At 70.4% G+C, this 55696-nt stretch carries 53 protein-coding genes, 1 tRNA gene and 1 pseudogene (1 of these 55 cut by a window edge); 25 read left to right on the top strand and 30 right to left on the bottom strand.

Features of this window, described 5'->3' with window-relative positions; translation table 11 throughout:
* The 5 genes from ACXYMW_RS06560 to ACXYMW_RS06540 form a co-directional block, all read right to left on the bottom strand.
* Positions 1-972, bottom strand: partial view of a hypothetical protein gene (locus ACXYMW_RS06560; RefSeq protein ID WP_459034499.1) — the 5' portion only. 195 nt of this gene lie to the left of the window's left edge; 972 of the gene's 1167 nt are visible here — the first part of the coding sequence; its start codon is at positions 970-972; its stop codon lies off the left edge, out of view.
* Between the two features lie 23 nt (positions 973-995).
* Positions 996-2444, bottom strand: a complete 1449-nt coding sequence (locus ACXYMW_RS06555; protein ID WP_459034498.1) for a glycosyltransferase — start codon at positions 2442-2444, stop codon at positions 996-998.
* 19 nt (positions 2445-2463) lie between these two features.
* Positions 2464-3783 carry a nucleotide sugar dehydrogenase gene (locus ACXYMW_RS06550; RefSeq protein ID WP_459034497.1) on the bottom strand — a complete coding sequence of 440 codons (1320 nt, stop codon included), beginning with the start codon at positions 3781-3783 and terminating at the stop codon, positions 2464-2466.
* Between the two features lie 283 nt (positions 3784-4066).
* On the bottom strand, positions 4067-4711 hold the full coding sequence (locus ACXYMW_RS06545; protein WP_459034496.1) for a response regulator transcription factor: 645 nt from the start codon (positions 4709-4711) through the stop codon (positions 4067-4069).
* The gene (locus ACXYMW_RS06540; RefSeq protein WP_459034495.1) at positions 4704-5360 is read right to left on the bottom strand and encodes a helix-turn-helix transcriptional regulator; all 657 of its coding nucleotides are present in this window, start codon (positions 5358-5360) and stop codon (positions 4704-4706) included. The genes ACXYMW_RS06545 and ACXYMW_RS06540 overlap by 8 nt, the downstream gene beginning before the upstream one ends.
* Before the next feature lie 337 nt (positions 5361-5697).
* Between ACXYMW_RS06540 and ACXYMW_RS06535 the strand changes: the two genes are divergently transcribed.
* A complete protein-coding gene (locus tag ACXYMW_RS06535; RefSeq protein WP_459034494.1) occupies positions 5698-8130 on the top strand; it encodes a calcium-binding protein in 2433 nt (810 codons plus the stop codon).
* A gap of 60 nt (positions 8131-8190) precedes the next feature.
* Here the strand turns inward: ACXYMW_RS06535 and ACXYMW_RS06530 are convergent, their stop codons facing one another.
* Positions 8191-9411: an acyl-CoA dehydrogenase gene (locus ACXYMW_RS06530; protein ID WP_459034583.1), complete on the bottom strand. Its 1221-nt coding sequence runs from the start codon at positions 9409-9411 to the stop codon at positions 8191-8193.
* Between the two features lie 85 nt (positions 9412-9496).
* Here ACXYMW_RS06530 and ACXYMW_RS06525 point away from each other — a divergent pair, with 85 nt between their 5' ends.
* Positions 9497-10423, top strand: coding sequence for a LysR substrate-binding domain-containing protein (locus ACXYMW_RS06525; RefSeq protein ID WP_459034493.1), 927 nt, complete (start codon positions 9497-9499; stop codon positions 10421-10423).
* Positions 10424-10430: 7 nt separating this feature from the next.
* Here ACXYMW_RS06525 and ACXYMW_RS06520 read toward each other — a convergent pair whose 3' ends face one another.
* A complete protein-coding gene (locus ACXYMW_RS06520) occupies positions 10431-11777 on the bottom strand; it encodes a LysM peptidoglycan-binding domain-containing protein (RefSeq protein WP_459034492.1) in 1347 nt (448 codons plus the stop codon).
* A gap of 124 nt (positions 11778-11901) precedes the next feature.
* Here ACXYMW_RS06520 and ACXYMW_RS06515 point away from each other — a divergent pair, with 124 nt between their 5' ends.
* On the top strand, positions 11902-12450 hold the full coding sequence (locus tag ACXYMW_RS06515) for an LOG family protein (RefSeq protein ID WP_459034491.1): 549 nt from the start codon (positions 11902-11904) through the stop codon (positions 12448-12450).
* Here the strand turns inward: ACXYMW_RS06515 and rarD are convergent.
* From rarD to ACXYMW_RS06485, 6 genes are all read right to left on the bottom strand, one after another.
* On the bottom strand, positions 12390-13325 hold the full coding sequence (gene rarD, locus ACXYMW_RS06510; protein WP_459034490.1) for an EamA family transporter RarD: 936 nt from the start codon (positions 13323-13325) through the stop codon (positions 12390-12392). The two genes, ACXYMW_RS06515 and rarD, sit on opposite strands and share 61 nt — an antisense overlap.
* A gap of 152 nt (positions 13326-13477) precedes the next feature.
* Positions 13478-13933 (bottom strand): host attachment family protein, encoded by a 456-nt coding sequence (locus ACXYMW_RS06505; protein ID WP_459034489.1) that lies wholly within the window; start codon positions 13931-13933, stop codon positions 13478-13480.
* Positions 13933-14163 (bottom strand): hypothetical protein, encoded by a 231-nt coding sequence (locus tag ACXYMW_RS06500; RefSeq protein WP_459034488.1) that lies wholly within the window; start codon positions 14161-14163, stop codon positions 13933-13935. Before ACXYMW_RS06500 ends, ACXYMW_RS06505 begins: the two co-directional genes overlap by 1 nt.
* A 156-nt stretch (positions 14164-14319) precedes the next feature.
* Positions 14320-14928 (bottom strand): superoxide dismutase, encoded by a 609-nt coding sequence (locus ACXYMW_RS06495; RefSeq protein ID WP_459034487.1) that lies wholly within the window; start codon positions 14926-14928, stop codon positions 14320-14322.
* A 118-nt stretch (positions 14929-15046) separates the two neighbouring features.
* Positions 15047-15460 carry a hypothetical protein gene (locus ACXYMW_RS06490; RefSeq protein WP_459034486.1) on the bottom strand — a complete coding sequence of 138 codons (414 nt, stop codon included), beginning with the start codon at positions 15458-15460 and terminating at the stop codon, positions 15047-15049.
* 147 nt (positions 15461-15607) lie between these two features.
* Entirely contained in the window at positions 15608-15958 is a 351-nt protein-coding gene (locus tag ACXYMW_RS06485) for a hypothetical protein (RefSeq protein WP_459034485.1), read from the bottom strand.
* A gap of 195 nt (positions 15959-16153) precedes the next feature.
* Between ACXYMW_RS06485 and ccmI the strand changes: the two genes are divergently transcribed.
* Genes ccmI through ACXYMW_RS06470 form a run of 3 tightly spaced genes read left to right on the top strand, consistent with a single transcriptional unit; the run spans position 16154 to position 18074 of the window.
* Positions 16154-17392 (top strand): c-type cytochrome biogenesis protein CcmI, encoded by a 1239-nt coding sequence (gene ccmI, locus ACXYMW_RS06480; RefSeq protein WP_459034484.1) that lies wholly within the window; start codon positions 16154-16156, stop codon positions 17390-17392.
* Positions 17389-17886 (top strand): Holliday junction resolvase RuvX, encoded by a 498-nt coding sequence (gene ruvX, locus ACXYMW_RS06475; RefSeq protein ID WP_459034483.1) that lies wholly within the window; start codon positions 17389-17391, stop codon positions 17884-17886. The genes ccmI and ruvX overlap by 4 nt, the downstream gene beginning before the upstream one ends.
* Positions 17883-18074: a DUF1289 domain-containing protein gene (locus ACXYMW_RS06470; RefSeq protein WP_459034482.1), complete on the top strand. Its 192-nt coding sequence runs from the start codon at positions 17883-17885 to the stop codon at positions 18072-18074. Before ruvX ends, ACXYMW_RS06470 begins: the two co-directional genes overlap by 4 nt.
* A gap of 22 nt (positions 18075-18096) precedes the next feature.
* Here ACXYMW_RS06470 and dusA read toward each other — a convergent pair whose 3' ends face one another.
* Positions 18097-19113: a tRNA dihydrouridine(20/20a) synthase DusA gene (dusA, locus tag ACXYMW_RS06465; protein WP_459034481.1), complete on the bottom strand. Its 1017-nt coding sequence runs from the start codon at positions 19111-19113 to the stop codon at positions 18097-18099.
* 288 nt (positions 19114-19401) lie between these two features.
* Here dusA and ACXYMW_RS06460 point away from each other — a divergent pair, with 288 nt between their 5' ends.
* Positions 19402-20433 carry a patatin-like phospholipase family protein gene (locus ACXYMW_RS06460; protein WP_459034480.1) on the top strand — a complete coding sequence of 344 codons (1032 nt, stop codon included), beginning with the start codon at positions 19402-19404 and terminating at the stop codon, positions 20431-20433.
* Here ACXYMW_RS06460 and ACXYMW_RS06455 read toward each other — a convergent pair.
* From ACXYMW_RS06455 to ACXYMW_RS06395, 13 genes are all read right to left on the bottom strand, one after another.
* Positions 20426-21340 (bottom strand): calcium/sodium antiporter, encoded by a 915-nt coding sequence (locus ACXYMW_RS06455; RefSeq protein WP_459034479.1) that lies wholly within the window; start codon positions 21338-21340, stop codon positions 20426-20428. The two genes, ACXYMW_RS06460 and ACXYMW_RS06455, sit on opposite strands and share 8 nt — an antisense overlap.
* Positions 21341-21465: 125 nt before the next feature.
* Positions 21466-22152 (bottom strand): DUF502 domain-containing protein, encoded by a 687-nt coding sequence (locus ACXYMW_RS06450; RefSeq protein WP_459034478.1) that lies wholly within the window; start codon positions 22150-22152, stop codon positions 21466-21468.
* Positions 22153-22275: 123 nt separating this feature from the next.
* Complete coding sequence (gene phoB / locus ACXYMW_RS06445; RefSeq protein ID WP_459034477.1) at positions 22276-22965, bottom strand: phosphate regulon transcriptional regulator PhoB; 690 nt, start codon at positions 22963-22965, stop codon at positions 22276-22278.
* A gap of 2 nt (positions 22966-22967) precedes the next feature.
* Positions 22968-23702 (bottom strand): phosphate signaling complex protein PhoU, encoded by a 735-nt coding sequence (gene phoU, locus ACXYMW_RS06440; RefSeq protein ID WP_459034476.1) that lies wholly within the window; start codon positions 23700-23702, stop codon positions 22968-22970.
* Between the two features lie 3 nt (positions 23703-23705).
* The gene (gene pstB / locus ACXYMW_RS06435; protein ID WP_459034475.1) at positions 23706-24503 is read right to left on the bottom strand and encodes a phosphate ABC transporter ATP-binding protein PstB; all 798 of its coding nucleotides are present in this window, start codon (positions 24501-24503) and stop codon (positions 23706-23708) included.
* Between the two features lie 13 nt (positions 24504-24516).
* The gene (pstA, locus tag ACXYMW_RS06430; RefSeq protein ID WP_459034474.1) at positions 24517-25866 is read right to left on the bottom strand and encodes a phosphate ABC transporter permease PstA; all 1350 of its coding nucleotides are present in this window, start codon (positions 25864-25866) and stop codon (positions 24517-24519) included.
* Positions 25863-27326 carry a phosphate ABC transporter permease subunit PstC gene (pstC, locus tag ACXYMW_RS06425; protein ID WP_459034473.1) on the bottom strand — a complete coding sequence of 488 codons (1464 nt, stop codon included), beginning with the start codon at positions 27324-27326 and terminating at the stop codon, positions 25863-25865. The genes pstA and pstC overlap by 4 nt, the downstream gene beginning before the upstream one ends.
* Before the next feature lie 97 nt (positions 27327-27423).
* The gene (locus tag ACXYMW_RS06420) at positions 27424-28467 is read right to left on the bottom strand and encodes a substrate-binding domain-containing protein (RefSeq protein WP_459034472.1); all 1044 of its coding nucleotides are present in this window, start codon (positions 28465-28467) and stop codon (positions 27424-27426) included.
* 282 nt (positions 28468-28749) lie between these two features.
* A complete protein-coding gene (locus tag ACXYMW_RS06415) occupies positions 28750-29781 on the bottom strand; it encodes a sensor histidine kinase (protein ID WP_459034471.1) in 1032 nt (343 codons plus the stop codon).
* Positions 29782-29784: 3 nt separating this feature from the next.
* Positions 29785-30960, bottom strand: a complete 1176-nt coding sequence (locus tag ACXYMW_RS06410; RefSeq protein ID WP_459034470.1) for a trans-sulfuration enzyme family protein — start codon at positions 30958-30960, stop codon at positions 29785-29787.
* A gap of 19 nt (positions 30961-30979) precedes the next feature.
* Positions 30980-31501: a gamma carbonic anhydrase family protein gene (locus tag ACXYMW_RS06405; protein ID WP_459034469.1), complete on the bottom strand. Its 522-nt coding sequence runs from the start codon at positions 31499-31501 to the stop codon at positions 30980-30982.
* Positions 31498-32145, bottom strand: a complete 648-nt coding sequence (gene gmk / locus ACXYMW_RS06400) for a guanylate kinase (protein ID WP_459034468.1) — start codon at positions 32143-32145, stop codon at positions 31498-31500. Before gmk ends, ACXYMW_RS06405 begins: the two co-directional genes overlap by 4 nt.
* A 2-nt stretch (positions 32146-32147) precedes the next feature.
* Complete coding sequence (locus tag ACXYMW_RS06395; RefSeq protein WP_459034467.1) at positions 32148-33026, bottom strand: YicC/YloC family endoribonuclease; 879 nt, start codon at positions 33024-33026, stop codon at positions 32148-32150.
* A gap of 244 nt (positions 33027-33270) precedes the next feature.
* On the opposite strand from ACXYMW_RS06395, the gene ACXYMW_RS06390 reads away from it, so the two are divergent.
* Positions 33271-33906 carry a PAS domain-containing protein gene (locus tag ACXYMW_RS06390; protein ID WP_459034466.1) on the top strand — a complete coding sequence of 212 codons (636 nt, stop codon included), beginning with the start codon at positions 33271-33273 and terminating at the stop codon, positions 33904-33906.
* A gap of 14 nt (positions 33907-33920) precedes the next feature.
* On the opposite strand, the gene ACXYMW_RS06385 is transcribed toward ACXYMW_RS06390, so the two are convergent.
* The gene (locus ACXYMW_RS06385; protein WP_459034465.1) at positions 33921-34829 is read right to left on the bottom strand and encodes a UTP--glucose-1-phosphate uridylyltransferase; all 909 of its coding nucleotides are present in this window, start codon (positions 34827-34829) and stop codon (positions 33921-33923) included.
* Positions 34830-35217: 388 nt separating this feature from the next.
* Here ACXYMW_RS06385 and ACXYMW_RS06380 point away from each other — a divergent pair, with 388 nt between their 5' ends.
* The 3 genes from ACXYMW_RS06380 to ggpS are packed head-to-tail and all read left to right on the top strand — an operon-like array spanning position 35218 to position 38643.
* On the top strand, positions 35218-36369 hold the full coding sequence (locus ACXYMW_RS06380) for an NAD(P)H-dependent glycerol-3-phosphate dehydrogenase (protein WP_459034464.1): 1152 nt from the start codon (positions 35218-35220) through the stop codon (positions 36367-36369).
* A complete protein-coding gene (locus ACXYMW_RS06375; protein WP_459034463.1) occupies positions 36366-37133 on the top strand; it encodes an HAD-IIB family hydrolase in 768 nt (255 codons plus the stop codon). Before ACXYMW_RS06380 ends, ACXYMW_RS06375 begins: the two co-directional genes overlap by 4 nt.
* A gap of 1 nt (position 37134) precedes the next feature.
* Positions 37135-38643 carry a glucosylglycerol-phosphate synthase gene (gene ggpS / locus ACXYMW_RS06370; RefSeq protein WP_459034462.1) on the top strand — a complete coding sequence of 503 codons (1509 nt, stop codon included), beginning with the start codon at positions 37135-37137 and terminating at the stop codon, positions 38641-38643.
* Between the two features lie 670 nt (positions 38644-39313).
* Here ggpS and ACXYMW_RS06365 read toward each other — a convergent pair.
* Positions 39314-40681: a class II 3-deoxy-7-phosphoheptulonate synthase gene (locus tag ACXYMW_RS06365; protein ID WP_459034461.1), complete on the bottom strand. Its 1368-nt coding sequence runs from the start codon at positions 40679-40681 to the stop codon at positions 39314-39316.
* Positions 40682-40875: 194 nt separating this feature from the next.
* Here ACXYMW_RS06365 and ACXYMW_RS06360 point away from each other — a divergent pair, with 194 nt between their 5' ends.
* From ACXYMW_RS06360 to ACXYMW_RS06315, 10 genes are all read left to right on the top strand, one after another.
* Positions 40876-41919 (top strand): GlxA family transcriptional regulator, encoded by a 1044-nt coding sequence (locus tag ACXYMW_RS06360; protein ID WP_459034460.1) that lies wholly within the window; start codon positions 40876-40878, stop codon positions 41917-41919.
* Between the two features lie 270 nt (positions 41920-42189).
* Positions 42190-43383, top strand: a complete 1194-nt coding sequence (locus ACXYMW_RS06355) for an ABC transporter substrate-binding protein (protein WP_459034459.1) — start codon at positions 42190-42192, stop codon at positions 43381-43383.
* A gap of 90 nt (positions 43384-43473) precedes the next feature.
* Positions 43474-44250 carry an ABC transporter ATP-binding protein gene (locus tag ACXYMW_RS06350; protein WP_459034458.1) on the top strand — a complete coding sequence of 259 codons (777 nt, stop codon included), beginning with the start codon at positions 43474-43476 and terminating at the stop codon, positions 44248-44250.
* A gap of 79 nt (positions 44251-44329) precedes the next feature.
* Positions 44330-45151, top strand: a complete 822-nt coding sequence (locus ACXYMW_RS06345) for an ABC transporter ATP-binding protein (protein ID WP_459034457.1) — start codon at positions 44330-44332, stop codon at positions 45149-45151.
* Positions 45152-45168: 17 nt separating this feature from the next.
* A complete protein-coding gene (locus tag ACXYMW_RS06340) occupies positions 45169-45522 on the top strand; it encodes a hypothetical protein (protein ID WP_459034456.1) in 354 nt (117 codons plus the stop codon).
* Entirely contained in the window at positions 45522-46532 is a 1011-nt protein-coding gene (locus ACXYMW_RS06335; RefSeq protein ID WP_459034455.1) for a branched-chain amino acid ABC transporter permease, read from the top strand. Before ACXYMW_RS06340 ends, ACXYMW_RS06335 begins: the two co-directional genes overlap by 1 nt.
* Positions 46529-47827 carry a branched-chain amino acid ABC transporter permease gene (locus ACXYMW_RS06330; protein WP_459034454.1) on the top strand — a complete coding sequence of 433 codons (1299 nt, stop codon included), beginning with the start codon at positions 46529-46531 and terminating at the stop codon, positions 47825-47827. The genes ACXYMW_RS06335 and ACXYMW_RS06330 overlap by 4 nt, the downstream gene beginning before the upstream one ends.
* A 79-nt stretch (positions 47828-47906) precedes the next feature.
* Positions 47907-48602, top strand: coding sequence for a response regulator (locus tag ACXYMW_RS06325; RefSeq protein ID WP_459034453.1), 696 nt, complete (start codon positions 47907-47909; stop codon positions 48600-48602).
* A 51-nt stretch (positions 48603-48653) separates the two neighbouring features.
* Positions 48654-49817: an FIST N-terminal domain-containing protein gene (locus tag ACXYMW_RS06320; protein ID WP_459034452.1), complete on the top strand. Its 1164-nt coding sequence runs from the start codon at positions 48654-48656 to the stop codon at positions 49815-49817.
* A 6-nt stretch (positions 49818-49823) separates the two neighbouring features.
* The gene (locus tag ACXYMW_RS06315) at positions 49824-52022 is read left to right on the top strand and encodes a hybrid sensor histidine kinase/response regulator (protein ID WP_459034451.1); all 2199 of its coding nucleotides are present in this window, start codon (positions 49824-49826) and stop codon (positions 52020-52022) included.
* 248 nt (positions 52023-52270) lie between these two features.
* On the opposite strand, the gene ACXYMW_RS06310 is transcribed toward ACXYMW_RS06315, so the two are convergent.
* Positions 52271-53563 carry an ATP-binding protein gene (locus tag ACXYMW_RS06310; protein ID WP_459034450.1) on the bottom strand — a complete coding sequence of 431 codons (1293 nt, stop codon included), beginning with the start codon at positions 53561-53563 and terminating at the stop codon, positions 52271-52273.
* A gap of 93 nt (positions 53564-53656) precedes the next feature.
* On the opposite strand from ACXYMW_RS06310, the gene ACXYMW_RS06305 reads away from it, so the two are divergent.
* The 4 genes and pseudogenes from ACXYMW_RS06305 to ACXYMW_RS06290 form a co-directional block, all read left to right on the top strand.
* Positions 53657-54577 carry an MBL fold metallo-hydrolase gene (locus ACXYMW_RS06305; protein ID WP_459034449.1) on the top strand — a complete coding sequence of 307 codons (921 nt, stop codon included), beginning with the start codon at positions 53657-53659 and terminating at the stop codon, positions 54575-54577.
* A gap of 74 nt (positions 54578-54651) precedes the next feature.
* Positions 54652-54726, top strand: a tRNA-Asn gene (locus ACXYMW_RS06300).
* Positions 54727-54843: 117 nt separating this feature from the next.
* Positions 54844-55602, top strand: coding sequence for a hypothetical protein (locus ACXYMW_RS06295; protein WP_459034448.1), 759 nt, complete (start codon positions 54844-54846; stop codon positions 55600-55602).
* Positions 55569-55696, top strand: a pseudogene (locus ACXYMW_RS06290) (transposase); the annotation flags it as partial. The gene ACXYMW_RS06295 and the pseudogene ACXYMW_RS06290, both read left to right, overlap by 34 nt.

Genomic DNA, 55696 nt, shown 5'->3' with positions numbered 1-55696 from the left:
TTCGAGCAGCGCGCGCACCGGTGCGTCGACCTCGAGCGCCCCGGGCGGGCGGAAGCTCTCGTCGAGCCGTGCGCTGAAGGACGCACCGCCCGAGAGCTCGACATCGACACGGCCGGCACGCTGGACCTGGAACAGCAGTTCCTGCGGCAGCCGGGCCTCCACCATCAGCGGAGCGTCGGGATCGGCCACGGCGACCACCGGCTCCCCGGCGAGCACCGTGCTGCCCTCCTCGACGCCGACCGGGCGGCCGGTGCAGTCGCAGGGCATGGCGACCGAGAGGGTCTCGCCGTCCACGGTGTCGATGGCGTAGAGCACCTCGCCCTGCGGCGCCTCGAGATCGAGGAAGGTGATCTGGCCGTCGGCGGTGGCGCGCATGGTCTGGCCCTGGGGAATGACCCGCCCCGGGGCCGCGATGGCGGTGGTGAAGAGCTGCGACTGCGCCATGCCGACGGCGATGGCGATCAGCGCCGCGGTGGCGCCGAGGACCAGCAGGCTGCCGACGCCGCTGCGGAAGCGCTGCCCGAAGGTCGGCTTCGGCGCCGGGCTCTTGGCGCCGCGGGTCTCGGCGAAGGCGCCGGCGCGGATCACCGAGCCCGAGGCGGTGAGATCGCCGGAGATGTAATCGCCCAGCACCTGGCGCAGCTGCGGCGCATGCTCGCCGGTGGGTTCGGTGAAGGCCAGGTGCATGCGGTTGTCGCTGAGCACATGCACGCGCACCGAGGGCGTCAGGACGAGCTGGTAGCCCGGGAAGTCGAAGATCAGCCGGGCGATGCCCTCGCCGTCGTGCAGCGCCGGGTCGATCAGCCCGCCGACCTCGGCGCCGACCATCGACAGGCCCTCGCCGGCATAGCGCCGGCCCTCGACCGTGACCGAGAACGGGATGTCCAGCATCGGGTATTCGTTGCCGCCATGCAGGGGCGCCGGACGCTCGGCGGCGTCGGCCGCCGGGTCTGAACCTTGGGGAAGGGTCATCGGATGCGTTCCTGTGTTTGGGATCAAGTGAAGCCGAGGAGCACGAGCACGCCGACGGTGAGCCAGCCGAGGGCAAGCACGTGCATGTAGGTCGAAGAGGCGGCGCGCAGGCGGGCGCCGATCGGCTGGCGGACGGCCGCGGCGGTGCCCGCCTGCCGGGTCCATTTCTGCCGGTCGAGGCGGAACAGCGCCCAGCTCTTGATCGCGGCGCCGCTGATCTGGCCGAAATAGAGCAGCGCCGGATAGACGATCGGGAAGCCGCCGCCGCGGAACACCGAGAGGGCCCAGCAGAACAGGTACCGGGTGAACATCACCCAGGCGATGTAGGCCGGGATCACCGCCGGCGTGGCGAAGATCGCGGTGAGCAGGATGGCGATCGGCCCCGCCAGGGTGGTCCAGATCGACAGCCGCTGGTCGACGATCGACCACCAGGTGAAGGCGCCGATGCGGCGCGGGCCGAGCGCCACGGCGCGGCCATTGGTGCGCAGCATGTTGCCGAACCAGCGCCGCATCAGGGCGAAGGCGCTCTCGAAGAAGCCCGGCATCGGCTGGCTCTCCATGGAGAGCGAATGCACGTCGGGCAGATAGGTCATCCGGTAGCCCCGCGACAGCAGCCAGTACCAGGTCGACTTGTCGTCGCCGGTGAGGAAGTTGACCCGGCCGAGCCGCCAATGGTCGATATGGTCCGACTGGACCTGGGCGATGAAGCCCGGATCGGTGGCGAGATCGGCGCGGAACACCGACATGCGCCCGGTCAGGGTCAGGACGCGGCCGCCGAAGGCCATCGAGCACATCATCATCTGGCGCTGCATGAAGCGCAGGTCGAACCAGTGCCGGAACAGCGGCTCGGGGATCTCGACGCGCTCGTCGGTGGTCAGGGCGCCGATGCCGGGATCGGTGAAGAACGGCGCGGCGCGGTCGACGATGTCGCGCGGCACGCAGCTGTCGCCGTCGACGAAGACCAGCACGTCGCGCGGCGTCGGCGCCTCGCGGCGCAAGAGCCGCAGCGACCGCGCGATGGCGTCGCGCTTGCCCGATCCGGGGATCCGGTCGATCACCAGCTTGACGTTCGGCATGGCGTGCCGGCGCGCCTCCCAGAGATCGCGGATCACCCGGACATCGGCGCCGTCGACCACCGAGGCCACGATGGTGCCGCCCCCCGCCGCGGCATGGGCCGCGGCGAAGATGGTGTCGTAGACGCGCGTGGTGACCTCCGGGTCGATCTTGAAGGTGGTCACCATGAAGTAGCCGTGCGCGGGGACCGGACGCGTGGCATAGGCCGCCTCGGCCCGGCGGCGCCGGCGCGGATAGACCCAGCGCAGGTAGGCCAGCGCCCGGACGAAGTTGATCCCCGCCCAGGAATAGCGCCAGGTCCCGATCAGCCCGAGCGTCACCAGCGCCGCTTCGGCGCCGGCGAAGCTGCGGGTGGTGACCGCGAGGGCCAGCACCGCACAGAGCGCGAGATATGCCACATGCCCGATCATCGCGCGATCACCAGCAGATGCCCTGGTAGCCGGCGCCGGAGACGCGCTCGGGGTCGATCCGCGTCAGGTCGACGATGCGCCGGCCATCCGCCCGCTCGGCGATGCGCTCGCGCACCTCCGGGTAGCGGTTGCCGACAACGATCACCTCGGAGCGCTCGATCAGCGTGTCGAGATCGGTCTCCATCCGGTTGGCGAGCCCCGGCACCACGGCGTTGCCCCGGCCCTCGGCGGCGGCGTCGTTGGCGAAGGCGGTGGCGACGAAGGGGTCGTAGATCCGGACCTCCTGCCCGCTCTCGATGAGCCGCGCGGCGAGATCGGCCAGCGGGCTTTCCCGCAGGTCGTCGGTGCCGGCCTTGAAGGACACGCCGACGAGGCCCACGGCCTTCTTCGCCGCAGAGGCGATCATGCCCTCGGCGCGCTCGATCTGCGCCGTGTTGGCGGTGAGGATGGCGTCGAGGATCGGCGTCTCGACGCCCTTCTGGCTGCCCACCGCGCGCAGGGCGCGCACGTCCTTGGGCAGGCAGGAGCCGCCGAAGGCGAAGCCCGGGCGCAGGAAGGCCGGCGACATCGCCACCTTGTGGTCGGATTGCAGGATCCCCATCACCTTCTGGCCGTCGAGCTCGTTGGCCTTGGCAATGTTGCCGATCTCGTTGGCGAAGCTGATCTTGGCCGCGCGCCAGGCATTGGAGGTGTACTTGACCATCTCCGCGGTGCGGATATCGACCTTGTGCATCTCGCAGGGCAGATCGGCGTTGATCTCGCTCAGGATCGCCTCGGCCTCGGGGTCGAGCGAGCCGAAGACGATGAGCCCGGGATCGGCGTAATCCTCGATGGCGGTGCTCTCGCGGAGGAATTCCGGGAAGTATCCGACACCGAAATCGGCGCCCGCGCGCTTGCCGGAGGCGGATTCAAGCGTCGGGATGCAGACCTCCTCCATGGTGCCGGGCACGATGGTGGAGCGCATGATGACGGTGTGATGGGCGTCCTTGGCGGCGATGGCGCGGCCGATATCCTCGCAGACCGAAACCACGAATTTCAGCCCCACGGACCCGTCCGGGGCGCTCGGGGTGCCGACGCAGCAGAACGACACGTCGGTCTCAGCCACCGCCGCCTTGCCATCGGTGGTGGCGCGCAGGCGGCCCGAGCCGACGACCTCGGCGAGAAGCGCATCGAGCCCCTTCTCGACGATCGGCGGGCGCCCTTCGTTCAGACCGTCGACCTTCGCCTGGTCGACGTCCACGGCGATCACCTCGTGGCCGTCCCGGGCCAGGCAGGCCGCGGAGACCACCCCCACATAGCCGATGCCGAAAACGCTGATGCGAGCCATTCGATTGTCCTTCTCATTCCGGGGCACGCCCCCGCGGGGGCGGCGCGTTTGAAGTCCTGTGCGAGAGGGGTATCTGAGCGAATCCAGAGACTTGAGTCGGGACGGTTGCTGATCGGCGGTGGGAATTTGCGCACCGCTTGAGAGCCGCCTCCCGACCTATCGTGGGAAAATTCCGACATCCGGTCCCGGGCCGCCTGCGCCCCTGCCCCGGCACGAAAAAAAGCGCCCCGCGCGGTGCGCGGGACGCCATCGTCCGGTTGCGTCGTGCCCGGGGGGCCGCGCGTCAGTCGAGCCAGCCCCGCGCCATGGCGTGGCGGATCAGCGCCCGGCGATCGGCCAAGCCGAGCTTGGTCATGGCCCGGGCGCGCTGGGTGTCGACGGTCTTCACCGAGACCCCGAGCGATTCCGCGATGCGGGTCGCCGGATCGCCCTGCGAGACCAGCCGAAGCACCGATTCCTCGCGCGCGCTCAGGGTGGCGCGGCCGTTCCCGGCATTCAGGATCAGCCGCCGGCCATAGGCCTTGTCGACATAGGAGCCGCCGGCCGCCACCACGCGCATCGCCCGCACGAAGGTCGCGGGCTCGGCGCTCTTGGGCAAAAAACCCCGCAGGTTCAGTTCGATGCAGAACTGCGCCAGTTCGATCGAGGGCCGCGAGGCGAAGGCCACGAACTGCATGTCGGGCCGGTGGCTGCGGGCCTCCTCGATGAAGGCGTCGAGACGCGGGATCTGCAGCGGATCGAGGACCGTGATCGCCGGGTCGACGCGCTGCAGGGTCAGCAGGTCGGGCGGGCCGAAGCGCGCGTCGAGCGTGTTCGCGACGCTCGGATCGCTGCGCAGCAGATCGGCGACGGCTTGCGCGAAAATCGGCGCCGCATCGGCGATCAGGATCCTGAGACCGGGGGATACGCCCCCTTCGGATTCAAACATGCCATCCGTGCTCGCTGGCATGCGACACGAGTCCGGCACGGCCCTGGAGGCCGAGCTTCGCCAGGCCGCGATAGGTATGGGTCTCGACGGTCTTCGGGCTGATCGAAAGGTCGACGGCGATCCGCTTGGCCGGCAGACCCCGCGCCACCGCGAAGAGCACCACCTTCTCGCGGTCCGACAGCCCCTCGGTCCCGGCCTGGGTCAGTCCCGTGCTGGCTTCGGCGAGCGATCCGAACCGCCCGTCGACGAAGAGACCGCCATCCGCGATGGCATCCACCGCCGAGACCAGCTGCTCCAGCCGCAAGCCCCGCGACAGCACGCCGGCAAACTCGGCGCGCAGGCAGTGATGGGCCAGGCCGGCCTCGCTCTGGGGCAGCAGCGCGACGCTCTCATGGTCTCCGAACCGCTCGAGATGCCGGGCCCGCACGTCCTCGGGGTCAAGCTCGCAGGCGGCCGGATCGAAAATGACCAGATCGGGCCGGATTGCGACAGAAACCTGCGCCGGATCGCCCGCCACGACCCCTTCGCAATCAATCCCCGGTTCCGCTTCCAGTCGCCGTGCAATGGTATCCGTCAGAATGGCGCAATTGTCTGCCAGCAAAATTCGCGTTCTGGCCGAACTTGGCTGTCTCAAGGCGATCTCCACCATTTTGTTATTATCTGCGCGCCGCCGTGATCCCCCGCCGCGCCAAGGCCAAACATTTGCGGCGGAAAGATGATCCTGCCAAATTGTCGGAATCTTTAAAAAAAATTAAGGAACCGTTATTAAGCAACTGAAACTTATAAATAAAAAATTTAGCAATTTCGGGTCTGTAGGGCCTCCTAGCGCGCTGACGGCACAAGGCAAATTTTCTCTCCTTCTCGCCATCATTGCGCCTCACAAATTTGGTTTCAATCACAGGTAGTGCGGGCCACCCGATCATCGCCGTGCCGATGGCTGCGGAAAGGCCCTCGCCCGGACCATTCTGAAGGACACTACCCGAGCCATGCCCGACCCCGCCGCGTCCCCGCGCCCCGTTATTCACGTCACCGCCGATATCACCAGTTACGCGCTGCAACGCACCATCGACACCGCGCCGAGCGGCGCCACGATCGAATTGGGAACCGGCTATTACGGCCTGTTGCGGCCGCTGCGGATCGACCGCGACGACATCGCCATTGTCGGCGCCGGATCCGGCGAGACCGTCCTCGGCGCCAAGCAGCTCGACGGGCCGGCCATCGTGATCGGCAGCCAGGACCAGGGGCCGAAGCTCGGTCTCGCCGGCGACGCCGCCGAGGGCAGCCGCAAGATCGCCGTGGACAGCGGCCACGGCCTCGCCGCCGGCGACTGGATCGAGGTGGTGCGCGCCAATACGCCGGACTTCTACGACGAGATCGGCGATACTCTGTGGCAGAAGGACAAGAGCCCGCTGCGGACCTCGCTGGTCCAGGTCGAGGCGGTCGCGGGCGACGAGATCACCCTGGCCACCGGGCTGCATTTCGATTTCGTCGCAGAGGAAAGCCATCTGCGCCGCGTCGATCTGGCCGAGGGCGTCACCCTCGGTGGGATCTCGGTCGATTACGGCCTCGGCCGCGCCGAGCCCGGCCGGTTCGAGAACACCCTGCCCGAGTTCCACCGCGACGCGGTGATCGAGGTCGCGGGCACTGCGGGCCTGCAGCTCTTCGACATCGCCGCCGACGACGTGCCGTCCCACGGCCTCAACGTCGCGCTCAGCAGCGGTCTGAACGCGGATTCGCTGTCGTTCGGCGGGGCCCATAACCGCGGCCCCGGCGGCAACGGCTACGCCGTGCAGCTGCGCGACGTCTTCGACAGCCAGCTCACCGGTCTCAGCGACAGCGGCATGCGGCATTCGGTGACCTTCGCCTCCTACCAGTCCGCCGTCGGCAACGTGGTCCACATCGCCGAGACCGACCGCGACGTGAACTTCCACGGCGGGCGCGACCACGGCAATGTCGTGCGCGTCGACCGGATGATCCGCGATGCCGATCTCGACCACATGTCGCCCAGCGTCTTCTTCAATTCCGGCACCTCCTACGGCGCCCCCACCGATGCCGGGGCCAACCGGGTCGAGATCTCCGAACTGGTCGGCTCGCGCCGGTCCGACGTGGTCAGCGGAACCTCCGGCAGCGACCGGCTCGACGGCGCCCGGGGCGACGATTGGCTGAGCGGCGGCGATGGCGACGACGTTCTGATCGGCGGCGATGGCGACGACCTCCTCTTCGGCGGCGCCGGACGCGACGTGGCGATCTATGCCGGCAGCATCGACGCGTACGACGTGACCCGGGCCGAGGATCACCTGCTGGTGCGGGGCGGCGTGGGCCGCACCGACACCGACCGGGTGGCCTCCGACATCGAATGGCTGCTCTTCGACGATGCCGCGCTGCGCGGGTCCGACGGCGCCCGGATCGCCCGCTCCGAGGTCGAGGATTTCTTGAGCGAGCCGTCGCGCTGGTCCCCCGCCGCCGGCACCTGGCAGTCCGGCAGCGAGACCCCCGCCGACGAGGCCCCGGAACCGCCCGCGGCGGGCGGCGGGGACGAGGCCGGGGGGCCCGACGCGCCGCGCGTGGTCGTTCCGGAGACCCCGGCCGAGCCCGCGGCCCCGCTCGCGCCGCCCGCGGGATCCGAGCCGGAGACCCCCGAGGCGTCGCCCCGGGCGGATCCCGCGATGCCGGAGACCGAGCCGCCTGCCCCGCCGGAGCCCGCGCCCGAGACGCCGCCGGCCGAACCCGCCCGGCCCGTCCCCGGCCTTCCAGAGGCCCCCGGCACCGGCGCGGCCGTCATCGAGATCCTCGAGGGCACCGAAGACAAGGACGTCTTCCACGTGGTGACCGAGGGCACGGTGGTGCGCGGCTACGGGCAGTGGGACGTGGTCTGGACGCAGGTCGATTTCGCGATGTCCGACGATGTCGAGAAACTGGTTCTCGACGGCACGGGCGCGATCCATGGCAGCGGCGGCGCCAACGACAACATCCTGATCGGCAACGGCGCCGGCAACCGGCTGTCGGGCGGCGGCGGCGACGACCGGATCTGGGCCCGGCGCGGCGACGACACCCTGGAGGGCGGCGCCGGCAACGATTTCCTCGACGCCGCGCGCGGCGACGACCTGCTCTTCGGCGGGCTGGGCCGCGACACGCTGGACGGCGGCAAGGGGGCGGACACCTTCCTCTACCGCGACACCGCCGAAAGCGCGCCGGACGCGGCCGACCGGATCACCGATTTCGAGACCGGCATCGACCGGCTCGACCTGTCCGCGATCGACGCCGATACCGCGCAGGCCGGCGATCAGGCCTTCGCGTTCGGCCGTACCCTGTGGCGCGACGGCGACGTGCTGCTGGGCTCGGTCGACGGCGACGACAGCCCGGATTTCGCCATCGACCTCGGCAGCGCGGCCATCGCCGCGGACGACATCATCCTCTGACGCAGACGGCCCGGGAGCCAGCGCTCCCGGGCCGTCCGGTTCAGGGGTCGGAACGAGCGATCAGAAGAAGGCCTGCAGCCCGGTCTGCGCGCGCCCGAGGATCAGCGCATGCACGTCATGCGTGCCCTCGTAGGTGTTCACCGTCTCGAGGTTCACCATGTGGCGGATGACCTGGAACTCGGCCGAGATGCCGTTGCCGCCATGCATGTCGCGGGCCATCCGCGCGATGTCGAGCGCCTTGCCGCAATTGTTGCGCTTGAGGATCGAGATCATCTCGGGCGCGGCCTTGGCCTCGTCCATCAGGCGGCCGAGGCGCAGGCTGCCCTGCAGGCCGAGCGCGATCTCGGTCTGCATGTCGGCGAGCTTCTTCTGGAACAGCTGGGTCTGGGCCAGCGGCCGGCCGAACTGCTTGCGGTCGAGCCCGTATTGCCGCGCCGCGTGCCAGCAGAACTCGGCCGCCCCCATGGCCCCCCAGGAAATGCCGTAACGGGCGCGGTTGAGGCAGCCGAACGGACCCTTGAGGCCCTCGACATGCGGCAGCAGCGCGTCCTCGCCGACCTCGACGCCGTCCATGACGATCTCGCCGGTGACCGAGGCGCGCAGGGAGAGCTTGTTGCCCACCTTGGGCGCCGAAAGGCCCTTCATTCCCTTCTCGAGCACGAAGCCGCGGATCTTGCCGCCATGCGCCTCGGACTTGGCCCAGACCACGAAGACGTCGGCGATGGGGGAGTTCGAGATCCACATCTTCGACCCGGACAGACGGTAGCCGCCTTCGGTCTTCTCGGCGCGGGTCTTCATGCCGGCGGGATCGGACCCGGCATCGGGCTCGGTCAGGCCGAAGCAGCCGATCCATTCGCCGGAGGACAGCTTGGGGAGGTATTTCTGCCGCTGCTCCTCGGACCCGTAGGCATAGATCGGGTACATCACCAGGCTGGACTGCACCGACATCATCGAGCGGTAGCCGGAATCCACCCGCTCGATCTCGCGCGCGACGAGGCCGTAGGTCACGTAGCCGGCGCCCAGCCCGCCATATTCCTCCGGAATGGTGGTGCCGAGCAGGCCCATCTCACCCATCTCGCGGAAGATCTCGGGCTCCACGGTCTCGTTCTCGAAGGCCTCGAGGATGCGCGGGGCGAGCTTTTCCTGCGCATAGGAGCGGGCGCTCTCGGCCACCATGCGCTCGTCTTCCTCGAGCTGGTCGGTCAGGCGGAACGGGTCCTCCCAGTCGAAGCCGGCGAGATCCGGGGCGTCCTTGGCTTTCAGTTTCGGCTTGGGGCTCATCTCGTTCATGACGGATCCTCCGTGGTGTTTTCCGCAGAATACCTTGCGAAGCGCGCATGCAAAAACGACAATGCCGCATGAACCCATGAGGAAAACGCAAGTGAAGTCGCTGCCCCGGCGCCTTGTTCCCCCGCTCGGCGCGCTGCGCGCGCTGGAAACGCTGGACCGGCTCGGCAGCGCCACCGCGGTGGCGCGGGAGCTCGACCTGAGCCAGAGCGCGGTCAGCCGCCAGATCCGCACGCTCGAGGAGCAGCTGGGCGTGCGCCTGGTCAGCCGCGAGAAGCGCAGCCTGGAGCTCACCCCCGAGGCGCGGGACTACGCCGCCGCGGTGCGCGGGGCGCTCGACCGGATCGCCGCGGCGTCGCTGGCGCTGCGCCTGCCCGAACGCGGCGGCACGCTCGACCTGGCGATCCTGCCCTCCTTCGGGATGCGCTGGCTGGTGCCGCGGCTGGGCGACTTCACCCGCCGCTATTCCGACGTGACGGTCAATCTGGTGACCCGCATCCGGCCTTGCGACTTCGCCAGCGAAGCCTTCGATGCGGCGCTCGAATTCGGTCCCGCGCCGCGGGCCGGGACCGCGGCTTTGCGCCTGCGCCCCGAACACGTCCTGCCGGTCTGCGCGCCCGAATTGCTGCCCGACGGCCCGGTGGCGCCGGCGGCGCTGGCGCGCATGCCGCTGTTGCACATCGCCACCCGGCCCTCGGCCTGGTCGGACTGGTTCGAAGCCCAGAACGCGCCCGTGAGCGCGCCGCGCGGCACCACCTTCGACCAGTTCGCGGCGATCCGGGAGGGCGCGCGGGCGGCGCTCGGCGTGGCGCTGGTGCCGGACTACCTGGTGGAGACCGAACTCGCCACCGGCACGCTGGTTCGGGCGACCCGCACCGCGGCGCTCGAGATGGGGGCCTACTGGCTGGTCTGGCCCGAGGATCGCCCGATGCGCCCACCGCTGCGGGTCTTCCGCGACTGGCTGGCCACCCAGGCCGAGGCGGAGCCCGATCCGCTGCCGCGCTGAGCGCCCGTCACTCCACCGGCATGGCGAAGATCTGCCCGGGATAGATCAGGTCGGGATTTCGGATCGCGGTCCGGTTGGCGTCGAAGACCCGGACATAGAGCAGCCCGTCGCCATAGCGTTCGCGGGCGATGGCCCAGAGCGTGTGGCTGGGCTGCACGGTGATCGCCGTGGCCCCGTCGCCGCCGGCGCCGGGCGCCGGCCGCGCCGCCTCCAGCGCCGCGGCGCTTTCGCGGCGGAACGGGCTTTCGGCGCGCGCCGTCACCCGGCCGCTGCCGTCCAGCCGGTCGGCACGCAACGTATAGGTGCCGGGATCGACGTCGCCCAGCTCGGTGCCCCAGCGGCCATCCTCGTTCACCGGCGCCTCGGTCAGCGCCCGATTGTCGAGGTAGAGCCGGACATGCCCCCCGGCATCGGCCCGGCCGGCCACCGACACGCCGCCGCGGGCGCCGTAGCTGATCGCGTCGATGTCGACCCGGTCGGCGCCGTCCGACGCCTCCCCGGCCTCGGCGCCCTGCAGGACCTCGACGCCGTCCGGCCCGGCCAGAAGGACCGGCGGGCGTTCGGGCCGGACCTCCGCGTCGCCCTCCGGGGCCGGCGCGCCGACCGGGGCGAACCGGGGCGCGGGCAGCGCGGCGTTCCGCGTCGTCAGCTCCTCCGCCCCGGCGGACGGGTCCGTGGCGGCCGGCGCCGGTCCGGAGGCAATGAGCGGGTGCGGCGACGGCGTGCGCGGATCGACGTCGCCCGCGCTCTCTTCGGCGCTCTCCCCGCCGCGCGGCGCCGCCGCGGCGAGCAGCACCGAGGTCTCCGAAGTCACCTCTCCCGCAGCGCCGCTGACCGCAAGGTCGAGCAGGCGCGCCGCATCGGCGGTCCCGAGGTTCAGGAAGGCCGCGAAGTGGCCGGCCGAATCGGCCCGCGTCACCTCGACCACGGCGCCGTCGACGCGGATCGCGACCTCGGACCCGGCCGGGGCGCGGCCCGCCACCAGCACCGTGCCGTCGCGCTCCGACCGCACCAGGTCGAACCGCAGCGCGGCGCCGGGATCGGCCTTCGACGCGCGGTCAGGCCCTGCGGCGCCGCCCGCCTCCGCGCCGGTGACGGTCGGAGCGCCCGCGACCCCGGCCGGTCCGGTCCCGTCCCGGGCGGGGGCGGCCCCATCGGTACCGGCAGGATTTGCAATGGCGGGACCGGAGCGGGCTGCGGCGAGCGGGACCCCGGCCGCGAGCGGCTCGCCGCGGCTGCCGAGCTCCGGATCGGCCGGGCGCAGGAGGTAGAGACCGGCCAGCGTCACGACGATTGCCGCCGCGGTGCCGGTCACCGCGCCGGATGCACCCCGTGCCCGCGCCAAGATGCCCATTTTCGTCATCCCCGGGTTGTGGCAGCGGCGATCCCCCCGGAGCGCCGGATCTGCCCGGTTGAGCGATCATACCAAGACCGCTATCAGCGGTCAAAACCGTTACCGACAAAGAGGTTCGCCGTCCATGCCGCTTTCCGTATGCGTCTATTGCGGCTCCCGGCATGGCCGCGACCCCGCCTACACCGAAGCCGCCCGGACTCTGGGGGCGGAAATCGGCGCCGCGGGCTGGCGCCTGGTCTACGGCGCCGGCGATGTCGGGCTGATGGGCGAGGTGGCGCGCGCCGCGCAAGAGGCCGGCGCGGACACGTTCGGGGTGATCCCCGACCACCTGCTGCGCCGCGAGGTCGGCAAGACCGACCTCGCCCGCTTCGTGGTCACCGAGACCATGCACGAGCGCAAGAAGGTCATGGTGATGAATTCCGACGCCATCGTGGTGCTGCCGGGCGGCGCCGGGTCGCTCGACGAGTTCTTCGAGGCGCTGACCTGGCGCCAGCTCGGGCTGATCGACAAACCGATCTTCCTGCTCGACGTCAACGGCTTCTGGTCGCCGCTCGGGCGGCTGCTCGACCACGTCATGGCGGAAGGCTTCGCCGGCGAGGGTCTGCGCGATCTCTACACCTTCTGCCCGTCGATCGAGGCGCTTCTCGCGGCCCTGCGCCGGCTGCGCTGCTGAGCGAGGCTCGCCGCGGTGTAGAGCGCCAGCGCAGTCCAGATCAGCAGGAAGGCGAAGGCATCGGCGGCGGCGAAGGGCTCGCGGAAGATCAGCACGGCGCAGAGGAATTGCAGCGTCGGGTTGAGATACTGGATCAGCCCGACGGTGGAGAGCGCGGCGCGCTGCGAGGCGTAGGAGAACAGGATCAGCGGCGCGGCGGTGAGCGGCCCGGAGGCCATCAGCAGCAGGCTGAGCGCGGCATCGCGGCCGAACACCGCGCCCGACGCCGCGCCGGTAGCGGCGTCGGCATGGACCAGGCCGAGCCAGAGCAGCGCCAGCGGGGTCAGCAGCGCCACCTCGACGGTGACCGAGGTCACGGCATTCACCGAGATGCGCTTCTTGACCATACCGTAGAGACCGAAGGTGGTGGCCAGGATCAGCGAGATCCAGGGCGGCTGGCCGGCCGTCAGCGACAGCAGCACCACCGCCGCGGCCGCCAGCGCCACCGCGAGGAGCTTGATCCGGCCCAGACGTTCGCCGAAGACCAGCACGCCGAGCAGCACCGCCACGAGCGGGAACATGTAATAGCCCAGGCTCGCCATCGTCGCGCGTTCGATCTGGATCGACAGGATGAACAGGAACCAGTTGGTCGAGATCAGCAGCGCGGTCACCAGCAGCGGACCGGCCAACCGCGGCGCGATCAGGATGCGCAGCATCTCCCGAAGCCGCCCCCCGAGCGCCAGGACGCCGGCGAAGAAGACCAGCGACCAGAGCGTGCGATGCGCCAGCACCTCGCCCGGGGGCACCTCGGCGAGCAGCTTGTAATAGAGCGGCGACAGCCCCCAGATGGTCGCCGCGCCGAGCATGGCCGCGACACCGCGCGTGGCCTCCTGCATCCCGGACCTCCCTGCCCCATGCCGCCTGCTACCGCGCGGTTCCGCCGAAATCCAGAGCCCCGCGGCGGAGCGCGCCGTTGCAGCAAAGCGCCGCGCCCCTTCGCAGGGACGCGGCGCTTAAAGGGGTTGCGCGGTCGTAGCGGCGGCCCGGATCAGGCGGCGGCGAGTTCGTCGCGCACCAGGATCTCGATCTTGTCGATCGGGTGGTTGGTGTAGGTCTTTGGGATCTCGGCCACCACCCGGTCGCGCACCTCCTTGTGCATCTTGTCGCGCAGCTCGCCCAGGATCTGCGGCGGCGCGGCCAGCACGATGCGCTCGAACTTGTGCTTGTGCGCCTGCTTGTAGAGGATCTCCGCCAGCTCGTCGGCGAAGCGCTCCTTGGCCAGCTGGTGCCAGTCGGTGTCGTCCATCGCCGAGCGCTGGTTGACGCCGGTATCGTTCATCCGGCCGGGGCGGTTGGCGGATTGCTCGCGGTCGGAGGGATTGTCCTGCTCCTTCTCGCGCACGACGGTCAGGTTCGGGTTGTCCTCGTCGAGGTCGTTGCGCAGGAACAGCGCCTTCTCGCCGTCGGCGATGAGAACCCAGGTGCCTTGGGTGAGCTTGGCCATCACACCTTCTCCTTGTCGCCGCTGTCGTCCTGATCGTGGCCCAGCGGGCGGGTCTTGCCGGCGGAGGTCTCGTCCAGCTCCTTGCCCTCGTCACGGGTGCCGACCTTGCGCTGCAGCTCGCCGCCGTGGCGGTCGCCGTGCGACGGGGCCGGGGTGACGTTCTCGGGTTTGTCGCCGAGGATCTCCTCGGTCTCGCGGCGGCCGTCCTGCGATCTCTTGCGTTCAGCCATGGGTGCATCCTCCGTTGTCGTTCGCAGGAAGAACGCAGGCCCGCCCCGCCGCGTTCCTGCCGCGCCGCCGCGCAGTCAGGACAACGAAAAGCGCCCCGCACGCGGGGTGCGGGGCGCCGGTGCAGGCCCGCGCGCTGCGCGGGTCGCGGGGACCTCTTACGCCTTGGAGAGACGCTCCGCGACGTTTTCCCAGTTCACCAGGTTGTCGAGGAAGTTCTGCAGGTAGGCCGGACGCTTGTTGCGGAAATCGATATAGTAGGAATGCTCCCACACGTCGCAGCCCAGCAGCGCGGTCTGGTTGAAGCAGAGCGGGTTCACGCCGTTCTCGGTCTTGGTGACCTTGAGGCCGCCATCGGTGTCCTTGACCAGCCAGGCCCAGCCCGAGCCGAACTGCCCGGCGCCGGCGGCGGAGAATTCTTCCTTGAACTTGTCGACCGAGCCGAAGCTCTCGACCAGCGCCTTCTCGAGATCGCCCGGCATGGCGACGGTCTCGGGCGACATCATCTCCCAGAACTGGTTGTGGTTCCAGTATTGCGAGGCGTTGTTGAAGATGCCGTTCTGGGCCACCGCCTTGGGGTCGTAGGTGCCCTTGATGATCTCCTCGACCGACTTGTTCTCCCATTCGGTGCCGGCGATCGCCTTGTTGCCGTTGTCGACATAGGCCTTGTGGTGAATGTCGTGGTGAAACTCGAGCGTTTCCTTGGACATGCCCTTGGACGCCAGCGCGTCGTGCGCATAGGGCAGATCGGGAAGTTCGAAAGCCATAACGGAACCCTTTTTGTTGCGATGATATCCGGTCTCTCGGATACGTGTTCCGCAGTGAGCCCAGCGTCAAGCCCCCGATGCCGTACTTCCCGCCACAGCGCTTCCCCCGGGGGCGGTCTCAGCGCGTGTCGCGAAGGCACCGGCCGCGGCCGTGGAAGCGCTCCACATGCCCGGCCGGGGTGGCGGAAATGCGCATCTCGCCCGAGCCCTTCAGGTAGGTCGCGCGGTAGATCATCTGCGCGGCGCGGTTGCCCCGCCGGTCGCGCACCGCGTAGCGCCAGACGAAGGTGACCCTCCGGGCGTTCTCCGCGGCGACCCTGCCGCTCAGCGGCGCGCCGTTGAAATGCAGCACCACCGGGTCGGAGACCACCACCGCCGCGCCGGTGCGCCCGATGAACAGCACGTCGGGGATCCAGTTGCCGCGGCCATAGGGGGTGAGCTGGCAGATGAAGGTCTCCGCCGCCCGCGCCGCGGCCGGGAGGGCGGGCTGCATCAGGAGCGCCAGCAGCGCCGCCAGGGTGATCCGTCTCATCGCCGCCCTCCGAACCCGGTCCCGGCAGTATCCGCCGCGCGGCCCCCGGGACGCAAGCACCGCCGCCCCTGCCGCGGCGGACACAACGAAACGGGCCGCGATGCGCACATCGCGGCCCGGTCCGGTCCAAGGAGTGGTTGGGCAGATTTACTGGCTTTCGCCCTCGACGGCGGTCTCCGCCTCTTCGGCGGCGTTTTCGGCGGCAGCGCCAGCCGCTTCGGCGGCGTTCTCGGCGCCCTCGGCGGCGTTCTCGGCCGCCGCTTCGGCGCTCTCGGCGGCATTCTCGGTGGCGACGGCCGCGTCCGTGGTGGTCACGTCGGGGTCGCTGTCGCCGCCCCAGAACAGGAAGGCGATGATCGCCACGGCGACGACGAGACCGCCGACGATAAAGGCCATCGAGCTCGAACCGCCGCGCTTCTCGACATGGGTGTCGCGGCTGTGCGTGCTGGTATGGGTCTGGTGCGGGGGCGGGTTATGAGGAGCGTTGGGGTCGGCCATCTGGGAAATCTCCACATGCGGATTTTACGATACCTCAATTCCGCGCCGCGGCGATTGGTTCCCGCCCTGCCCGGCCGGGCACCGAAAACCGCCGAGTGTGGCCGCTGCGACATGGTCGCGCTCACGGGAAGTTTTGCTTTTGCACCTGCTGCGCGGGGTTTAGGACCGGGGCAACGTGACCGATGCGGAGCCGCCATGACCCTGTTCTGGATATTGAGCGCCGGCCTGGCCATTGGGGTGGCGGCCCTGCTCGGCCGCGGCCTGCTGCGCGGCGAGCGGGGCGAGACCGCACCGGCGGAGGCGTTCGACATCCGGATCTACCGCGACCAGTTGGCCGAAGTGGAGCGCGACCGCGCCCGCGGCGTCGTGGGCGCCGAGGAGGCGGAGCGCCTGCGCGCCGAAGTCTCGCGCCGCCTGCTCGCCGCCGATGCCCAGCATCGCAGCGCCGGGGCGTCGGGGCGCGCGCCGCGGCGCCTGTCGCTGGCGATGGCCGCCCTGGTGGCGCTGGCGACGGTCGGCGGGTCGCTCTGGGTCTACAGCCGGCTCGGGGCGCCGGGCTACGGCGATCTGGGCCTTGCCACGCGGATCGCCGAGGCCGAGACGGCGCGCCGGGCGCGCCCCGGCCAGGCGGATGCCGAGGCCGCCCTGCCGGCCCGCGCCGAGGCCGAGGTCTCGGAGGAATACGCCGCCCTGGTCGAGCGCCTGCGCAGCGCCGTCGCCGAGCGGCCCGAGGATCCGGAGGGCCTGCGGCTCCTCGCCCGGAGCGAGGCGGCGCTCGGCAATTACCGCGCGGCCTACGCGGTGCAGGAGCGCATCCTCGCGCTGAAGGGCGAGGACGCGCGGGCCGGCGATTACGCCGATCTCGGCGACATGATGGTCCTGGCCGCCGGCGGCTATGTCTCCCCCGAGGCCGAGGCGGCGTTCCAGAAGGCGCTGGCCCGCGATCCCGAGAACGGCGTGGCGCGCTATTACGCCGGCCTCAGCTATGCCCAGACCGGGCGCCCCGACCGCGCCTTCCGGATCTGGGACGCGCTGCTGCGCGCCAGCGATGCCGAAGACCCCTGGGTGCAGCCGGTCTCCGAGCAGATCGGCGAGCTGGCGCGCCGCGCCGGGGTCAACGATTACCGTCCGCCGGTGCCGCAGGGCGCCGCCCCTGCCGGGCCCAGCGAGGCCGACATCGCGGCGGCGGCGGAGCTGAACGCCGAGGACCGGCGCGAGATGATCGAGGGCATGGTGGCCGGGCTCTCGCAACGGCTCGCCACCGAGGGCGGCAGCGCCGAGGAATGGGCCCGTCTGATCGGCGCGCAGGCGGTGCTCGGCCGGGCCGAGCAGGCGATGCAAATCTATTCCGAGGCGCAGACCGTCTTTGCCGGCGACAGAGAGGCGCTGCGCATCCTGCGTGAGGCGGCCCAGGGCGCGGGGATCGGCCAATGACCGCAGGCACCATCCACGACGACATCGCCGACTTTGCCGCGGCGCTGGCGCCGGGCAGCGCGCTGGCCGGGCTCGATCTCGGCGACAAGACCATCGGCGTCGCGGTCTCCGACCTGATGCGCTCGGTCGCGACGCCGCTCGAGACCATCCGCCGGCGCAAGTTCACCCTCGACGCCGAGCGGCTCTCCGCCATTCTCGCCGAGCGGCGGGTCGGCGGGCTGATCCTCGGGCTGCCGCGCAACATGGATGGCAGCGAGGGGCCGCGCTGCCAGTCGACGCGGGCCTTCGCGCGCAACTTCGCTGCCCGCTGGACCGGGCCGATCGGCTTCTGGGACGAACGGCTCTCCACCGTGGCGGCCGAACGCGCGCTGCTCGAGGCCGACACCTCGCGGCGGCGCCGCGCCGAGGTCATCGACCACGTCGCCGCGGGCTACATCCTCCAAGGTGCGCTCGACCGTCTGGCGCGGCTGGCGCGGGAGGCGGACGAGGCATGACCCAGGCGCCGCGCATCGACTCGCCCTGCATCGACATCTGCGTCATCGACCCGAAAAGCCGGCTCTGCCGCGGCTGCCTGCGCAGCATCGAGGAAATCACCGCCTGGGGCGGCATGAGCCCGGAGCAGCGCCGCGCGGTGATGGCGGAGCTGCCGCAGCGCCGGACCGCGCCCTCGGACGCGGAGTGACGCGCCGCCCGCCGGGCCCGGCTCAGCCGTCCTGCAGCGCCAGCGCACCCTCCGCCACCGCCGCCAGCGCCGCGTCGACGACCTCGAGCCCGGCGCCCTTGCGATGCGCCTGCTCCGACAGGATGCGCCGCCAGCCGCGCGCCCCGGGCCGCCCCGCGAAGAGGCCCAGCATGTGCCGCGTCACCTGCGCGAGCTTGCCCCCCGCGGCGAGATGCGCCGCGATGTGCGGCCGCATCCGCGCCACCGCGTCCTCGGGCCGCGCAGCGCCGGGCGCGTCGGCGCCGAACAGCGCCGCGTCGGCCCCGGCCAGGAGGTCCCAGGGCCGCTGGTAGGCGGCGCGCCCGACCATCACGCCGTCGAGCCCGCGGGCCAGGAAGTCCTGCGCCTCCTCCAGCGACTGCAGACCGCCATTCACCGACAGGTGCAGGTCCGGAAAGGCCGCCTTCATCCGCAGCACGAGATCGTAATCCAGCGGCGGAATGTCCCGGTTCTCCTTCGGCGACAGGCCCTGGAGCCAGGCCTTGCGGGCATGGATGGTGATCCTCCCCACCCCGGCATCGCGCATCCGCGCAAGGAAGTCCGGCAGCACCTCCTCAGGCTCCTGGTCGTCGACGCCAATGCGGCACTTCACCGTGACCGGCACCGCCACCGCGTCGCGCATCGCCGCGACGCAGGAAGCGACGCGCGCCGGGTCCTTCATCAGCACGGCGCCGAAAGTGCCCGATTGCACGCGGTCGGAGGGACAGCCGACATTGAGGTTGATCTCGTCGTAGCCCCGCGCGGCGCCCATCGCCGCGGCCTCGGCCAACTCCCCCGGATCGGAGCCGCCAAGCTGCAGCGCCACTGAATGCTCCGCAGCGCCGAACTCCAGCAGATGCGCGGCGCCGCCCCGCACCAAGGCCGCCGAGGTCACCATTTCGGTGTAGAGCAGCGCCTCGCCCGACAGCACCCGGTGGAAGGCCCGGCAATGCCGGTCGGTCCAGTCCATCATGGGTGCAATGGAATAGCGGGCGGAACGGGTGAGGGCGTCGAAAGTCATGGCAGCGGTCTCGTGCTTGGGCCCCGGAACGACGCCCGAGGATCCGGCCGGCTCCGCGTGGGGCGGCGCCTCCCTAGCATATCGCGGCGCGGATGACAGGGGGCTGCGGGCGGGTTCGCTGCCTGGGAATGCGGCGGTCCGGCCAAGGCCCCAACATGGAGAAATATCAGCAAATGCTTGTTTAATAGAGTAACTATTGCCCTCTTGAAGTGACGCATGAAGCCGCCGGACCGGCCGCGGAGGCGCGCGGCGCTTGCAACCTCGGGCCCAGCGGCTAGCCTCCCGGCGATGACACGGATCAATCTTGCCTTGCAGGGCGGCGGCGCCCACGGAGCCTTCACCTGGGGCGTGCTCGATTGCCTCCTCGAGGACGAGGACATCGAGATCGCGGCGATCTCGGGCACCTCTGCCGGCGCGCTGAATGGCGCCGCGGTGAAGGCCGGGATGATCCGCGACGGCCGCCGGGGCGCCCGGGAGATGCTCGACTGGGTCTGGTCCGAGGTCGGCCAGCTGAACGCGCTGGGGCTGCCGGACTGGATGAACGCCTGGCTCCCCGATCCCGGCATCCTGTCGCTGATGGTGGAATATTCGCCCGGCTACGCGCTGGCCGACGCCGCCACCCGCAGCTTCTCGCCCTATGCCTGGGGGCCGCTCTACCGCAACCCGCTGGACGCGGTGATCGCGCGGTTCGATTTCGGCGAGGTCTGCGCCCAGCAGGGTCCGCGGCTCTATGTCTGCGCCACCGCGGTGCGCGACGGCAAGATCCGCATCTTCACCGGCGACGACATCACGCCCGAGGCGATCATGGGCTCGGCCTGCCTTCCCACCGTGTTCCAGGCGGTGCAGGCCCGCGACCCGCGCACCGGCGAGCCGGAATTCTTCTGGGACGGCGGCTATACCGGCAACCCGGCGCTCTTCCCGCTCTTCGACCCGGCCCTGCCCGACGACATCCTGATCGTCAACATCAACCCGCTGGAGCGCCGCCGCCTCCCCGTCACGCCGCAGGAAATCCAGAACCGGATCAACGAGATAAGCTTCAATTCTTCGCTTCTGCGCGAACTGCGCGCGATCCATTTCGTGCAGCGCCTGATCGCCGATGGCGCGGTGCGCGACGGCGCCATGAAGGATCCGCTGATCCACATGATCATGGATGACGATCTGATGAACCGGCTCTCGGTGGCGACCAAGCTGGTGCCGATCGCCACGCTGATCCTGGAGCTCAAGGCGGCCGGACGGCGTGCCGCGGCGGGTTTCCTGGCGCGGCACCGCGGCGATCTGGGACAGCGCCAGACCGCCGACCTGATCCGCATGTTCAGCTGAGCGCCACCAGATACGCGACGTAAAGGACCAGCAGCGCCGCGCCCTCCCAGCGCGCCACCAGTCGCCCGGTGGTCGCCACCAGCATCAGGAGGGCGGTGGCGGCCAGCATGACCCAGATGTCGAACCCGGCGATGCCCGCATCGACCGGCAGCGGCGAGACCAGCGCGGTGATCCCAAGAATCCCCAGGATGTTGAAGATGTTGGAGCCGATGACGTTGCCGAGCGCCACGTCGCCATGGCCCTTGCGCGCCGCCATCACCGAGGTGACGAGCTCCGGCAGCGAGGTGCCGACCGCGACCAGCGTGAGGCCGATCACCGCCTCCGAGACGCCGAGCCCGCGGGCGATGCCGGTGGCGCCATCGACCAGCAGCACGGCGCCCAGGAGGGTCAGCGCGAGCCCGCCGGCGAAGCGCAGCGCCGAGGCCGCGGCGGAGGCCGGCGCGACCTCGGTCTCGGGTGCCACCGCGGTCGGGTCGCCGCGCAGCGTCACCGCGAGGAAGGCCACCAGGCCGGCGAACAGGACGAGGCCCGACAGGCGCCCGATCTCGGGGCTCAGGAGCAGCACGGCGAGCAGCACCGCCGAACCGCCGAGCCAGAGCCCGTCGCGCCAGAGACGCGCGCGGTTCACCGGGATCGGCCGCAGCACCGCCGCGACGCCGAGGATCAGCAGGATATTGGCGATGTTGGAACCCACGACGTTGCCGAGGGCGATGCCGGGCGCGCCGGTGCGCGCCGCCTGCAGCGAGGTGAAGAGCTCCGGCGCCGAGGTGCCGAAGCCCACCAGGGTCAAGCCGATCACCATCGGCGGCACGCGGAAACGCTGGGCCAGCGCCACCGAGCCCGAAACCAGAAACTCGCCCCCGCCCAGAAGGGCGGCGAGGCCAAGCGCGACGTAAAGCAGATCCATGCGATGTCCCTCGGGCGCGGGATGACCCCCGCGCGTCCCGCATGGACATCACATCGGCGCGGCCAAATTCAAGCTGGCCGGGGAAAATTTCTGCCGCGTTGGGCGATGCGGGCGACGCGGCCCGGTCAGGAGACGAGCCGGGCCGGCGGCGCCTTCGGATCCTCGGCGTTCGGGTAGACCAGCCCGGCCGAGATCACCAGCTTGGCCGCGTCCTCGAGGCTCATGTCGAGCTCGATCACGTCCTCGGCCGGGAAGAACAGCAGGAAGCCCGAGGTCGGGTTCGGCGTGGTCGGCACGAAGACCGAGATCATGCCGCCACCGGTCAGCGCCCGGCGCGCCACCTCGCCCTTGGTCTCGGTCGAGATGAAGCCGATGGCCCAGATGCCCTTGCGCGGATATTCGATCAGGCAGGCCTTCTCGAAGCTGCGCTCGGATTGCACGAAGACGGTCTCGGCGATCTGCTTCACCCCGGAATAGACCGAGCGCACGATCGGCATGCGGGCCACCAGGCTTTCCGCGAAGCGGATGAGCGAGCGGCCGATCAGGCCCTTGGCCACCCAGCCCACGAAGATCGTGAAGCACAGGAAGAAGATCACCCCGATGCCGCGGAGGTTGATGCCGATATATTCCTCCGGGTTGAACCGGTCGGGCACCAGCGGCAGCACCACGCCGTCGATCCAGCCGATCACCGTCCAGATCAGCCACACCGTCAGCCCCACCGGGGCGATGACCACGATCCCCGTCAGGAAACTGGCGCGCAGCCGGGCCACGAAACCGGGGCGCCGCGGGGTCTGGTCGAAGGGGGAGGTCATCGGCGGTCCGTCTCTGGTATGCAACGGCACGAAGGTATGTCCCGCTGCGGGCGGATACAATGGCGGCCGGACCCGGCGGGCGCCGCGCAGGGCCCCGCCCGCCCCTGTTGCACCGCCGGCCGGCTATCCCAGCGCGTAGCCGGCGCCGCGCACCGTCCGCACCGGGTCGCTGCCGCCATGCTGGCAGAGCGCCTTGCGCAGGCGGCCGATATGGACGTCGACGGTGCGGGTGTCGACGTAGATGTCGCGGCCCCAGACGCGGTCGAGCAGCTGTTCGCGCGACCAGACGCGGCCGGGCTTCTCCATGAAGGTGGAGAGCAGCCGGAACTCGGTCGGGCCGAGCTTCAGGGCCTGGCCGTCGCGCGACACCCGGTGGGTCTCGGCGTCGAGCAGGATGTCGTCATAGGTCAGCTGCAGGCCCGCCGCGGCCGGCCGCGTGCGGCGCAGCTGGGCGCGCACCCGGGCCATCAGCTCGACCACCGAATAGGGTTTGACCACGTAATCGTCGGCGCCGGTCTCGAGACCGCGCACCCGGTCGACCTCCTCGGCCCGCGCCGAGAGCATGATCACCGGCACCGCGCGGGTCTCGGGCCGCGATTTCAGCTGGCGGCAGATCTCGATCCCCGAGACCGCCGGCAGCATCCAGTCGAGCACGATGATGTCGGGCTGCTCCTCCTCCACCAGCAGCAGCGCCTCGTCGCCGGTCTCGGCCTGCGCGACGCGGAAGCCCTCGGCCTCGAGGTTGTAGGACAGGACCTCGCGCTGCGCGGCCTCGTCCTCGACCACCAGCACGGTGGGCCGGGCGGCGGCCATGGTCAGGTCCCCTGCCCGGCGCCGGGCGAGAAATGCGGATCCGAGGAGGTCAAGTCCTCCTTCGGCCGGTCGCCGTCGGGCTTCTCGCCGGTGACCAGGAACACCACCTGTTCGGACAGGCCGGTGACGTGGTCGCCCATCCGCTCGATGTTCTTGGCGATGAAATGCAGGTGCATGCAGGCGGTGATGCTGCGCGGATCCTCCAGCATGAAGGTGAGGAATTCGCGGAACAGCGTGTTGTACATGCGGTCGACGTCGCGGTCGCGGGCGATGACGTCGCGCGCCAGCGCGGCATCGCGCTGGATATAGGCGTCGAGCGCGTCCTTGAGCATCAGCTCGACCTCGCGCGCCATGCGCCGCAGCGAGGCCGAGGCGCCCTCGATCGGATGCAGCTGCACCAGCACGCCGGTGCGCTTGGCCATGTTCTTGGCGAGATCGCCCATGCGTTCGAGATTGCCGGACATGCGCATCACCGACAGCACCACGCGCAGGTCGCTGGCGGTGGGCGCGCGGAGCGCGATGACCCGGGCGGCCTCTTCGCTGACCCGCTCCTCGAGCGCGTCGATGGCCTTGTCGCGGCGGCGGACCTCCTCGGCCAGTTCCTCGTCGCGGGTGTCGAGGCTCTTGGAGGCGTCGCGGATCGCCGCCTCCACCAGCCCGCCCATCTTCATGATCTGTGCCTGGATGCCCTCGAGGTCGCGGTCGAAGGCCGAGACGATGTGCTGCGAATGCGCCATGGGTTACCCGATCCGTCCGGTGATGTAGGCTTCTGTGCGGCTGTCCCGCGGGTTGGTGAAGATCTTGTTGGTGTCATCGTATTCCACCAGGTTGCCGAGGTGGAAGAACGCCGTTCTCTGGCTGACCCGGGCGGCCTGCTGCATGGAATGGGTGACGATCACCACCGAGTAGTTGGCCCTGAGCTCGTCGATCAGCTCCTCGACCTGGCCGGTGGCGATCGGGTCGAGCGCCGAGCACGGTTCGTCCATCAGCAGCACCTCGGGCTCGGTGGCCACGGCGCGGGCGATGCAGAGCCGCTGCTGCTGGCCGCCCGAGAGCCCGGTGCCGGGCGCGTGCAGGCGGTCCTTGACCTCGTCCCAGATGGCGCCGCGGCGCAGCGCCTTCTCGACGATCTCGTCGAGCTCGGCGCGGTTGCGGGCCAGACCGTGGATCTTCGGCCCGTAGGCCACGTTGTCGTAGATCGATTTGGGGAACGGGTTGGGCTTCTGGAACACCATGCCGACCTTGGCGCGCAGCTGCACCGGATCGACGCGGCGGTCGTAGATGTCCTCGCCGTCGAGCAGGATCTCGCCCTCGACCCGGGCGATGTCGATGGTGTCGTTCATCCGGTTGATGCAGCGCAGGAAGGTCGACTTGCCGCAGCCCGACGGCCCGATGAAGGCGGTCACGGTCTTGTCGAGGATGTCGACGGAGACGTCCTTGATGGCGTGGGTGTCGCCGTAATAGACTTGCACGTTGCGCGCGTTGATCTTGGTGTCGTTTATCACGTTGGTCTCCGCGGATCGGGGCGTGTCGTACACGGTTCTATCCTCCTTACCAGCGGCGCTCAAACTTGCGGCGCAACAGGATGGCGATGGCGTTCATCGCGAACAGGAACAGCAGCAGGATGATGATGCCGCCCCAGGCGCGTTCGTAATAGGCGGGGTCGGCGCGCTTAGCCCATTCGTAGATCTGCGCGGGCATCGCCGAATTGGGCGCGAGGAAGCCCTCGGCCACGCCTTCGGGGTAGTTGGTGGCGATGTAGCCCACCATGCCGATCAGCAGCAGCGGCGCGGTCTCGCCCAGAGCCTGGGCCAGGCCGATGATGGTGCCGGTCAGGATCCCCGGCATGGCCAGCGGCAGCACGTGGTGCAGCACCGACTGCATCTTCGAGGCGCCGACCCCGAGCGCCGCGTCGCGGATTGAGGGCGGCACCGATTTCAGCGAGGCGCGGGTCGAGATGATGATCGTCGGCAGGGTCATCAGGGTCAGCACCAGCCCGCCCACCAGCGGCGCCGATTGCGGCAGCTCCATGAACTGGATGAAGACGGCGAGGCCCAGGATGCCGAAGACGATCGAGGGCACCGCGGCGAGGTTCGAGATGTTGACCTCGATGAGGTCGGTGAAGCGGTTCTTGGGCGCGAATTCCTCGAGATAGATCGAGGCCGCGACGCCGATCGGCAGCGCCAGGATCAGCACCACCAGCATCATGAAGAGCGAGCCCAGCATGGCGACGCCGATGCCGGCCTGCTCGGCCCGGCTCTCGGAGGCATCGGAGCCCAGGATGAAGTTCCAGTTGAACGCCTTCTCGATGGCGCCGCGCTCGCGCAGCGCGTCGACGAGGTCGAGATGGACCACGTCGATGTTCTTGTCGCGCGCCGCGGTGCCGCGGTCGACCCGGCCCTTGAAGTAGCCGTCGACCCGCGACGAGGCGAGGATGCGGGTGTCCACCGTCTGGCCGATCAGGTCCGGATTGGCGAGCACCCGGTCGCGGATCTGCGCCGCGGCCGAGGCCGAGATCAGCGGCTTGAGGTCCTTCGGGCCCTCGAGCTCGGTCTCGATCCCCTCGGCCTCGATATAGGCCCAGAGCGCGTCGGCGATCAGCGGCTGGTAGGTGAAGGTGGTGGCCTTGGCCAGTTCGGCCGGGTCTCGGTTGCCGCTCTTGTCGAGCTTCTCCTCGGGCAGGTGCACCGGCACTTCGAGGAAGGTCTGCTGGAAGGCGGTCGAGCCGTTCCAGACGATCGAGCCGAGGAGCACCGCCAGGAAGAACAGGCCGGTGGCGATGGCGGCGATGCCGTAGGCGCGGAACCGGCGCTCGGCGGCGTTGCGGCGCCGGGTGCGGGTGTCGACCTCGGTCAGCGAGCGGCGGCCGGGCGCGGGAAGGTCGGTCTGCGTCGCGGTCATTCGTACTGTTCCCGGTACTTGCGGACGATGTAGAGGGCGAAGACGTTGAGCCCCAGCGTGATGACGAAGAGCGTCATGCCGAGGGCGAAGGCCACCAGCGCCTCGGGCGAGGCGAAATCGGCGTCGCCGGTGAGCTGGCTGACGATCTTGGCGGTGACCGTGGTCATCGCCTCGAACGGGTTCAGCGACATGCGCGCCGCGGCGCCGGCGCCCAGCACCACGATCATGGTCTCGCCGATGGCGCGGCTGGCGGCCAGCAGCACGGCGCCGACGATGCCCGGCAGCGCCGCCGGCAGCACCACCTGGCGCACCGTCTCGGAGCGCGTGGCCCCCAGCCCGTAGGAGCCGTCGCGCAGCGATTGCGGCACCGCGTTGATGATGTCGTCGGACAGCGAGGAGACGAAGGGGATCAGCATGATCCCCATCACGAGGCCGGCGGTCATCACCGCGGTGCCGGCATCCATCCAGCCCAGCCCCTTGTCGCCGAAGACCTGCATCAGCAGCGGCCCGACGGTGAGCAGCGCGAACAGGCCGTAGACGATGGTCGGGATGCCGGCGAGGATCTCGATCGCCGGCTTGGCCACGGCGCGCAGCCGCGGCGAGGCGTATTCCGACAGGTAGATCGCCGCGAAGAGCCCGATCGGCACCGCCACGATCAGCGCGATCAGCGAGATGTAGAGCGTGCCCCAGAGCAGCGGCAGGATGCCCAGCTCGGACCCGCCGCCGAAGGACGGCGCCCAGGTGGTGGAGAGGAAGAATTCCGAGGCCGGGTAGATGCGGAAGAATTCGATGGTGTTGAAGACAAGGCTCAGCACGATGCCCAGCGTCGTCAGGATGGCGATCGAGGCGGCGGTGACCAGCAGCGCCCGCAGCCCGGTCTCGACGCTGTTGCGGGCGCGGAACTCGGGCCGGCTCTCGCGCAGCCCGACGCCGGCGCCGGCCAGCGCCAGCACGATCACCACGCCGGTCAGGATGGCGTGGCCGATGGCGCTCAGGCCGCGGTAATACTGCGCCGCATCGAGGATCTCCGGCGTCACCTCGGATCCCAGCGCCACCCCTGCCCCGCCCAGTTCCGCGCGGATGTCGGTGGCCTCGCTGTCGAGGCTCGACGCCTCGTCGGCGGAGAGCACGCCCTGCGCCACAGCGCTGTCGATGCCGCCGGCCAGCCGCCGCACATCGGCCAGAACCAGGTCGACGGCGCGCTCCTGAGCGGCGGCGCCATCGCCGAGCCGGGATGCAGTCGACCATTCGATCACGATGGGCTGCACGATGAGCCAGAGGACCAGCACCCCGAGCGCGGGGACCGCGGCCTTCAGGGCGACGTTCCAGCCGTAAAAGCCCGGCAGCGAATGCAGGCCGCGCCGGTCCCCCGCCGCGCCGGCCAGCGCCCGTTGGCGCCCGGCGAGAAAGCCCAGGGCGGCGATCGCCAGGACGATGAGGACCAACCAGGTCAGCGGCATGTCAGTCTCCGTTCGAGTCGCGGTCGGGCGTCGTCATAGCAGCGGGGGGGCGGATCCGCACGGACCGCCCCCCCGAATTATCGTCGGTCGCAAGGCCTCAGGAGGCTTCCTGCGACATCGTCGTCTCGTCGGCGATCTTGGACTGGGTGGCGCCCAGCTCCGGATCCGGGACGAGGCCGTAATCGGCGAGCGGGCCACCCTCGCCGGCAATCTCGTCGGCGACGAAGAACTCGGCGAATTCCTTGAGGCCCGGGATCACGCCCAGATGCGCCTTCTTGATGTAGAAGTAGAGCGGTCGCGACACCGGGTACTCGCCCGAGGCGATGGTCTCGGTCGAGGGCTCGACGCCGCCCATGGTGGCGACCTTCAGCTTGTCGGTGTTGTTCTCGTAGAACGCCAGGCCGAACACGCCGATGCCGTCGGGGTTGGAATCGATGCGGGCCAGGGTCTCGGTATAGTCGCCGTCGATGTCGACCGACTTGCCGTCGGTGCGGACCGCCATGCAGGCGCTTTCGGCGTCATCCTCGGACATGCCGGCATCGAGCATCGCCTGCAGCGCGCCGGTATCCTCGCAGCCCTGCAGCAGCACCTTCTCCTCGAAGACCTCGCGGGTGCCGTGCTTGGTGCCGGGGATGAAGGCGGCGATCTCGACCTCCGGCAGGTCGGCATTCACGTCGGCCCAGGTCTCGTTCGGGTTGGCGACCATCGCGCCGTCCTGGGGGATCTGGGCGGCCAGCGCCTGGAACCAGTCAGCGGGCTCGAAAGCGGCGAAGTCCGGACCGTCGGTCTGGCTGGCGAAGACGATGCCGTCATAGCCGATGCGGACCTCGATGATTTCGTCCACGCCGTTGGCGGCGCAGGCCTCGATCTCGGCGTCGCGGATCGCACGGGAGGCGTTGGCGATGTCGATGGTGTTCTCGCCCACGCCTTCGCAGAACCGCTTCAGACCGGCCGAGGACCCACCCGATTCCACCACCGGCGTCGGGTAGTCGAAATTCTCGCCGAAGGCCTCGGCGACGATCGAGGCATAGGGCAGCACCGTGGAGGAGCCGGCGACCTGCACGTTGTCGCGCGACTGGGCAAAGGCCGGTGCCGCGGCGACCAGCGCGAGGACGGAGGCGGAAAGGGTTGCAGTCTTCATCAGGAACTCCCGATTGCTTGCGTGGTGTAGGACCACCCGAACGATGATCTTGGCCTGCCTGCTAGAGATGCGTGGCGATGCTTTTGTGACGTCTGCGTAACAGTAGTATGACAACCGCGATTGACGTCCGGTCAGGCATGGTGGCTTTCGGTCAGACATCGAAGGTGGTTGATTTCCCTCGATATTTTTTCGGCGCCTTTCCGCCGCGCCGGGCTGTGCCCAAAGCAGCCCCCGGAGCCCCGAAGCTTCGGGCGGGCGATTGTGACGCGCCGCGAATCGCGCTCAGGCAACCGGCAGCAGAATGGTGAAGGTCGAGCCCCGGCCCGGCGCGCTCTCGATCTCGAGCCGGCCGCGGTGACGGTTGACGATGTGCTTGACGATCGCGAGGCCGAGCCCGGTGCCGCCCATGCTGCGCGACCGGTGCGTGTCGACCCGGTAGAAGCGCTGGGTCAGCCGCGGGATGTGGATCGGGTCGAGCCCGGGGCCGGTATCGGAGATCGCCAGCCGGGCGCCCGCGCCGCGCAGCCGCGGCTCGAAGGCCGGGCCGGTCAGGCGCACCGTGACCCGCGCGCCCTCGCCGGCGTATTTCAGCGCGTTCTCGACGAGGTTCAGCACCACCTGGCGCAGCTGGTCCGCGGCCGCCGGCACGTCGAGCGGTCCCGCCGGCAGGTCGGTGACGATCTCGGAGCCGGACCTTTCCGCCAGCGGCGCCAGGCCGCGCAGCGTCGCCGCGACCAGCGCGCCCAGATCGACCCGGTCGGTCGGGCGCATGCGCTCCTCGGCCTCGACCCGGCTCAGCGACAGGAGGTCGGAGACCAGCCGGTTCATCCGCCCGGCCTCGCTCTCCATCACCGACAGGAAGCGGTCCCGGGCGGCGGGGTCGTTGCGGGCCGGGCCGCGCAGCGTCTCGATGAAGCCGATCAGCGCGGTCAGCGGCGTCTTCAGCTCGTGGCTGACATTGGCCACGAAGTCGCGCCGCATCTGTTCGGCCTGGGCCAGCGAGGTCTCGTCCTCGAAGGAGACCAGAACGCCGCGCCTGGCGGCCTCGGCCACCGCCGCGGCGGTGACCCGGAAGCTGGTATCCTGCTGGCCGTCATTGCCGAGAAAGCGCGTGCGCCGCGTCGCGCCGTCGCCGCGCACCTGCTCCACCGCGTCGAGGATCTGCGGCTGGCGCAGGGCGGTGATGTAGTGCCGGTCCTCGAGCCCCGGGCCGAGCAGCGCGGCGGCGGCCGCGTTGGCCGCGCGGATGCGTTCGTCGGGGCCCACATAGAGCGCCGCCAGCGGCATCGCCGCGACCAGCCCGCCGAGCTCCATGGCTCAGGCCGCGCGGGCCGCCGCGAGCCCCTCCAGCAGCACCGCCTCGAGCGCCTCCGGCTCCTCGAGCCCGACCGACAGCCGGAAGAACCCCTCGGACATGCCGAGCGCCGCGCGCGCCGCCGCGGTCAGGCCGCGATGCGACGAGGAGGCCGGGTGCGACAGGGTCGATCCGACATCGCCCAGCGTCGGCGCGAAGGCGATGCCCTCGGCGGCCCGGGCGAAGGCATCCGCCGCCGGGCGGCCGCCCTCGATCTCGAAGCTCAGCATGTGCCCGCCATGGCCGGCGAGCAGGCTCTGGCTGCGGCGGGCATCGGGATGGTCGGGCCGGGTCGGATAGATCACCCGGGCGAGGCCCGGCCGGTCGGCCAGCGCGTCGGCGAGCCGCGCCGCCGTCGCCTCGGCGCGGGCGTAGCGCAGGCCGAAGGTCATCAGGCCGCGTTCGCCGAGCCAGCAATCGAACGGGCTCGGGGTCAGCCCGGTGGTCACCGCGAAGCCGCGCATCGCGTCGGTCAGACCGGCATCGCGCGCGCCGACCCAGCCCAGGGTGACGTCGGAATGCCCGGCCAGAAGCTTGGTAACCGACTGGATGACGATGTCGGCGCCGTGCTCGGCCGGGCGGATCGCGGCCGGGGTGGTGAAGGTGTTGTCGACCGCCAGCAGGATGCCGCGGTCGCGGCACAGTTCGGCGATGCCGGACAGGTCGGCGATCCGCAGCGTCGGGTTCGAGACCACCTCGATCAGCACCATGCGGGTCTCGGGGCGCAGCGCCGCGGCCACGTGCTCGGCCGAGGTCGGATCGGCGAAATCCACCGCGATGCCGAGCCGCGGCAGATCCTCGCGCAGCATGCGCAGCGACCGCCCGTAGAGCTGGTCGCCGCCGACCACGTGGTCGCCCGCGCGCAGCACGCCCAGCAGCGCCGCGGTCACCGCCGCCATGCCCGAGCCGGTGACCACGCCGTCCGGCAGCGCCTCCAGCGTGGCCAGACGCCGCCCCAGCACGTCGGCATTGGGATGGCCCTCGCGGGCATAGGAATAGCCCGGCGCCCGGCCCTCGTAGAGCGCGTCGAGCGCGTCGGGCCCCTCGGCGGCATAGACCACCGAGGGCATCAGCGGCGTCACCACCGGGGACGAGGAGCTCTCCGGCAGCCCGCCGGGACGCATCAGGGTCTTGCGCATGGATCCTCCGCGGGCCGGATCAGAGCGGCGCCAGCCCGGCGCGGAACCGGGCGGCGTTGCGGCGGTAGTTCTCGGCCGACTTGCGCAGCCGCGCGATCGCCGCCTCGTCGAGGCTGCGGACCACCTTGGCGGGCATCCCCATGACCAGCGAATTGTCGGGGATCTCCTTGCCCTCGGTGACCAGCGCTCCGGCCCCGATCAGGCAGTTGGCACCGATCCGGGCGCCGTTCAGGATCGTCGCGCCCATCCCCACCAGGGTGTTGTCGCCGATCGTGCAGCCGTGCAGCATCACCTTGTGGCCGATGGTGCAGCCGGCGCCGATGGTCAGAGGGAAGCCGATATCGGTGTGGCAGACGACGTTCTCCTGCAGGTTGGTGCCGGCGCCCACGCGGATCTCCTCGTTGTCGCCGCGAATGGTGGTGCCGAACCAGACCGAGGATTCGGCCGCGAGCACCACGCGGCCGATCACGTTGGCATCGGGCGCCACCCAGGCATCTTCGGCAACCTCGGGGGCAATGCCCTCCAGAGCGTAGAGCGTCATGTCAGCAATCCTTCCTCGAATTCGCTTTGCAGGCGGCGCACATGCGCGGTCAGACCCGGCTGCTGGGAGCGCCGGAGGCGGGCCGCGGTGACGATGGATTTCAGCCGCATCTCGGTCTCGTCGAGATCGGTGTTCACCAGCACGAAATCGTAGCCGTCCCAGTGGCTGATCTCGTCCCAGCTTTTCTGCATGCGCTTGCTGATCGTGGCGGCGCTGTCCTGGCCGCGGCTTTCCAACCGGCGCTTGAGCTCGGCGATCGAGGGCGGCAGCAGGAAGATCGACAGCGTGTGCAGGCCGAGCTCGGAATTGCGGATCTGCTGCGCGCCCTGCCAGTCGATGTCGAAGAGCACGTCGCGCCCCTCGTCGATGGCCTGGCGCACCGGGCCCTTGGGCGAGCCGTAGAAATTGCCGAAGACATGCGCGTGTTCGAGCATGTCGCCGTCGGTCACGGCGTGCTTGAAGGCGGCTTCGGTCAGGAAATGGTAATCCTGCCCGTCAATCTCTCCGGGCCGCGGCGCGCGCGTGGTGGCGGAGACCGAGAACCGGATCGTCGGATCCCATTCCCGCAGCCGCCGCGCCAGCGTCGACTTGCCGGCGCCCGAGGGCGAGGACAGGATGATCAGAAGGCCGCGGCGGTCGGTCATGCTCACTCCAGGTTCTGCACCTGCTCGCGCAGCCGGTCGATCACCGTCTTGAGCGCCAGCCCGATGCGGGTCAGGTCGGTCGCCTGCGCCTTGGCGCAGAGCGTGTTGGCCTCGCGGTTGAATTCCTGCATCAGGAAGTCGAGCTGCCGGCCCACCGCGCCCGCGCCGCCGAGGATCTCGCGCGCCGCGGCGACATGCGCCTGCAGGCGGTCGATCTCCTCGGTGACGTCGCTCTTCACGGCGAGCAGCGCAAGCTCTTGCGCCAGCCGCGCCTCGTCGACGGCATCGGTTTCGCCCAGCAGGCGGGCGATCTGGGCCCGCAGCCGCTCGCGCTGGGCCGGCGCGCGCTCGGCCGCGGCATCGCCGGCGGCGCGGGTGAGCGCCGCGATCTCGTCGAGCTGGCCCAGCAGCACCTCCTGCAGGGCCGCGCCCTCGGCGGCGCGGCTGGCGAGATAGGCGTCGAAGACGGCGGCGAAGCTGTCACGCACCGCCGCGGCCAGCGTCGCGCGTTCGGCGCCGTCCTCGGCCTCGGACGCGGCGGGCACCATGGCGAGGATCTCCGCGGCGCTGACCCGCGACAGCGTCAGCCCCTGCAGCGCGGCATGGGCCTCGACGCGGGCGACGGCGCGCAGCGCCGTCTCGAGCGCCGCGTCCGACAGCGCGGCCCCCGCCCCTGCATCGCGGCGCTGCAGGCGCAGCGTCACCGTCACGTTGCCGCGGACGACCTGCGCCTCGACACGGCGGCGAAGGTCGGGCTCCAGCGTCTCGACGGGCTCGGGCAGGCGGAACCGCACGTCGCGGCCCTTTGCATTCACGCTGCGGATGTCCCAGTGCCACTCGGTGCCGCCGTGGGAGCCTGGCGCCGCGGCATAGCCGGTCATCGAGTGCCGCATTGCTGTCCTTCCCCCTCCTGCCGGGACTGACCTACGACAGCCGCTGCGGCGTGACAAGGTGAACGGCCGGTTAACCATCCGCGGCGAAATGGGGCGAATTCGCGGCGAAATCGGGGTAATTAAGGCAGTGTTAATGTCACGGCGGAAGGCTCATGGGGGGCGTGGCCTGCCGCGCCACAGGGAGGCTTCGGCGATGCGTCGACGCGGCAACTTGCGCAGGCTGGCGGGCAAAATGGACCATTCCGATCATTGCGGGCTCGCGCCACTCCACCAGATCGAGGCCTATTGGGCCGCCCTCCGCGACCGCGCCGGCGGCGTGCCGCACCGCGACCGGCTCGATCCCCGCGGCATCCGCGAGGCGCTGGACCACGCCATCCTTGGTGAGACCGTCGCCCCGGGCGAGCTGCGGCTTCGCGTGGCCGGCAGCCAGGTGGATCGCCTGCTGGGCACCCGGGCGGCCGGGCTGCCCTTCTCCACGCTCTTCGCACCGCAGGACCGCACGCAGTTGCAGGCCGCCATCCGGTCGGTTCTGGACGATCCCGCTCTTCTGCGCGCCGATCTCGCGGCACGCGGCAGCGGCTCGGAGATCCCGGCCAGGCTCATTCTTTTGCCGTTGCGCTCGGCCGGCGGTGCGGTGGACCGGGTGCTGGGCGGGCTGGTGGCCTTGGGCGACCCGGACGGCCAGCCGCGGCGGCTGAGCCTGGGCGCGCTGGCACTGTCGCCGCTCGACCTGGCGCCGGACGCGGCCGGGCCGGAGGCGGCGGCGCCGCGTCCCGGCTTCGCGGATGCCGCGCGACCCTTCACGCGACCACCCTCGGCGCCGCGGTTGCGCCTCGTCGTGTCGAACGGCCCCAAGCGCGACAGCTGAGGCCGGCGGGCGGCTTATTCCGCCGCCATCGGCGTGTGCTCGATTCCGTCCAGCGCGCCGCGGAACTCCGGGTGCTGGGCGGCATAGGCGATGGTTGCCTGCAGCATGCCGCGCTTGGAGCCGCAATCGTAGCGCGTGCCGCTGAACCGGTAGCCGCACAGCCCGACGCGGTCGGCGCCGCGGGCAATCGCATCGGTGAGCTGGATCTCGCCGCCCGCCCCCGGCGGCAGGCCGCGGAGGTCGTCGAAGATCGAGGCGTCGAGAACATAGCGGCCGACCACGGCCTGGCGCGACGGCGCCTCCGCCGGATCGGGTTTCTCCACCATGCCGTCGGCCAAGAGCCGCGGGCCGTCGCGCCCGGTGACCGACAGGATGCCGTAGCTCTTCACCTCGTCCGTTCCCACCTGCATGGTCGCGACCATGTGGCCGGCGGACTCGGCATCGTAGGCATCGATCATTTCGGCAATGCAGCCGGGCTCGCCGAGGATCAGGTCGTCGGGCAGGATCACCGCCACCGGCCCGGGCAGCACCTCGTCGGCGGCGCAGAGGATGGCATGGCCCAGCCCGAGCGGTTCGGGCTGCATGACGAAGCGCACGTCGCCGTCCTCGCGCCCCAGCGCGTTGTCCTGCAGCATGTCGGCCAGGTCGTCCTTGCCGCGCGCGCGCAACGTCTCCTCGAGCTCCCGGTCGGCGCGGACGTAGTTCTCGATGGCGCCCTTCGAGGGATGGCTGACGAAGACCATGCGCTCGATCCCGGCGGCGCGGGCCTCGTCGATGGCAAATTGCAGCAGCGGACGGTCGAGGACGGGCAGCAGCTCCTTCGGCGTGGACTTGGTCGCGGGCAGGAAGCGGGTGCCCAGCCCCGCGACCGGAAAGATCGCGGTACGGACGGGCGCCGGCTTGGCGTCGGACGTGGTGACCATGGATGTGCTCCTCGGGGATTTCGGCGGGTGCCGCGCTGCGGCGCCATTCAGGCTAAGAGGGGCGAGAAACCAGTCAACGGTTCTGCCCTGTTGCCCGGATAACGTGCCAGCGGGCTGCCCGTTCCGCCGACAAGCTGCACAAATTTGCGCCATAGTTTCGACATCGTCTCCGATGCCGCGGCCGGCCCCGGCGCACCGAATCGGGTCTCGCGGCCGCCTATGACGCGGGTTCGCCGCGCCCGGAGCCTGCCCAGGGCGCAAGGAGGCCGGGTGGCGTTGCCGCCACCGGGCGTGGTGGACTTCGGCGCGCCGTTGCCTAGGCTATGGACCATGCGGAAGGCGGCGCCCGGGCGCCCGGCCCCGCAGCCCAGTAGCGTCGCGAGAGCCCATGGACGGACATCGACTGAACATCCCCAATCAGACGCCGCAGGCGCGGCGCGGCGGCGTGATCTACGCTCGCCCCTATGACCGCATCGCGGTGCTCGGCATGGGCAGTTGGGGCACCGCCCTGGCCGCGGTCGCGGCCTCGTCGGGGCGCGCGGTGCATCTCTGGGGCCGGCGCCGCAAGCTGGCCCAGGCGATCCGCGAGCAGCGCGAGAACGCCGAATACCTGCCCGACACCCCGCTGCCGCCCGGCTTGCAGCCGACCGGCGACCTCGATGCGGCGCTGTCGGGCGCCGAGGCGGTGCTGATCGTCACGCCGTCGCGCACCCTGCGCGAGCTGTGCCGCACCATCCGCCCGCACCTGCCCGCCGGCGTGCCGCTGGCGCTCTGCTGCAAGGGCATCGAGCGCGGCACCGGCTACCTGCTCAGCCATGTCGTGGAGGAGGAACTGCCGGGCCATCCGGTGGGCGCGCTGTCCGGGCCGACCTTCGCCCGCGAAACCGCCCTCGGCCATCCCACCGCCGCCACCATCGCCTTCGAGTTCCGCTACACCGACCGGCTCGACCCGGGCGAGAGCCCGGCGGCGCGGCTCGCCGTCACCATGTCGTCGTCGAGCTTTCGGCCCTACGTCTCGGACGACCTCGTGGGCGTCGAGATCGGCGGCGCGGTGAAGAACGTCATCGCCATCGCCTGCGGCATGATGACCGGCGCGGGCTTTGCCGAGAACACCCGCGCTGCGCTCATCACCCGCGGCATCGACGAGATGAAGTTCCTCGCCGAAGCGCTTGGCGGGCGGCGGGAAACCGTCACCGGCCTCTCGGGCGCCGGCGACCTGACGCTGACCTGCTCCTCGATGACCTCGCGCAACATGTCGCTGGGCGTCCAGCTCGGCCAGGGCCTGTCGCGGTCGGAATGCTTCGAGGGCCGCGACGTCGTGGTCGAGGGCGAGGTCAACGCCGTCTCGGTGGTGGACCTGGCGCGGCGCATCGGCGTCGAAATGCCGATCTGCGAGGCGGTGCACGCCATCCTCTACGACGGCGCCGACCTGCACGAGACCTTCACGGAACTCTGGGCCCGGCCGATCCAGTCCGAGCCGCGCGCCCTCGACATCGCCCTCGCCCATCCCTCCAAGCTTCCCAAATCCGAGACCCCATGACCGCCGCCAGCACCCGCCTTGCCGACAAGACCTTCGTTCTCGCCACCGATCTCGACGGCACGTTCCTCGGCGGCAGCGCCGCCGATCGCCGCCGCCTCTACGACTGGATCGAGGAGAACCGCGCCACCATCGGGCTGGTCTTCGTCACCGGCCGCGACCCGGCCTTCATCGCCGAGCTCTGCGACGGCGGCGTGCCCTGGCCGGAATACGTGATCGGCGATGTCGGCACGACCATCGCGGCGGTCGAGGGGCGGCGGATCGCGCCCATCGCCGCGCTCGAGACGGAGATCGCCGCGGCGTGGCGCGATTCCGGTCCCCGGGTGCGCGCGGCGCTGCGCGACCATCCCGGGCTCACCCTCCAGCCCACCGAGTTCCGCTACCGGGTGAGCTACGACCTCGATGCGGACCGGTTCGACGATCGCGCCCACGGCATCGTGGAGGAGCTTGGGCTCGACACGCTGGTCTCCGACAACCGCTATTTCGACGTGTTGCCGAAGGGCGTCAGCAAGGGCCCGTCGCTGCGCCGTTTCGTCGCCCATCACGGCATCGCCGAGGACCGGGTGCTGGCCGCGGGCGACACCTTGAACGACCTGTCGATGCTGGTTTCGGGCCTGCCCGCGGTGGCGGTGGGCGGCTCCGAGCCGGCGTTGCTGGAGCGGGTCGCCGATCTACCTCAGGTCCACAAGGCCCGGGCCGAAGGCGCCGGCGGCATCCTCGAGGCCGTGGCGGCCAAGTCTTTGCACCCTGTCCCCAAAGGAGTCTGACATGGGCAGCGATCTCGTCATCGTCTACCACCGCCAACCCTACGAGGAGGTCGTGGAGAACGGCCGCACGGTGTTCCGCGAGAACACGAGCCCGAACGGCATCGTCCCCACCCTCAAGAGCTTCTTCGGCAAGGTCGAGGACGCCGCCTGGGTGGCCTGGAAGGAGGCCGAGGATCCCTCCGACCCGGGCTTCGAGCGGGTGATCCAGATCGAGGACAGCTTCGGCAAGTACACCGTCTCGCGGCTGCCGCTGACCAAGGACCAAGTGTCGAGCTTCTACCACGTCACCTCGAAGGAGGCGTTCTGGCCGATCCTCCACGGCTTCAAGGAGAAGTACAATTACGACCCCGTCGACTGGCCGACCTTCAAGGAGGTGAACTGGGCCTTCGCCGAGGCCGCCGCCGCCGAGGCCGGCCAGGGCGCCGCGGTCTGGGTGCACGACTACAATCTCTGGCTGGTGCCGGGCTACCTGCGGCAGATGCGCAAGGACGTGCGGATCTCGTTCTTCCATCACACGCCGTTTCCCGGCGCCGACATGTTCAACGTCCTGCCCTGGCGGGGCGAGATCGTCGATTCGCTGCTCGCCTGCGACGTGGTGGGCTTCCACATTCCGCGCTACGCCTCGAACTTCGTCAGCGTGGTGCGCTCGCTGCGCGATGTCGGCCAGATCCCGCGCCAGCGGGTCGATGCCGATTTCATCTCCGAGGGCTCGGCGCTGTCGGACCGCACGGTCCCGGTGGAGATCCATCTCGAGGACCGCAAGGTGCGGCTCGGCACCACGCCGGTGGGCGTCGACACCGACTACATCTCGACCATCACCAACACCGAGGAGACCGCGACGCGCGCGCAGGACATCCGCGAGGAGCTGGGCTGCGCGCGGCTGATCCTGTCGGTCGGGCGCACCGACTACACCAAGGGCGGCGCCGACCAGCTTCTGGCCTTCGAACGGCTGCTGGAGCGGCGTCCGGACCTGCAGGGAAAGGTCCGGCTCCTGCATGTCTCGGTCTCGGCCAACCGCAACATGACCGCCTATGCCGAGATCCAGTCCGAGATCGAACAGATCGCCGGGCGCATCAACGGCCGTTTCGGCACCTTCTCCTCGACCCCGGTCGCGCTGATCAGCCGGGCCATCCCGTTCGAGACGCTGGTGGCCTATTACCGCGCCGCCGACATCGCCTGGATCACGCCCCTGGCCGACGGCATGAACCTCGTGTGCAAGGAATTCGCCGCCGCACGCTCGGACGGCGACGGCGTGCTGATCCTGTCGGAATTTGCCGGCGCGGCGATGGAGATGAGCTCGGCCATCCTCACCAACCCCTATTCCAACCGCTCGATGGATGCGGCGATCGAGATGGCGCTGGAAATGCCCGAGGAGGAGCGCCGCGCGCGGATGTCCGAGCTGCGCCGCGTGGTCGAGAAGTACAACACCCGGGCCTGGGCGCGGGACCAGCTGGCGCTGCTGTCGCCGGAGGATTTCGGTCGCAGCGGCGACGGCACCGAGGCGGCCTGAACCGGGGCCGCTCCAGCCCCGGCCCACGCGGCGGCCCCTGGCCGCCGAAGGTTTCACCGCCGCCGAGGCATGCCACTTGGCCGCGGCCTGCCCTCCTCGTCCATGGGGTCCCCATGACCTGGGCGCCGACCGGTTCGGTGCGGTTCCGCGATCTGTGCCGGGCTCGGTAGACGGGGAACATGTCGCCGTCGCAGAACTCCACGCCCGGATCGGCGGCATGGCCACGGTCGGAGACCGGGAAGCCCCCGTTGGCGGGAGGCACCTCGTGCAGGACCTCGGTGGTGCGCCCATCGCTGCCGCGATACCCCGGGACGCCGACATTCTGGCCTTTTCGGACTGGCGCTTGATCTCGCCCGGCGGGATGTCGTTGCCCATGCCGGTTGTCGGTGCACCTCCGCTCCCCGGTCTCGACGTGGACATCGTGGCCGAGCGAGTTGCCCGCGCCGAAGGTATGGTGCTCGCGGCTCATGCCGTCCCGGTCGCGCCGGAGGATGCCGACGATGTCCGAGTCTTGAGGTGTGCGACTGTGTCAGTCTGCCGGTGGAGATCCGCGGCGGATGGCGACGGGATACTGCGTGCGCTCCGGCAGACAGCGGCTCGAAACGCGACGCCCCGCGGCGCGCTGGCGCTGCGGGGCGTGTCCGGCAAGCCGGAAAGGTCGTCCGGCCGCTCAGCCGTTGGCGGCGGCGCGGGCCTCGCGGTGCGCGGTCAGTTCCTCGGCCACGAGGAAGGCCAGCTCCAGCGATTGCGTGGCGTTCAGGCGCGGATCGCAGGCGGTGTGGTAGCGGTCGGACAGATCCTCGTCCGAGACCGCGTGCACGCCGCCGGTGCATTCGGTGACGTCGAGCCCGGTCATCTCGAAATGCACCCCGCCCGGCACCGTGCCCTCGGACTTGTGCACCGCGAAGAAGTCGCGCACCTCGCGCAGCACCGACTCGAAGGGGCGGGTCTTGTAGCCCGAGGCGGACTTGATCGTGTTGCCGTGCATCGGGTCGCAGACCCAGGTCACCCGGGCGCCCTGCTCGCGCACGGTCTGGATCAGCCGCGGCAGATGCTCGGCCACCCTGCCGGCGCCGAACCGCGCGATCAGGGTCAGGCGCCCCTCCTCGTTGGTCGGGTTCAGCTTCTCCATCAGGACCTTGAGATCCTCGGAGGTCATGCTGGGGCCGCATTTCAGCCCGATCGGGTTCAGCACGCCGCGGGCGAATTCCACATGCGCGCCGTCGGGCTGCCGGGTGCGGTCGCCGATCCAGATCATGTGCCCCGAGCCCGCCAGCCACTTGCCGGACGTGGAATCGAGCCGGCACAGCGCCTCCTCGTATTCCAGCAGCAGCGCCTCGTGGCTGGTGTAGAAATCCACCGTGCGCAGGTTGTGGTTGGTGTCGCTCTCGAGCCCGGCCGCCTTCATGAAGTCGAGCGTGTCGGAGATCCGCGCCGCCATCTCGCGGTATTTCGAGGCCTCGTCCTGCTCGGTGAAGCCCAGCGTCCAGGCATGGACCTGGTGCACGTCGGCATAGCCGCCGGTGGAGAAGGCGCGCAGCAGGTTCAGCGTCGCCGCGGCCTGGGTATAGGCCTGCAGCATCTTTCGCGGATCGGGGATCCGCGCCTCGGGGGTGAAGGCCAGCTCGTTGATGATGTCGCCGCGGAAGCTCGGCAGCTCGACGCCGTTCTGCACCTCGGTCGGCGCCGAGCGCGGCTTGGCGAACTGGCCGGCCATGCGGCCGACCTTCACCACCGGCACCTTGGCGCCGTAGGTCAGCACCATGGCCATCTGCAGCATCACCTTGAAGGTGTCGCGGATGGCGTCGGCGGAGAACTGGTCGAAGGCCTCGGCGCAGTCGCCGCCCTGAAGCAGGAAGGCCTCGCCGCGGCCGGCGGCGCCGAGCGCGCGCTTCAGCGACCGGGCCTCGCCGGCAAAGACCAGCGGCGGATACTTGGAGAGCTGCGCCTCGGCGGCATTCAGCGCCGCTATGTCGGTATAGTCCGGCATCTGCACCCGCGGCTTCGCGCGCCAGGCCGATTTCTGCCATTCCGTCATGCTCTCGTCTCCGGTCCGTAAGGTCTCTCTGCAATCGTTAGCGATAGCGTCCGCGGTCTATAGCCCCGCACCGGGGCACTGGCCATACACTTTCTTGGGCACGAGCCTTGACGCGGTGGCTAGGCCACTGGACTCTGGTGGTGTTTCCGGTCAGGGACCGGCGCCAACATCGGGCCATCCGCGGGGGTGTCGTCATGCAGAGCCAGCGTCAGGTCGTGGAGGTCGTGGCTCCCGGCAAGCCCCGGCGGTTCGTCTTCGTGCTGCTGCCGCGCTTCACGCTGATGAGCTTCGCCGCCGCGGTGGAGACCCTGCGCCTGGCCAACCGGATGGCCGACCGCACGCTCTACGAATGGACCACCGTGGGCGATGGCGGCGGCACCGCCAGCTGTTCGGCCGGGACCGTGTTCCAGCTCGACGGCGAGCTGCCGCCGCTCAGCCGGGACGACACCGCGGTGATCTGCGGCGGGCTCGACGTGCGCGCCGCCACCAGCAAGCGCCTGCTGTCCTGGCTGCGCCGCGAGGCCCGCAACGGCCCCAAGCTGGGCGCGCTCTGCACCGGCACCTTCACGCTGGCTCAGGCCGGGCTGCTGGACGGCCGGCGCGCCACCATCCACTGGGAAAACCACGACAGCTTCGCCGAGGAATTCGACGACGTCACCCTGACCAAGTCGGTCTTCGTGCTCGACGGCAACCGGATGAGCGCCGCCGGCGGCACCTCCGCCATCGACCTGATGCTGAAGGTGGTGGCCGAGGATTGGGGGCCCGACCTCGCCAACGCGGTGGCCGACCAGATGATCTACACCGCCATCCGCACCGACCAGGACACCCAGCGGCTGTCGGTGCCGACCCGGATCGGCGTGCGCCACCCCAAGCTCGCCGAGGTCATCCACAAGATGGAGGCCCATATCGAGGAGCCGATCAGCCCGGCCCTGCTGGCCCAGGAGGTCGGCATGTCGACGCGGCAGCTGGAGCGGCTGTTCCGCCGCTACCTCAACCGCTCGCCCAAGCGCTATTACATGGAGCTGCGGCTGCAGAAGGCGCGCAACCTCCTGATGCAGACCGACATGAGCGTGATCAACGTGGCGCTGGCCTGCGGCTTCGCCAGCCCGTCGCACTTCTCCAAGTGCTACCGCGCGCATTACGCCACCACGCCCTACCGCGAACGCGGCAGCCATTGCGGCGGCACTCCGCTGCCCGATGCCGGCGACGAGGCGGCGGCCGAGCTCGGACCGCTCTGAGCCCCGGGTCGCGGCGCCGCCCGGCCCCGCCCTGCCCGCCAGCCCTGCCCGCTCGCGGCCCATGCGCGAGAATCACGTCCGCACTGCCCGGCGCGCATGGCTCGCGCGCCCCGTTCCGGCTTCTTGCCGGCCGGCCGGGCCCGGCGTTGCGAAAATTGCGAATCCGCGGCGCGCTCGGCAACGCGGGCTTCCGCTGCGAGAAGGCTTTTCTTTCGCGAAGGCGGCTTTTAGGTTTCGCGCCAGGACAATGTTCCACCAGGGAGATCCACGATGAAAAAGCTGCTTATGGCCACCGCCGCCTCGGCGCTGACCGCGGGTGCGGTCGCCGCCCAGGGCGAGGGCGAGGTGCCGATCGGCATCATTCTCGGCTTCACCGGGCCGATCGAATCGCTGACGCCGGGCATGGCCGCCAGCGCCGAACTGGCGCTGACCGAGATCAACGACAGCGGCAACTTCCTCGAGGGCAAGACGCTGGTGCCGGTGCGGGCGGATTCGACCTGCGTGGACAGCGCCGCGGCCACCGCCGCGGCCGAGCGTCTGGTCACCACCGACGGCGTGGTGGCGATCATGGGCGCCGATTGCTCGGGCGTCACCGGCGCGGTCCTGTCGAACGTGGCGGTGCCGAACGGCGTGCCGATGATCTCCCCCTCGGCGACCTCGCCGGGCCTGTCGGAGGCGCAGGACAACGACCTGTTCTTCCGCACCGCGCCCTCCGATGCGCGCCAGGGCGAGGTGCTGGCCGGCATCCTGCAGGACCAGGGCGTCAGCTCGGTGGCCGTGACCTACACCAACAACGATTACGGCAAGGGCCTGTCGGACAGCTTCGTCGCCGCCTTCGAGGAGGCCGGCGGCTCGGTGACCCTGGTCGCGCCGCACGAGGACAACAAGGCCGACTACTCGGCCGAAATCGGTTCGCTGGCCTCCGCCGGCGGCGACGTCCTGGTGGTGCTGGGCTACGCCGATAGCGGCGGCAAGGGCATGATCCAGGCCGCCGTGGACAGCGGGTCCTTCGACACCTTCATGCTGGGCGACGGCATGTATTCCGACGCGCTCCTGGCCGATCTCGGCGACGTGCTGGAAGGCTCCTACGGCGCCGTGCCGTGGTCCGAGGGCGAAGGCGCCACCGCCTTTGCCGAGGTCGCCGAGGCCGGCGGCGTCAACGCCGAGAGCACCTATACCCGCGAGAGCTACGATGCCGCGGCGCTGCTGGCGCTGGCGATGATGAAGGGCGGCGAGGCGACCTCGGCCGCCGCCGCCGCCAACATCATGGACGTGGCCAACGAGCCGGGCGAGAAGATCATGCCGGGTGAGCTGGGCCGGGCGCTCGAGATCCTCGCCGAGGGCGGCGAGATCGACTATGTCGGCGCCACCAACGTCGAGCTGATCGGCCCGGGCGAGGCCGCCGGCACCTACCGCTACTACTCGATCACCGGCGGCGGCTTCGAGACCGTCGAGTTCCGCTGATCGGCTGAAACGCGGCGCGGCCCCGGGCGACCGGGGCCGCGGCCCAAGGAGACAGACGCGGGCCGAACCCCGCGCAAGGGGAGACACGTCTTGATCCGGGTGGACAACCTGCACCGCCATTTCGGCGGCTTCCGGGCCGTGGACGGCGCCAGCCTCGAGATCGCCACCGGCTCGATCACCGGGCTGGTGGGACCGAACGGCGCCGGCAAGTCGACGCTGTTCAACGTCATCGCCGGCGCCCTGCCCCCGACTTCGGGGCAGGTGATGATGGACGGCGAGGACATCACCGGCCTGCCGCCGCACGAGCTGTTCCACAAGGGCCTGCTGCGCACCTTCCAGATCGCGCACGAATTTTCCTCCATGACCTGCCGCGAGAACCTGATGATGGTGCCCGGCGGCCAGGCCGGGGAGACGCTGTGGAACGCCTGGTTCGGCCGCGGGCGGATCGCCGAGGAGGAGGCGGCGCTGCTGAAGAAGGCCGACGAGGTGCTCGACTTCCTGACCATCTCGCATCTCAGGGACGAGCGCGCCGGCAACCTCTCGGGCGGGCAGAAGAAGCTCCTCGAGCTCGGCCGCACGATGATGGTGGACGCCAAGGTGGTGTTCCTCGACGAGGTCGGCGCCGGCGTGAACCGGACGCTCCTGATGACCATCGCCGACGCCATCCTGCGGCTCAACCGCGAGCGCGGCTACACCTTCTGCGTCATCGAGCACGACATGGATTTCATCGGCAAGCTCTGCGACCCGATCATCGTCATGGCCGAGGGCAAGGTGCTGGCCCAGGGCACGATCGACGAGATCAAGGCCGACGAGCGGGTGATCGAGGCCTATCTCGGCACCGGGCTGAAGAACAAGGAGACGGCGTGATGGCGGCGCGCGCGGGACGTGGGGGCGCTGCCCCCACACCCCCGGGATATTTCCACTCAGAAGAAGCAGGGGGTGCGGCGTGGCCGATCCGCTGACCGACGACCGCGGCAACCGCGACCGCTCGATCACCAACCCGGCCGGACAGGGTGCGGCGCGGCCCGCCCAGGGCGGCGCGGCGCGGCCCGCCCCGGGCGGGCCCTTCCTGATCGGCGAGGCGATGACCGGCGGCTACGGCCGCGGCGCCGACATCCTGCACGATTGCACCATCGCCGTGGAGAAGGGCGAGATCGCGGTCATCGTGGGCCCCAACGGCGCCGGCAAGTCGACCGCGATGAAGGCGGTGTTCGGCATGCTGAACCTGCGCCAGGGCGCGGTGCGGCTCGACGGCGAGGACATCACCGCGCTGAGCCCGCAGGACCGGGTCAAGAAGGGCATGGGCTTCGTGCCCCAGACCTCCAACATCTTCACCTCGATGAGCGTCGAGGAGAACCTGGAGATGGGCGCCTTCATCCGCGACGACGACATCCGCGGCACCCTGGAGCAGGTCTACGAGCTGTTCCCGATCCTGCGCGAGAAGCGCCGCCAGCCCGCCGGCGAGCTGTCGGGCGGGCAGCGCCAGCAGGTCGCGGTGGGCCGGGCGCTGATGACCCAGCCCAAGGTGCTGATGCTCGACGAGCCCACCGCGGGGGTGTCGCCCATCGTCATGGACGAGCTCTTCGACCGCATCATCGAGGTGGCGCGCACCGGCATCCCGATCCTGATGGTCGAGCAGAATGCCCGCCAGGCGCTGGAGATCGCCGACAAGGGCTACGTGCTGGTGCAGGGCGCCAACGCCCATACCGGAACCGGCCGCGACCTGCTGGCCGATGCCGAGGTGCGGCGGAGCTTCCTCGGCGGATGAGGGCGCGGGCGGCATGGTTGGCCTTGGCCCTGCCGGGCGCGATTGCGGCCGGGGCCGCGGGGGCCGCGGCGCAGGGTTACGACTGCGCCTTCGCGACGCTGTGCTTCGGCACCGAGCCCTGCACCGCCTCGGACTGGACGGCGCGGCTGGTGCCGGCGGGCGGCGGGCTGCGTCTGGTCTCCCCGGGCGGGGACCGGGATTTCGCGCCGCTCGGCGCCGAGGACGGCCACCGCGCCTTCGTCTCGGCGCCCGAAAACGGCGCCGTGGCGCTGCTGACCCTGGGCGAGGACGGCACCGCCATCTACAGCGAACAATCCGTGTCGGGCGGCTTCCAGGTCACCGAATACGGCGATTGCCGAGAGAGTGAGTGATGGATCTACTGAACGCCTTCGTGGCGCTGGCGAATTTCGTGCTGATCCCGGGGCTGGCCTATGGCTCGCAGCTGGCGCTGGGGGCGCTGGGGGTGACGCTGGTCTACGGCATCCTGCGGTTTTCGAACTTCGCCCATGGCGATGCCATGGCCTTCGGCACCATGGCGGCGATCCTCGCCACCTGGGGGCTGCAGGGCCTGGGCATCAGCCTCGGGCCGCTGCCTACGGCGCTCTTGGCGATCCCGGTGGGCATCGCCGCCTGCGCGGTGCTGCTGCTAGCCACGGATCGTGCGGTCTACCGCTTCTACCGGGCGCAGAAGGCGGTGCCGGTGATCCTCGTCATCGTCTCCATGGGGGTGATGTTCGTCTATAACGGCCTGACCCGGCTGGTGATCGGGCCCGACGACCAGAACTTCGCCGACGGCGCCCGCTACCTGATCAGCGCGCGGCAGTTCCGCGAACTGACCGGCCTGGCCGAGCCGCTGGTGATCCGCTCCACCCAGGCGCTGACCCTGGTCACCGCGCTGATCACCGTGGCGCTGCTGTTCTGGTTCCTCAACCGCACCCGCACCGGCAAGTCGATGCGGGCCTATTCCGACAACGAGGACCTGGCGCTCTTGTCGGGGATCGACCCGGAGAAGGTGGTGCGGGTGACCTGGCTGATCGTCGCCGCGCTCGCCACCATCGCCGGCGTGCTCTACGGGCTCGACAAGACCTACAAGCCCTTCACCTACTTCCAGCTGCTGCTGCCGATCTTCGCCGCGGCGATCGTCGGCGGGCTCGGCTCGCCCTTGGGCGCCATCGCCGGCGGCTTCGTCATCGCGTTCTCCGAGGTCGGCATCACCTATGCCTGGAAGAAGGTTCTGACCTACATGCTGCCCGACAGCCTCGCCCCGGACGGGCTCGTGCAGCTCCTGGCCACCGACTACAAGTTCGCGGTCAGCTTCGTGATCCTCGTCATCGTCCTGCTGTTCCGCCCCACGGGCCTCTTCCAGGGGAAATCGGTATGAGCCATTCCGCCCGCACATTCCTGATGGTGGCGCTGGTCGCGGCGCTGATCCTCGGCACCGGTCTGGTGCAGAGCTGGAACTCCGCGCTGCTGATCCTCAACATGGGGCTGGTGAGCGCCGTGATGAGCCTCGGGGTGAACCTGCAATGGGGCTTCGCCGGGCTCTTCAACGTGGGCGTGATGGGCTTCGTGGCCCTGGGCGGGCTGGCCGTGGTGCTGGTCTCCATGCCGCCCGTGCCGGCGGCCTGGGAGGCCGGCGGCCTGCGCGTCGTCGCGGGCCTCGTGCTCGGCGCCGCCACCATCGGCGCCGCGGTCCTGGCCTGGAAGCGGCTGGCCCGGCGGCGCCGCGGCTGGGCGGTGGCGGCGATCCTGATCGCGGGCTTCGTGCTCTACCGCATGGTGTTCCTGCCGGGCTCGGCCGCGGTCGAGAGCGTCAACGCCGCGACCCAGGGCTATCTCGGCGGGCTCGGCCTGCCGGTGCTGCTGGCCTGGCCGGTGGGCGGGCTCTTGGCCGCCGGCGCCGCCTGGGCGATCGGCAAGACCGCGCTTGGCCTGCGTTCGGACTACCTGGCCATCGCGACGCTCGGCATCGCCGAGATCATCATCGCGGTGCTGAAGAACGAGGACTGGCTGGCGCGCGGCGTCAAGAACGTCATCGGCCTGCCCCGTCCGGTGCCCTACGAATACGAGCTGCAGCAGGACCCGGCCTTCGTCGAGCGCGCCGCGGGCTGGGGGGTCGACGCCACCACCGCCTCGACGCTCTACGTCAAGGCAGGCTACGGCGTGCTCTTCGCCATCGTGCTGGTGATCGTGCTGGTGCTGGCGCAGCTGGCGCTGAAATCGCCCTGGGGCCGGATGATGCGGGCGATCCGCGACAACGAGACCGCGGCGCGGGCGATGGGCAAGGACGTCACCGGGCGCCACCTGCAGGTCTTCGTGCTGGGCTCGGCAATCTGCGGCATCGCCGGGGCGATGATGACCACGCTCGACGGTCAGCTCACGCCCTCGACCTACCAGCCGCTGCGCTACACCTTCCTGATCTGGGTGATGGTGATCGTCGGCGGCTCGGGCAACAATTACGGCGCGGTGCTGGGCGGCTTCCTGATCTGGTTCCTCTGGGTGCAGGTCGAACCGCTGGGACAGGCGCTGATGGGGGCGATCACCGCCGGCATGTCGCCGGGGCCGCTCAAGGCGCACCTGATCGACAGCGTGCAGCACATGCGGCTGCTGACCATGGGGCTGATCCTGCTTCTGGTGCTGCGATTCTCGCCGCGCGGGCTGATCCCGGAGCGCTGAACCGAGACCTTAGGCCAAGAGACCCGGCCGCCCCGGGCGGCTAGGGTCGGGCCATGCCAGTGGGACAAGACCGGTGCAGATGACACGCATTGCCGCCTCCAGCCCGCGCGCCAGGCCGCGGGCCGCGCTGGTCATCGACGACCATCCGCTGTTCTGCGACGCCCTGACGCTCACCCTGACCTCGATCAACGAGTTCGAGCGGGTGGAGACCGCGGGCACGCTGGAGGCCGGGCTCGAGCGGCTCGCCGAGCACCCGGCGGATTTCATCGTGCTCGACCTGAACCTGCCCGACGTGCACGGGCTCGACGGACTGATCCGGCTGCGCACCGCGGCGCCGCGGGCGATCATCCTGATCGCCTCCTCGATGGCCGAGGACCGCATCATCAGCCGCGCGCTGAAGGCCGGGGCCGACGGCTTCGTGCCCAAGCATTCGCAGCGCGGCGTGTTCCGGCGCGCCTTCGAGACGCTGGTCGCCGGCGAGCGCTACGTGCCGGAGAGCTTCATCGACCCCGAGGCCGACCGCGCCGCGCCGAGCGACGCCCTGACCCGGCTGGCCAGCCTGACCAACCAGCAGGCGCGCATCCTGGCCCTGATCTGCGAGGGCAAGCTCAACAAGCAGATCGCCTGGGAGCTGTCGATCGCCGAAACCACGGTCAAGGCGCATGTCACCGCGATCATGCGCAAGCTCGGCGTCCAGAGCCGGACCCAGGCGGTGCTGATCGCCCAGGATGCCCGCTTCGACAAGGTCTTGCCAAGCTCGGAGCGCGACGCCTAACCTCGCGTCCGACCGCCGCCTGCGGCAGGGTCAGGAGGAAAGCCGATCGCCGTGGAAGGAGCCCAGATCGCCGCCGGAGCGCGCGCCGCGGAGGTGCTGCGGGTGGCCCAGGTCGAGGCCCGGGCCCCCGATGCGGTGACCCGCCTCGCGGCGGAGCTGGGCGACGGCCCCTTCGCGCTGGTCTGTCTCTTCGTGGCCCCCGATGCCGATTTCGCCGCCCTCACCCGGGCCGCCGCCCGGCGCTTCGGGGCGGCCGAGGTGCTGGCCTGCTCGACCGCCGGGGAGATCGGGCGGAACGGCTACGAGGACGGCCAGATCATCGCCCTGGGCTTTCCCGACGCGCTGTTCGCGGCGCGCAGCCACGCCATCGAGGGACTCGACCGGATCGACGAGATCCGGGTGGCGGACCGGCTGGTCGAGGAGCGGATGAGCCTGACCGGCGCGGCGCCGGGCATGGAGTACGAATTCGCCTTCCTGCTCGCCGACGGTCTGTCGATGCGCGAGGAGCAGCTGGCGGCGATGCTGGCCGCCGGGCTCGGACCGATCCCGCTCTTCGGCGGCTCGGCCGGTGACGGCACGCGGTTCCGCCGCACCCGGCTGTCGCGCAACGGTCGCGAGGTCGAGGGCGGCGCGCTGGTGGCGCTCTTGCGCAGTCACTGCCCGGTGCGGGTCTTCAGCTTCGACCACCTGCACCCGACCGGGACGCGGATGGTGGTCACCGCCGCCGATCCCGAACGCCGCGTGGTCCGCGAGATCAACGCCGAGCCCGCGGCTCGCGAATATGCCCGGCTGCTGGGCAAGGATCCGGGCCAGCTCGACCCCTTCACCTTCGCCGCGCATCCGGTGGTCGTCCGCCTTGGCGACAGCCACCACGTGCGCGCCATCCAGCGCGTCAACGAGGCGGGCGAGCTGCAATTCTTCTCGGCCATCAACGAGGGCATGGTGCTGACCCTCGCCACCCCGGGCGACATGGCCGAGCATCTCGAAGGGGCGCTGGCCAGCCTCGACGGGCCCGACGCGCCGGCCCGGATCCTCGCCTGCGACTGCGTGCTGCGCAAGATCGAGGCCCGGCAGACGCAGCGCACCCGCGCGGTGTCGGAGATCCTCGCCCGCCACCGCGTCGTCGGCTTCTCGACCTATGGCGAGCAGCACGGCGCCCTGCATGTCAACCAGACCCTGACCGGGGTCGCCCTCTATCCGCCCGCGCAGACCTGATCGCCGATGTCCCTCGTCAATCCCGCCGACCCGCCCGAACGCCAGATCGAGAAGCTCGAGATCATCGCCGAGGTGCTGATGCGGCGGGTCGAGCACGACACCGCGCAATCGGGCGCCGCCTACGCCCAGTTCGAGCGCGCCGCGCTGCTGGAGAAGCGGGTGCGCGAGCGCACGCTGGAGCTGGAGCGGGCGCTCGACCTGCTGAACCAGTCGAATGCCGGGCTGGCGCGCGCCAATGCCGAGGCCGAGACCGCGCGGCGCAACCTCGCCGACGCCATCGAGACGCTGAGCGAGGGCTTCGCGCTGTTCGATCCCGAGGACGTTCTGGTGATGTGCAATTCGCGCTTCTGCCGCGATTTCCGCGACACCACGCCGGCGCTGCGGCCCGGCCTGTCCTTCGAGGAGTACGTCGCCGGGGTCAGCCGCAGCGCGCTGCTGCGGCGGCCCGACGGATCCAGCCCCGAGGCCTGGGCGGCGGAGCGGCTGCGCCGGCACCGCGACCAGCACGCCATGTTCAACGCCGAGCTCTGCAACGGCCGCTGGATGCAGGTCAGCGAGCACCGCACCGCCAATGGCGGCACCGTGGTGGTGCAGACCGACGTCACCGACATCGTGCGGATCGAACGCCAGGAACGCGCGCGGCTGCGCGACGACCAGGCCCGGATGATCCGCGCCACGCTCGACCACCTGAACCAGGGGGTGGCGATCTTCGACCATGACGGACGGCTGATGGGCTGGAACCAGCGCATCGGCGCTCTGCTCGCGATGCCGGCCAAATGGCTCCGGATCGGCGCCGATTTCGACGCGCTGATCGACCGCCTGAGCGTCGATTTCGCCTTTGTCGGCGCCGACACGCGCGACCGCTTCCGCGCCTGGGCCGCGACCCGCGGGCCGCGCGGTCCGATCTCTTTCGAGGTCCGGCACGGGCCGCGGGAAATGCTCGACGTGTTCGGCCAGGGCATGCCCGATGGCGGCTTCGTGATCTCGGTCACCGACGTCACCGCCGAGCGCGAGGCGGCGGCCCGGCTCTTCGAGCTGAACGAGGAACTGGAGCGCCGGGTGATGGAGCGCACGCTCGAGCTCGAGGACGCGCTGGCCGCCGCGGAGCGTGCCAACGCCTCGAAGAACCGCTTCGTCGCGGCCGCGTCGCATGACCTGCTGCAGCCGCTGTCGGCCGCCAAGCTCTTCGTCACCTCGCTGGCCGACCGGCTTGAGCGGGCCGAAGACCGCGACGTGCTGGCCAAGGCCGAGGCGGCGCTGACCAGCGCCGAGGGGCTGATCGACGCCCTGCTCGACATCTCGAAGCTCGAATCCGGCCGGCTGCGCTTCGACATCCGCCCCGTCGCGCTCGAGGAGATCTTCGGCCCCCTGGGCGACGAGATGGCGGTGCTGGCCGCGCTCAAGGGGCTCAGCCTCAAGATCGTGCCCTCCGCGCTGGTGGTGCAGAGCGACCCCTCCTACCTGCGCCGGGTGGTGCAGAACCTGATGGCCAACGCGGTGCGCTACACCAGCACCGGCCGGGTGCTGGTGGGCGCCCGGCGCCGCGGCGGCACCGTCCGGATCGAGGTCCACGATACCGGCCCGGGCATCGCCGAAGAGGATCAGGGCGCGATCTTCGAGGAGTTCAAGCGGCTCGACAGCACCGCCAGCAGCAATGACGGGCTGGGCCTCGGGCTTGCCATCGTGGAGCGCGCCTGTGCCCGGCTCGGCCACCCGCTGGGCCTCGTCTCCGAACCCGGGCGCGGCTCCTGCTTCATGGTCAGCGTGCCGATGGCCGGCCGCGCCGCCGACCGGCCGCGCCCCGCCGTGCCCGCGCCGCATGCCGACGGGCTGGCCGGCACCGGGCTGATCGTGCTGCTGGTCGAGAACGATGCCGAGCTGCGCCGCGCCCTGACCCTGCTGATGGAAAGCTGGGGGGTCAACGTCATCGAGGCCGGCGATGCCGAGGCGGCGGAGGCGCTGCTCGAGGATCTCGACCTCGTCCCCGACGCGCTGCTGCTCGACCAGCAGCTCGGCAACGGCGTCACCGGGACCGAACTCTACCGCATCATCCGCGCCCGACACGGCCCGCGGCCCGCCGCCATCATCACCGCCGACCGCGGCGAGGCGACGCTGGCGGAATGCCGGGCGCTGGGGTTGGACCGGCTGCTCAAGCCGCTCGACCGCGCCGCGCTGAACCGCTTCCTTGCCGCCGCGGCGGAGTGAGCCCCCGTCCGGCCATCCTCCCAGCGCTGGCGCGGCGGCACCGGGCACTCGGCCGCCCCGCCGTCGCTGCCGTCGCGCGCGGTAAGCCAAGCGCCGGCGATCTGCGCGGAAGGCGCCGGGGCCGAACGCTCGGCCGACAGCGGATTTCGACCCAGCCCCCCACGACGGCCGCCCTGCCCCGGATGCCGCGGCAGCCCGGCCCGGGCGCCGGATCGCGGCTTCGGTCGGGAACCGCCGCGGTTCCGCGCTCAGCGCGCGATGACGATGTCGGCCATCAGCCCGCCCAGGCGCGGGCTCTCGCCCAGCCGCAGCACCCCGCCATGCGCCCGCGCGATGTCGGCGGCGATGGCCAGACCCAGCCCGACCCCGGTGCCGCGGTTCTGGTTGCGCGCCGGGTCGAGCCGGGTGAAGGGGCGCATCGCCTCCTCCCGGCGCTCCGCGGCGATGCCCGGCCCGTCATCCTCGACCCGGATGCGCAGCGACCGCTCGCCCAGCCGCAGGCTGACCTCGCAGTGCCGGCCGTAGCGCACCGCGTTGCCGATCAGGTTGTCGACGGCGCGCCGGATCGCCACCGGCCGCAGCGTCACCAGCGCCGTCTCCGGCGCCTCCACCGTGCCGAGCGTCACCGCCCGCCCGCCGCGCGCCGCATCCGCCACCACGTCGCGGATCAGCGCCACCGGGTCGACCGGCTCCGGCGCCCCGGCCTCGGCATCGCCGCGGGCGAAGTCGAGGAAGGCGTCGATCAGCGCCTGCATGTCGGCGACGTCGCGCTCCAGCGGTTCGCGGTCCTCCTCGTCGAGCATCGACAACGCCAGCTTCATCCGCGTCAGCGGCGTGCGCAGGTCGTGGCTGACCCCCGACAGCATCGCGGTGCGCTGCTCGATCTGCCGCTCGATCCGGGTCCGCATGTCGAGAAAGGCATTGCCCGCGGCCCGCACCTCGACCGCGCCGGACGGCGCGTAGGGTTCGGTGCGGCCGCGCCCGAAGGCTTCGGCGGCATGCGCCAGCCGGGTGATCGGGCGCAGCTGGTTGCGCAGGTAGAGATAGGCGATGAAGGTCATCAGCACGCCGAAGACCAGCATGTTGACGAGCAGTTGGTGCGGGTTCGGTGCCGATGCGCGGTCGCGGTCGAAGACCAGCCGGTACTGCGCGTCGCCGCGCCGGACATGCAGGATCACGCGGCGGTCGTCGGGCAACAGGATGCGCTCGACACCGGCGACCTGGTCGCGCAGCTCGCGCATCACGACGAGGCCGGAAAAGTCGAACCAGCGCCGGAAATCCGCCTCCGGCAGGTCGGCCTCGGGCTGGCGCTCCACCGGCAGGTCGAGCCGGGCCGCAAGCCCGGCATCGCCGGTCTCCAGCACCGCGCCGATCTCGTTGGCGATCTCGCGCGTCAGCTGCACCGTGACGCCCTCGAAGTGGCGCTGGATGAAGATCACCGAGACGACGATCTGCAGCGTCGCCACCGGCAGCACCAGGATGAGCAGCGCCCGGGCCTGGATGCCCCGCGGGACGTAACGCTTGAGCCATCGGAAGATCATGGCCATAGGCTTAGACGTCCCGGCCGCCGCGGCAACGGCAAACTTGCCCCGCCGCCCGGCGGCTTTCCGGGACCCGAACCGCAAGGAGCCGCCATGACCGACGATCCCGACCCGTCCTTCCGACCCGACCCCGGCCGGGCCGAGGAGCTGGAGCCGGGGCTCAGGCGGATCCTCGCGCCGAACCCGTCGCCTATGACCTTCCGCGGCACCAATACCTACCTGGTGGGCACGCGCGACCTCGCGGTGATCGATCCCGGACCCGACGATCCCCGCCACCTCGCGGCGCTCCTCGCCGCGCTGCAGCCCGGCCAGCGCATCGCCGCGATCCTGGTGACCCATGCCCATCTCGACCATTCGCCGCTGGCCCGGGCGCTGGCCCGGCATTCCGGCGCCCCGGTCTACGCCTTCGGCGGGCCCCGCGCGGGCCGCTCGCCGCGCATGGCCGCGCTCGCCGAGGCCGGCGGGCTGGCGGGTGGCGAAGGCGTCGATGCGGGCTTTGCCCCCGACATCGCCCTGCCCGATGGCGGCCGGGTGGCCGGCGAGGGCTGGAGCCTCGTCGCGCATCACACGCCGGGCCATTTCGGCAACCACCATTGCTTCGCCTGGGAGGACCGGCTCTTCACCGGCGATCTGGTGATGGGCTGGGCCAGCTCGCTGGTCTCGCCGCCGGACGGCGACATGACCGATTTCATGGCCTCGCTGGCGCGTCTGCAGGCCCGGCCCTGGCGCCGCTTCCTGCCCGGCCATGGCGCCCCGGTGGCCGATCCCGCGGCCCGGCTCGAGGCCCTGCGCCGGCACCGGCTGGGCCGCGAGGCCGCCATCCTCGCAGCGCTCGCCGAGGGCCCCGAGACCGCCGCCGGCCTTGCCGCGCGGCTCTACCGCGACACCCCGCCGGCGCTGCTCCCGGCCGCCGCCCGCAACGTGCTGGCCCACCTCGTCGATCTCGCCGCGCGCGGCCTCGCCACCCCGCCCGAGCCGCTCTCCGCCGGCGGCCGCTTCGCCCTAACCGACTGAATCCGACGCGAACGAAAAAAGTTGCGCCACCCCTCTGGACGCCCGGAATCGCGGTTGCTATACGGCCCCCGTGTTCCGGCGTAGCTCAGCGGTAGAGCAGTTGACTGTTAATCAATTGGTCGTAGGTTCGATCCCTACCGCCGGAGCCAATCTTCCCTAAATCACCGAAAAGATTGGCACTTATGTGACGAGAGTCGCAGGGTGCCGCTCATGGCACGATTCCTGTCCCCCCGCCTGGCACAAACGCTGGCACAGGAGTCGAAGACATGCGGTCCCAGGTCTCGGCACAATCGCACCTCGAATATCGGCCCTCGGGCTTCCATTGGCGTCGCCGCTGGCCGCGCCGGGTGCTGAAGACCTGCACCCCATCAAAAAAAGTGTCACTCGTCCTTTCCCTTCGTTCCCACGTCCTCCCCGACGCGAAGGCCCTCGCTCAGAAGCTTACGCTTCTGAGCGACATCGCCTTCGCCGGAGTGACGGAGAGAACAATGGCGATCGCGCCCGACATCATGGAAAGGCTCCTGGTGGAGCTCTGCCGCTTCCTCATCGAAGCGGCCGATGTAGCGCGCGAGATGCAACCTCAGCGGACGCCGGAAGCGGCAGCCTTCGACCTCGCTTGCGCCAACGCTGCCATGGCGACGCTGCGGCATGCGATTGCGACCCGAGACCGCGAAAAGGCGCGGCACCCCCTGAGAGAGGTCGCTCAGCGTCTCGGAGTTCCCCTCGACGAAGCCGATTCCGACTGGCAGCGGCTGGCGTTCCGCGCGCTCCGCGTCATGCATGATGCCGAGCAGGAGAACCTCCGCCGCGATCAGGGCGATTTCGAGAGCCCGTCACCGGCCTTCAAGACGGCTCGCTCCCTGCTGGATGCAGGCGCCAGTTCGGCTGTCGTCCAGCCTATTGCACAGATGACGCATTCGGCACCGATCGTGCCGCCTGCCATGCCGGCAATGGACGACGCGCCCACCATCGCGACAGCGGCCTCCATGCCGCCGCGGCCGAAGCGGTGCGGTCGATCGGCGTGACGCAGTTCACCTATTACCGCTGGCGCAAGGAGTTTGGCGGGCTGAAGACCGACCAGATGAAGCGCCTTAAGGAGCTGGAGAAGGAGAACGAGCG

It is taken from the genome of Roseivivax sp. CAU 1761, assembly GCF_054482755.1.
The sequence above is the reverse complement of the archived record's forward strand: the minus strand, read 5'-3'. Positions and strand labels throughout refer to the sequence as shown.

Bases quoted from the DNA above. Each gene is read 5' to 3' on its own strand.
- ACXYMW_RS06550 (WP_459034497.1), bottom strand. From the start codon at position 3,783: ATGGCTCGCATCAGCGTTTTCGGCATCGGCTATGTGGGGGTGGTCTCC.
- ACXYMW_RS06305 (WP_459034449.1), top strand. From the start codon at position 53,657: ATGACCGACGATCCCGACCCGTCCTTCCGACCCGACCCCGGCCGGGCC.
- ggpS (WP_459034462.1), top strand. From the start codon at position 37,135: ATGGGCAGCGATCTCGTCATCGTCTACCACCGCCAACCCTACGAGGAG.
- ACXYMW_RS06295 (WP_459034448.1), top strand. From the start codon at position 54,844: ATGCGGTCCCAGGTCTCGGCACAATCGCACCTCGAATATCGGCCCTCG.
- dusA (WP_459034481.1), bottom strand. From the start codon at position 19,113: ATGACTTTCGACGCCCTCACCCGTTCCGCCCGCTATTCCATTGCACCC.
- ACXYMW_RS06460 (WP_459034480.1), top strand. From the start codon at position 19,402: ATGACACGGATCAATCTTGCCTTGCAGGGCGGCGGCGCCCACGGAGCC.
- ACXYMW_RS06490 (WP_459034486.1), bottom strand. From the start codon at position 15,460: ATGAGACGGATCACCCTGGCGGCGCTGCTGGCGCTCCTGATGCAGCCC.
- ACXYMW_RS06540 (WP_459034495.1), bottom strand. From the start codon at position 5,360: ATGGTGGAGATCGCCTTGAGACAGCCAAGTTCGGCCAGAACGCGAATT.
- ACXYMW_RS06410 (WP_459034470.1), bottom strand. From the start codon at position 30,960: ATGCGCAAGACCCTGATGCGTCCCGGCGGGCTGCCGGAGAGCTCCTCG.
- ACXYMW_RS06335 (WP_459034455.1), top strand. From the start codon at position 45,522: ATGGATCTACTGAACGCCTTCGTGGCGCTGGCGAATTTCGTGCTGATC.
- ACXYMW_RS06515 (WP_459034491.1), top strand. From the start codon at position 11,902: ATGCCGCTTTCCGTATGCGTCTATTGCGGCTCCCGGCATGGCCGCGAC.
- ACXYMW_RS06315 (WP_459034451.1), top strand. From the start codon at position 49,824: ATGTCCCTCGTCAATCCCGCCGACCCGCCCGAACGCCAGATCGAGAAG.
- ACXYMW_RS06525 (WP_459034493.1), top strand. From the start codon at position 9,497: ATGAGGAAAACGCAAGTGAAGTCGCTGCCCCGGCGCCTTGTTCCCCCG.
- phoU (WP_459034476.1), bottom strand. From the start codon at position 23,702: ATGGCGCATTCGCAGCACATCGTCTCGGCCTTCGACCGCGACCTCGAG.
- pstC (WP_459034473.1), bottom strand. From the start codon at position 27,326: ATGCCGCTGACCTGGTTGGTCCTCATCGTCCTGGCGATCGCCGCCCTG.
- ACXYMW_RS06420 (WP_459034472.1), bottom strand. From the start codon at position 28,467: ATGAAGACTGCAACCCTTTCCGCCTCCGTCCTCGCGCTGGTCGCCGCG.
- ACXYMW_RS06415 (WP_459034471.1), bottom strand. From the start codon at position 29,781: ATGGAGCTCGGCGGGCTGGTCGCGGCGATGCCGCTGGCGGCGCTCTAT.
- ACXYMW_RS06450 (WP_459034478.1), bottom strand. From the start codon at position 22,152: ATGACCTCCCCCTTCGACCAGACCCCGCGGCGCCCCGGTTTCGTGGCC.
- ruvX (WP_459034483.1), top strand. From the start codon at position 17,389: ATGACCGCAGGCACCATCCACGACGACATCGCCGACTTTGCCGCGGCG.
- ACXYMW_RS06330 (WP_459034454.1), top strand. From the start codon at position 46,529: ATGAGCCATTCCGCCCGCACATTCCTGATGGTGGCGCTGGTCGCGGCG.
- ACXYMW_RS06375 (WP_459034463.1), top strand. From the start codon at position 36,366: ATGACCGCCGCCAGCACCCGCCTTGCCGACAAGACCTTCGTTCTCGCC.
- ACXYMW_RS06505 (WP_459034489.1), bottom strand. From the start codon at position 13,933: ATGGCCAAGCTCACCCAAGGCACCTGGGTTCTCATCGCCGACGGCGAG.
- ACXYMW_RS06365 (WP_459034461.1), bottom strand. From the start codon at position 40,681: ATGACGGAATGGCAGAAATCGGCCTGGCGCGCGAAGCCGCGGGTGCAG.
- ACXYMW_RS06355 (WP_459034459.1), top strand. From the start codon at position 42,190: ATGAAAAAGCTGCTTATGGCCACCGCCGCCTCGGCGCTGACCGCGGGT.
- ACXYMW_RS06455 (WP_459034479.1), bottom strand. From the start codon at position 21,340: ATGGATCTGCTTTACGTCGCGCTTGGCCTCGCCGCCCTTCTGGGCGGG.
- ACXYMW_RS06325 (WP_459034453.1), top strand. From the start codon at position 47,907: ATGACACGCATTGCCGCCTCCAGCCCGCGCGCCAGGCCGCGGGCCGCG.
- gmk (WP_459034468.1), bottom strand. From the start codon at position 32,145: ATGACCGACCGCCGCGGCCTTCTGATCATCCTGTCCTCGCCCTCGGGC.
- ACXYMW_RS06405 (WP_459034469.1), bottom strand. From the start codon at position 31,501: ATGACGCTCTACGCTCTGGAGGGCATTGCCCCCGAGGTTGCCGAAGAT.
- ACXYMW_RS06530 (WP_459034583.1), bottom strand. From the start codon at position 9,411: ATGAGCCCCAAGCCGAAACTGAAAGCCAAGGACGCCCCGGATCTCGCC.
- ACXYMW_RS06310 (WP_459034450.1), bottom strand. From the start codon at position 53,563: ATGATCTTCCGATGGCTCAAGCGTTACGTCCCGCGGGGCATCCAGGCC.
- ACXYMW_RS06385 (WP_459034465.1), bottom strand. From the start codon at position 34,829: ATGGTCACCACGTCCGACGCCAAGCCGGCGCCCGTCCGTACCGCGATC.
- phoB (WP_459034477.1), bottom strand. From the start codon at position 22,965: ATGGCCGCCGCCCGGCCCACCGTGCTGGTGGTCGAGGACGAGGCCGCG.
- ACXYMW_RS06470 (WP_459034482.1), top strand. From the start codon at position 17,883: ATGACCCAGGCGCCGCGCATCGACTCGCCCTGCATCGACATCTGCGTC.
- ACXYMW_RS06520 (WP_459034492.1), bottom strand. From the start codon at position 11,777: ATGGGCATCTTGGCGCGGGCACGGGGTGCATCCGGCGCGGTGACCGGC.
- rarD (WP_459034490.1), bottom strand. From the start codon at position 13,325: ATGCAGGAGGCCACGCGCGGTGTCGCGGCCATGCTCGGCGCGGCGACC.
- ACXYMW_RS06380 (WP_459034464.1), top strand. From the start codon at position 35,218: ATGGACGGACATCGACTGAACATCCCCAATCAGACGCCGCAGGCGCGG.
- ACXYMW_RS06495 (WP_459034487.1), bottom strand. From the start codon at position 14,928: ATGGCTTTCGAACTTCCCGATCTGCCCTATGCGCACGACGCGCTGGCG.
- ACXYMW_RS06535 (WP_459034494.1), top strand. From the start codon at position 5,698: ATGCCCGACCCCGCCGCGTCCCCGCGCCCCGTTATTCACGTCACCGCC.
- ACXYMW_RS06500 (WP_459034488.1), bottom strand. From the start codon at position 14,163: ATGGCTGAACGCAAGAGATCGCAGGACGGCCGCCGCGAGACCGAGGAG.
- ACXYMW_RS06395 (WP_459034467.1), bottom strand. From the start codon at position 33,026: ATGACCGGCTATGCCGCGGCGCCAGGCTCCCACGGCGGCACCGAGTGG.
- ACXYMW_RS06390 (WP_459034466.1), top strand. From the start codon at position 33,271: ATGGACCATTCCGATCATTGCGGGCTCGCGCCACTCCACCAGATCGAG.
- pstA (WP_459034474.1), bottom strand. From the start codon at position 25,866: ATGACCGCGACGCAGACCGACCTTCCCGCGCCCGGCCGCCGCTCGCTG.
- ACXYMW_RS06545 (WP_459034496.1), bottom strand. From the start codon at position 4,711: ATGTTTGAATCCGAAGGGGGCGTATCCCCCGGTCTCAGGATCCTGATC.
- ACXYMW_RS06485 (WP_459034485.1), bottom strand. From the start codon at position 15,958: ATGGCCGACCCCAACGCTCCTCATAACCCGCCCCCGCACCAGACCCAT.
- ccmI (WP_459034484.1), top strand. From the start codon at position 16,154: ATGACCCTGTTCTGGATATTGAGCGCCGGCCTGGCCATTGGGGTGGCG.
- ACXYMW_RS06360 (WP_459034460.1), top strand. From the start codon at position 40,876: ATGCAGAGCCAGCGTCAGGTCGTGGAGGTCGTGGCTCCCGGCAAGCCC.